General features: G+C 56.6%; 38 protein-coding genes and 3 pseudogenes. 19 read left to right on the top strand and 22 right to left on the bottom strand.

Annotated elements, in window-relative coordinates:
* Positions 1-338: 338 nt before the first annotated feature.
* From JQC81_RS19005 to JQC81_RS19015, 3 genes and pseudogenes are all read right to left on the bottom strand, one after another.
* The gene (locus JQC81_RS19005) at positions 339-1,028 is read right to left on the bottom strand and encodes a hypothetical protein (protein WP_210347220.1); all 690 of its coding nucleotides are present in this window, start codon (positions 1,026-1,028) and stop codon (positions 339-341) included.
* A gap of 14 nt (positions 1,029-1,042) precedes the next feature.
* Positions 1,043-1,351, bottom strand: a complete 309-nt coding sequence (locus tag JQC81_RS19010; RefSeq protein ID WP_203273351.1) for a hypothetical protein — start codon at positions 1,349-1,351, stop codon at positions 1,043-1,045.
* A 988-nt stretch (positions 1,352-2,339) separates the two neighbouring features.
* Positions 2,340-3,192, bottom strand: a pseudogene (locus tag JQC81_RS19015) (IS630 family transposase); the annotation flags it as partial.
* Positions 3,193-4,100: 908 nt separating this feature from the next.
* Between JQC81_RS19015 and JQC81_RS19020 the strand changes: the two are divergent.
* Entirely contained in the window at positions 4,101-5,051 is a 951-nt protein-coding gene (locus tag JQC81_RS19020; protein ID WP_203273352.1) for a hypothetical protein, read from the top strand.
* A 124-nt stretch (positions 5,052-5,175) separates the two neighbouring features.
* Positions 5,176-6,291 carry a site-specific integrase gene (locus JQC81_RS19025; RefSeq protein WP_203273353.1) on the top strand — a complete coding sequence of 372 codons (1,116 nt, stop codon included), beginning with the start codon at positions 5,176-5,178 and terminating at the stop codon, positions 6,289-6,291.
* Positions 6,292-6,580: 289 nt separating this feature from the next.
* On the opposite strand, the pseudogene JQC81_RS19030 reads toward JQC81_RS19025, so the two are convergent.
* Positions 6,581-6,882, bottom strand: a pseudogene (locus tag JQC81_RS19030) (transposase); the annotation flags it as partial.
* A 1,266-nt stretch (positions 6,883-8,148) separates the two neighbouring features.
* On the opposite strand from JQC81_RS19030, the pseudogene JQC81_RS34400 reads away from it, so the two are divergent.
* Positions 8,149-8,526, top strand: a pseudogene (locus JQC81_RS34400) (helix-turn-helix domain-containing protein); the annotation flags it as partial.
* On the opposite strand, the gene JQC81_RS19040 reads toward JQC81_RS34400, so the two are convergent.
* From JQC81_RS19040 to JQC81_RS19065, 6 genes are all read right to left on the bottom strand, one after another.
* Complete coding sequence (locus JQC81_RS19040; RefSeq protein ID WP_203273355.1) at positions 8,435-9,610, bottom strand: Gfo/Idh/MocA family protein; 1,176 nt, start codon at positions 9,608-9,610, stop codon at positions 8,435-8,437. The pseudogene JQC81_RS34400 and the gene JQC81_RS19040 sit on opposite strands and share 92 nt — an antisense overlap.
* A 5-nt stretch (positions 9,611-9,615) precedes the next feature.
* Positions 9,616-10,383, bottom strand: coding sequence for a sugar phosphate isomerase/epimerase family protein (locus JQC81_RS19045; RefSeq protein WP_203273356.1), 768 nt, complete (start codon positions 10,381-10,383; stop codon positions 9,616-9,618).
* Positions 10,384-10,449: 66 nt separating this feature from the next.
* A complete protein-coding gene (locus tag JQC81_RS19050) occupies positions 10,450-11,529 on the bottom strand; it encodes an ABC transporter ATP-binding protein (RefSeq protein ID WP_203273357.1) in 1,080 nt (359 codons plus the stop codon).
* 3 nt (positions 11,530-11,532) lie between these two features.
* On the bottom strand, positions 11,533-12,417 hold the full coding sequence (locus JQC81_RS19055) for a carbohydrate ABC transporter permease (protein WP_203273358.1): 885 nt from the start codon (positions 12,415-12,417) through the stop codon (positions 11,533-11,535).
* Positions 12,414-13,319 carry a carbohydrate ABC transporter permease gene (locus JQC81_RS19060; RefSeq protein ID WP_246520528.1) on the bottom strand — a complete coding sequence of 302 codons (906 nt, stop codon included), beginning with the start codon at positions 13,317-13,319 and terminating at the stop codon, positions 12,414-12,416. The genes JQC81_RS19055 and JQC81_RS19060 overlap by 4 nt, the downstream gene beginning before the upstream one ends.
* Before the next feature lie 109 nt (positions 13,320-13,428).
* Positions 13,429-14,667 carry an ABC transporter substrate-binding protein gene (locus JQC81_RS19065; RefSeq protein ID WP_203273360.1) on the bottom strand — a complete coding sequence of 413 codons (1,239 nt, stop codon included), beginning with the start codon at positions 14,665-14,667 and terminating at the stop codon, positions 13,429-13,431.
* Positions 14,668-14,825: 158 nt separating this feature from the next.
* Between JQC81_RS19065 and JQC81_RS19070 the strand changes: the two genes are divergently transcribed.
* The 3 genes from JQC81_RS19070 (at position 14,826) to JQC81_RS19080 (ending at position 18,686) form a co-directional block, all read left to right on the top strand.
* A complete protein-coding gene (locus tag JQC81_RS19070; protein ID WP_203273361.1) occupies positions 14,826-15,896 on the top strand; it encodes a LacI family DNA-binding transcriptional regulator in 1,071 nt (356 codons plus the stop codon).
* A 45-nt stretch (positions 15,897-15,941) separates the two neighbouring features.
* A complete protein-coding gene (locus tag JQC81_RS19075; protein WP_203273362.1) occupies positions 15,942-16,940 on the top strand; it encodes a Gfo/Idh/MocA family protein in 999 nt (332 codons plus the stop codon).
* 288 nt (positions 16,941-17,228) lie between these two features.
* Complete coding sequence (locus JQC81_RS19080; RefSeq protein ID WP_203273363.1) at positions 17,229-18,686, top strand: phosphomannomutase; 1,458 nt, start codon at positions 17,229-17,231, stop codon at positions 18,684-18,686.
* A gap of 34 nt (positions 18,687-18,720) precedes the next feature.
* Here the strand turns inward: JQC81_RS19080 and JQC81_RS19085 are convergent, their stop codons facing one another.
* Positions 18,721-19,623, bottom strand: a complete 903-nt coding sequence (locus JQC81_RS19085; RefSeq protein ID WP_203273364.1) for a glycosyltransferase family 2 protein — start codon at positions 19,621-19,623, stop codon at positions 18,721-18,723.
* A 462-nt stretch (positions 19,624-20,085) separates the two neighbouring features.
* Here JQC81_RS19085 and JQC81_RS19090 point away from each other — a divergent pair, with 462 nt between their 5' ends.
* Positions 20,086-21,393, top strand: a complete 1,308-nt coding sequence (locus JQC81_RS19090) for a nucleotide sugar dehydrogenase (RefSeq protein WP_281400311.1) — start codon at positions 20,086-20,088, stop codon at positions 21,391-21,393.
* Positions 21,394-22,079: 686 nt separating this feature from the next.
* Here JQC81_RS19090 and JQC81_RS19095 read toward each other — a convergent pair.
* Positions 22,080-22,466, bottom strand: coding sequence for a hypothetical protein (locus tag JQC81_RS19095; RefSeq protein ID WP_203273365.1), 387 nt, complete (start codon positions 22,464-22,466; stop codon positions 22,080-22,082).
* A gap of 512 nt (positions 22,467-22,978) precedes the next feature.
* Positions 22,979-23,218 (bottom strand): peptidoglycan-binding domain-containing protein, encoded by a 240-nt coding sequence (locus JQC81_RS34145; protein WP_312887556.1) that lies wholly within the window; start codon positions 23,216-23,218, stop codon positions 22,979-22,981.
* Between the two features lie 108 nt (positions 23,219-23,326).
* On the opposite strand from JQC81_RS34145, the gene JQC81_RS33265 reads away from it, so the two are divergent.
* On the top strand, positions 23,327-23,509 hold the full coding sequence (locus JQC81_RS33265) for a hypothetical protein (protein WP_246520526.1): 183 nt from the start codon (positions 23,327-23,329) through the stop codon (positions 23,507-23,509).
* A gap of 154 nt (positions 23,510-23,663) precedes the next feature.
* Here the strand turns inward: JQC81_RS33265 and JQC81_RS19105 are convergent, their stop codons facing one another.
* Positions 23,664-23,942, bottom strand: coding sequence for a hypothetical protein (locus JQC81_RS19105; RefSeq protein ID WP_203273367.1), 279 nt, complete (start codon positions 23,940-23,942; stop codon positions 23,664-23,666).
* A 299-nt stretch (positions 23,943-24,241) separates the two neighbouring features.
* Between JQC81_RS19105 and JQC81_RS19110 the strand changes: the two genes are divergently transcribed.
* Positions 24,242-25,531, top strand: a complete 1,290-nt coding sequence (locus JQC81_RS19110; RefSeq protein ID WP_203273368.1) for a polysaccharide lyase family 7 protein — start codon at positions 24,242-24,244, stop codon at positions 25,529-25,531.
* 618 nt (positions 25,532-26,149) lie between these two features.
* On the opposite strand, the gene JQC81_RS19115 is transcribed toward JQC81_RS19110, so the two are convergent.
* Entirely contained in the window at positions 26,150-26,992 is an 843-nt protein-coding gene (locus JQC81_RS19115; RefSeq protein ID WP_203273369.1) for a CAP domain-containing protein, read from the bottom strand.
* A 649-nt stretch (positions 26,993-27,641) separates the two neighbouring features.
* Here JQC81_RS19115 and JQC81_RS19120 point away from each other — a divergent pair.
* The 8 genes from JQC81_RS19120 (at position 27,642) to JQC81_RS19155 (ending at position 38,838) form a co-directional block, all read left to right on the top strand.
* Positions 27,642-28,889 (top strand): phospholipase A2 family protein, encoded by a 1,248-nt coding sequence (locus JQC81_RS19120; protein ID WP_203273370.1) that lies wholly within the window; start codon positions 27,642-27,644, stop codon positions 28,887-28,889.
* A 425-nt stretch (positions 28,890-29,314) separates the two neighbouring features.
* Entirely contained in the window at positions 29,315-31,246 is a 1,932-nt protein-coding gene (locus tag JQC81_RS19125) for a right-handed parallel beta-helix repeat-containing protein (protein WP_203273371.1), read from the top strand.
* A gap of 458 nt (positions 31,247-31,704) precedes the next feature.
* Positions 31,705-33,501, top strand: a complete 1,797-nt coding sequence (locus JQC81_RS19130; RefSeq protein WP_203273372.1) for a M10 family metallopeptidase — start codon at positions 31,705-31,707, stop codon at positions 33,499-33,501.
* 515 nt (positions 33,502-34,016) lie between these two features.
* Positions 34,017-35,078 (top strand): dTDP-glucose 4,6-dehydratase, encoded by a 1,062-nt coding sequence (gene rfbB, locus JQC81_RS19135; RefSeq protein ID WP_203273373.1) that lies wholly within the window; start codon positions 34,017-34,019, stop codon positions 35,076-35,078.
* Positions 35,079-35,142: 64 nt separating this feature from the next.
* The gene (gene rfbC / locus JQC81_RS19140; protein ID WP_203273374.1) at positions 35,143-35,697 is read left to right on the top strand and encodes a dTDP-4-dehydrorhamnose 3,5-epimerase; all 555 of its coding nucleotides are present in this window, start codon (positions 35,143-35,145) and stop codon (positions 35,695-35,697) included.
* 17 nt (positions 35,698-35,714) lie between these two features.
* The gene (rfbD, locus tag JQC81_RS19145; RefSeq protein WP_203273375.1) at positions 35,715-36,623 is read left to right on the top strand and encodes a dTDP-4-dehydrorhamnose reductase; all 909 of its coding nucleotides are present in this window, start codon (positions 35,715-35,717) and stop codon (positions 36,621-36,623) included.
* Positions 36,620-37,510, top strand: a complete 891-nt coding sequence (gene rfbA / locus JQC81_RS19150; protein WP_203273376.1) for a glucose-1-phosphate thymidylyltransferase RfbA — start codon at positions 36,620-36,622, stop codon at positions 37,508-37,510. The genes rfbD and rfbA overlap by 4 nt, the downstream gene beginning before the upstream one ends.
* 299 nt (positions 37,511-37,809) lie before the next feature.
* On the top strand, positions 37,810-38,838 hold the full coding sequence (locus JQC81_RS19155) for a glycosyltransferase family 2 protein (protein ID WP_246520527.1): 1,029 nt from the start codon (positions 37,810-37,812) through the stop codon (positions 38,836-38,838).
* Between the two features lie 351 nt (positions 38,839-39,189).
* On the opposite strand, the gene JQC81_RS19160 is transcribed toward JQC81_RS19155, so the two are convergent.
* Positions 39,190-40,062 (bottom strand): class I SAM-dependent methyltransferase, encoded by an 873-nt coding sequence (locus JQC81_RS19160; protein WP_203273378.1) that lies wholly within the window; start codon positions 40,060-40,062, stop codon positions 39,190-39,192.
* 41 nt (positions 40,063-40,103) lie between these two features.
* Between JQC81_RS19160 and JQC81_RS19165 the strand changes: the two genes are divergently transcribed.
* Entirely contained in the window at positions 40,104-40,436 is a 333-nt protein-coding gene (locus tag JQC81_RS19165) for an SMR family transporter (protein ID WP_203273379.1), read from the top strand.
* A 68-nt stretch (positions 40,437-40,504) separates the two neighbouring features.
* On the opposite strand, the gene JQC81_RS19170 is transcribed toward JQC81_RS19165, so the two are convergent.
* From JQC81_RS19170 to JQC81_RS19195, 6 genes are all read right to left on the bottom strand, one after another.
* On the bottom strand, positions 40,505-42,301 hold the full coding sequence (locus JQC81_RS19170; RefSeq protein ID WP_203273380.1) for a hypothetical protein: 1,797 nt from the start codon (positions 42,299-42,301) through the stop codon (positions 40,505-40,507).
* A gap of 288 nt (positions 42,302-42,589) precedes the next feature.
* Entirely contained in the window at positions 42,590-43,486 is an 897-nt protein-coding gene (locus tag JQC81_RS19175; RefSeq protein ID WP_203273381.1) for an FkbM family methyltransferase, read from the bottom strand.
* Positions 43,487-43,682: 196 nt separating this feature from the next.
* Positions 43,683-44,798, bottom strand: coding sequence for a DegT/DnrJ/EryC1/StrS family aminotransferase (locus JQC81_RS19180; protein WP_203273382.1), 1,116 nt, complete (start codon positions 44,796-44,798; stop codon positions 43,683-43,685).
* Between the two features lie 50 nt (positions 44,799-44,848).
* A complete protein-coding gene (locus tag JQC81_RS19185; protein ID WP_203273383.1) occupies positions 44,849-45,868 on the bottom strand; it encodes an ATP-grasp domain-containing protein in 1,020 nt (339 codons plus the stop codon).
* A gap of 157 nt (positions 45,869-46,025) precedes the next feature.
* Entirely contained in the window at positions 46,026-47,087 is a 1,062-nt protein-coding gene (locus JQC81_RS19190; RefSeq protein ID WP_203273384.1) for a Gfo/Idh/MocA family protein, read from the bottom strand.
* Between the two features lie 208 nt (positions 47,088-47,295).
* Entirely contained in the window at positions 47,296-49,119 is a 1,824-nt protein-coding gene (locus JQC81_RS19195) for a hypothetical protein (protein ID WP_203273385.1), read from the bottom strand.
* Positions 49,120-49,726: 607 nt separating this feature from the next.
* Here JQC81_RS19195 and JQC81_RS19200 point away from each other — a divergent pair.
* The coding region (locus JQC81_RS19200) for a 3-deoxy-7-phosphoheptulonate synthase (RefSeq protein ID WP_203273386.1) at positions 49,727-50,382 on the top strand (656 nt) is incomplete at its 3' end.

Below are 50,382 nucleotides of genomic sequence, written 5' to 3' on the forward strand. Positions count from 1 at the left end.
GCCGCCATGCTGTTCTGGGCTCTGCTCGCATCCGGTCAGATCACCATGCGCAAGGTCGATGGTTGGAAGACACTCACGCAAGCATCAGCCGCAAAGGAGACGATTGACCTCGCCGCCTGACCCAATACGATGTTCATGCTGGAGATCGCGCTACCCGAATTTCTACACAACTCGCGACGGCACCATGTTGATTGCGGCGGCGCTACTGAATTCCATCGCAATCAGGACTTTGCTTGAACCACGTGTACAGGATGCCGGGAGAAGCATCACTCCCGAGAAGGTGAGGGCGAGCAATCGCATCACGAGCATCGTCGTGAAGCAATTAGTTTTTGCACTCATCAGTTAAAGTTGGAACCTGCATTATAATCATCAGGATCTGCATGCTGGCGCTCCAATTGTCGGAGCTTGGATTTAATCCATGAGTCAGTGTTGACGTAGACAGTCGATATATCCTGGCTCCATCGTCTCGCGATGTACACCAATATCGCGTCGTGTGCATTCCATGTATTTTCGGCAAACCAGTCCCATAAGCTATGCCACCTGGAATCTTCACCCATTGGCATTCTGGGCTCAAGTTCAGAAGGAGGCTGACGATAGCCGGTCAGATCGGCCTTTCGGTCTATATCGCTATACTCCATTACTCTTATGGGAAGAGTCGCATAGGCCGGGTCACGGCGACCGAGGCGGATTAACTGCCCCTGCGTTCTAATCCATCCATTTACCAGATCAACATAGTAAACAGGCGAACTAATATAGTCGGGTGCGTTACCGAGGCGTGGATGTGAAAAAATAGACCTGGCAAAGATGCATGGGTCCTCAGTGCCCGGATATGCACTAGGGCGCCATAACTCAGCAATTGGCGCATCCTCGAGTTCACGCTCTGTTGGCTGTCCGCCAGAGGCGTAGCGATCCAGATCACTATGGAGAGAGAGAAAACGCCGTTGAATTTCATTCTGTTTCATAGTTGATCTATCTTTACTTTCTATTGCTGCAAAACAATTGTGAGAAGATTGCGGGAAAATCTTCAATTAAGGTGCTGCTTTCATGCTGCTCTCGGCCTAAGTATATAATCGCTACGGGCCAGAAATAGATCGAATACTTTATCAATATCTCCTGCACTACACAGGTCCAATCTAAGTATGTCAATTGTCTCAAGCAAATCCTCTGATAGTAACTCAAGTTTTATATATAATTCATCATCATCAACCAAAACGAGTTGTGGATAAGATCTAATTGCTATTTTGAATGCTTTCAGTAAAATATCGATTTCGAAATTATATTTATCTGTCTCCAACATCTTTGCGAGCTTTAAAAAACTCGGGGCGATTATGTGAGATTTACATGCATTCATATATTCACCTATACAGCTTTGACGCTTCTTTTATCAATGTTAACTGATGGCTTAATACTTCGTAATTTGATGTGAAACAATTCAGTGGAAAATTCGCTCATAAATTTTCTCGAAGGATTAGATATGGAATGGAAAGGATTTGATTTATGTCCTCCGCTAATGTTTGAAGTGGTTATTTCAACTTGAAAAGTCGATTGATTTGCTCGCATAGAGCCCTTGCGCTGCAAGGATTAGTGCTGGCTCGGGAAGGGATTGGCATTCCACTGCCATGGATTAAGTTATCCACAGGTAATTTCTCGGGGATGGCAGGGCCGACTGGCAGGACTGACGTCCGAGTGCCGCAAGATAAGCGACAGAATTATGCCAAACGCGGTTGCACAGAGTTCGCGATAGCCTTTTCTCAGGCGCTGACGCAAACTCCTCCAGCGCTCCCGATTTGCCGCTCGCAAGTCTCTGGTCACAAGTCTCTTGTCAAGGGAGCCTGCACGCGTGGCCTTGGGGGCGATCAGCCTGACTGAGTCACGCAGGACGGCGCGGGCGGGGGTAATCACTCAGAGCCTTGCGCGAATTGGATTCGCTGACCCCCTCCTATCATAGGCCGCAGCGAACTTGAGCGTCTGAGCAACGAAGAGCTGATCAAGCTGGTGCTGCGGCTGTAGCGGCTACCGAAGACCTCGCGCACATCCTTCAAGCCGCCCATTTCAGATCGCAAGGAGTGTCAGGGCAGGTCAAACCAGATGGAGTCAGGCCGGGACATGAAGGTCACAGCCGCGCCATGGGCCCGGATGTCGATAGCCTCGTCGACTATCAGCTGGGCCAATGCCCGTGCTGCCGCGCCAGACTGGCGACTGATCTGCCCGTCTAGACCGTCAGCGAACTGATACCATCGAGCTTCCCGCGATCAAGCCGTGGATCGAGCGCCATCGGCGGCTTGCGGTGCGCTACCCGTCTTACGGGGCGCTGGTTGTCACACTGATGCCAGAGGCAGCTATTGGATGGAGTCTAACGCTTGGTGCCCTCGCCGGACGGCGGCGATGATGTCATCAGGGTCGGCCGTCCAGGTGAAGGGCTTCGGGCGAGCGTTGGTTTCAGCCACGTAGCGGTTGATGGCCTCCTGAAGATCGACCCACCGACCGGAAGACGCCGCGCTTGAGCCGCTGGCGGGTCAGTTTGGCGAAGAAGCCCTCCACCGCATTGAGCCACGAGCATGACGTTGGGATGAAGTGGAAGGTGAAGCGCTCATGGTGGTCGAGCCAAGAGCGCACCTTCGCATGCTTGTGAGCAGCGTAGTTGTCGAGGATCACGTGCACCGCCTGACCCGCCGGCACCTGAGCCTCGATGGTGTTCAGGAAGCGGATGAATTCCTGATGCCGGTGGCGCTGCATGTTGCGGCCGATGACGGTGCCGTCCAGCACGTTCAGGGCGGCAAACAGCGTGGTGGTGCCATGACGTTTGTAGTCGTGGGTCATGGTCCCGAGCCGCCCCTTCTTGAGCGGCAGGCCGGGTTGGGTGCGGTCGAGCGCCTGGATCTGGCTCTTCTCGTCGACCGAGAGCACGATGGCATGCGCCGGTGGGTCGACGTAGAGCCCGACCACGTCCCGGAGCTTCTCGGCGAACCTGGGGTCGTTGGAGAGCTTGAACTGGCGGTAGCGATGCGGCTGGAGGCCGTGAGCCCGCCAGATGCGCCGCGCTCGCGCTGATGCCGGCCTGCTGCGCCATGGCGGCGGTTCAATGAGTCGCCTGACCGGCGGGTCAGAAAGGGTGAGGCGGACGACCCGCTCGGCAACGTCAGGCCCGAGCAGCTTGATCCGGGAGGGGCGGGTTTTGTCGCGCAGCAGGCCCTGGCCGTCCTATCACGCCCGCGACGCAGCCTATGCCGACGAGGCGAGCGGAGATGTCCTGCCCTCCCGCCTCAAGCCGTGGCTGCACCAAGCCTTCCCCTTGGCGGAAGGTTTGGGAACCCATGCCACCTCGATCCTCACCTGCATGGGCAAGGCCCTGGAACGGAGTCTCGACGCAACCCTGGCTCGCGACCTTCAGAAGAAGGGCCGGCGCGCCCGCCAGTGGCGTCTACCTATGCTCGGCGAACCGGAATGCGCGAGGCGAGGGACTACGGCTGCGAACACCGCTTCAGACCCGCCGCGACTCAGCGCAAGTTGACCAGCGGCTACCGTGCACTGTGTGCGGCCCGGGGGAAGCGGATATTCACACGGTCGCCAACACGGCGCGTGTCGGCCCGGGACCCACGCGTTCAAGGCAACCCCTCAGACCGTGTCCGCCTAAACCTCAATGGGGAATGAGGGTGGGTAATTACCTGGATGGTCGTCTTGCGGCCGGTCGAGCGCTTCTCGTGATTGCGCTTGGAGCCGACCAACTGTTCGAGATCGTTGTTGGTGCGTGGCAGGTCCAGTACCGCATAGGTTTGAAACAATCCAGGACGATTGGCGGCACCTAGACGACCGCAGCGAATGGAGATCTGACACCAGCCGCTGCTCCGCCTGGGCTATAGGCGCAGATCGCCATCCTCGCCATCTCAGACAAAACCTTGATCTAAACTCTATCGGGATCTGAATGCCCCTAGAACGCCCATGAAGGCTCACTGCGGCCGTCTTTTCAATCCTGCGTACTATAGTACCTGGCTTGTTTTTGGTGGCTGAGAAAGCAAATTTCGTTACTTGCAAAGCTTGCGAATTCAACCGAATTTGAGTCGGGACGCTGTGTCTAAGTAATCACGGGGGAGTTCAAGGCTATGCCTAAGAAGGAGAAGAATACTGATCTATCTAATAATGATCTTTCTTTGAAGGTGGCGGATGATGCCTTGGAGCGAACGACGAGAGAAGGCTCTAAAAATATCGAGTTCGCGTTCAGTAAAGTCGTCGACTTGAGGGCGGATCTTTCGGTGCTCGAGGTAGCCGTTGGCGTTGCGCTCTCCGTCTCGCGGATGCTTGCGAAAAAGCGCGATCGCGTTTTCGCCGAGGGACAGGTCAAGCTGGCGGAACTCACAGGCAAGAACAACAGGCTCTCCGTTGGTGCGGAGCTTCTCGTCCGCATCAGTCCGGAAGCTGCAGGCATGGTTTGGGCTGATCTCGTGCGGTGTGGGCTGAGCCTAAGCTATCAGACAGACAGGTGGGTAGAATTCCGCGGTGTAACAAGCGGCGATATGGCCCGGTCTCTTGTTGGACAGTACGGCGGTGAAGTCATCGAACTCCCTGCGTTCTGCCAGTTGGAAAGCCAAAGCAAACTTGAACTAGATATTTCGCAGGGTCGAACTGAAGAGCCGGAATACACGAGGGGTGTCGAGAGTGATGCCCAACCCGCGGCGCTGCAGGATTTGAGGCCTGAAATGCCTAAGGGGAACGCGCCGCCGAGGCAGACCGCTCAGCAGGAAATCAGCCTTCAACAGGATTACACGCAGGTACCAGATTCGCCTGGGCCCTACCTAGCCGTTCCGGAAGCTCTTGGGACGAACAGGAGCCGGCAAGACGCTGAATCCGAAAAGGCCGCTGGAGCGCGCGGGGTAGAGGGCCACGAGGTCGCATCGAAGCGGTCGTTCAGCCCCTCAGCTGGAACACGTGCTACGCCGATCACAGGGCCCCGGCGCCTGCCAAATCCTGCGCCGGGATTCCTCGAGAGTGAGGCTTCGACAGGCAAGCCGATGGATTTCGGTAAGCTGAGAACGCACGATCTGAACGACTACTAGCCCCAGGCAATCCTGATCGGCAAATCCTCATGCGAACCAACCGGAGCTTGAGTTAACGATGCCGGCCATCCCGACCCGAAGCGCGGAAACCGACGCACAATACTTGGCGGAAGGAGAGCGCCATTTGCGGCGTGCCCAACGGCAGCATCCGGAGATCGAGGATTTGATCGAGGCGCTGCTGGTCGGGTTGGAGAATGACCATACTATCCTGAAAGGATCGGCATGCCGGGCTTACAAGGCCCAGCATATGGCAATCATCGACAAGCTTCTTGCCGGTCAGCCGGAACCTGAGAAGCAGCGCGACGCAGCACTTATGCGTATCAAAGTTGCACTTGCGCGCCGACGTGGTCGGCCGCCGCAGGCGCGCACATCAAGCCTCAAAGTCACGGACGCCACCGAGGAGGAGGTTCTGAAGCTTTTGAGGTACTTAGCGAAGAGGGCCCGAGGCAAGGTTAATCCCCATCCAATCTGCATGCTGGCCATGTACATGTACTTCATCCCGCGTACCGGCTGCCGGCCTGTTGAGTGGAGCAACGCAGCCGTCGCGGGTTCCTGGCTGATCGTGCAGAGCGCAAAGTTTAGCAATGGCCGATCGGGTTTCGAGAGCCGTAAGATCAACCTTGCGTCACTCCCTTCCAAAGTCATAGAAGCCGCAGCTGTTTTTGCTCAGTGCATCCGACTGTCGGTCGCACAGTTCAAGGACTTTGAGCACTGGCGCAATGCAATCGCCGAGCTGTTGGCCCGCTGCTGCAAGGCTCTCGCCCTGCGGCGACTATCTTTGTATTCCTTGAGGCATGTGGCGCTGGCCACCTGGGCAAGGGCTGGGCTTTCGCCGTGGGAGATTGCAGCTCTAGCTGGTCATGCCTCTTTGAACTCCGCGCGGCACTATGCTGGTGCCCGCCATGGCTGGACAGCTTCGGATGGGACCGCAGATGCGGATCCCGCACGCGTTGCCGCCTTGCAGCAAAGACATGCAGGGGCGTCTGCAACCACTAGAGCTTCGGTTGTTGGAGAAACATCGTCTGTTGCTCAGGTAAATCCTCCTAAGGAAGAGTTCGATTTTGACATGCCTGCGCTGCCCAAGCCTGAAGTGAGGCCCAAGATACATGGACAGATGACTATGCAGGCGTGGGTCGAAAATATGATCGATAAAGCAGGCGGTTTGGGGGCAGGCGCCCGGCGACCTATTACTGGGATTGATCCAGGAGATGCGCCAGACACCAAGCCGGAGGGTCCGTAGAGCGTAAACCGACATCAGTCCTGGGCGCTGGCAGCGGATCCGCCTACCTGCCTTCCTTTTTAGCCATCAGAATCTTTTTGCAACGAGCTATAGGGCGACTAAGGAATGCGCCTGCAGAAGCAGCCCTGTAGGTCAGTCCGGCCCCAAAGGCCGATAGCCTAAAAATGAGGGGCGGTTGATCCTGATTCCGGAGAAGTTCTGATCCACGGCGTGCGCGCAAACGAATCGTGACCCTTGGCGTGGTGTACCTGACGACGTGTCACCGCGATCACCGGCAGAGCCGGGATGATCAGATCGCCACCGCGGGCAAGCTGACCAAGAGATCATCGCTCATCGACGCCATCGTATCCTGCATGAACAAGCTGTCGCGCTGCACCGCGCATTCGTCGTTCTGCTCCAGCAGGATCGCGCCGACCAGCCACCGGATTGCCGCCCCGTTCGGGAAGATCCCCACCACATCCGTGCGCCGCTTAACCTCGCCATTGACCCGCTCAAGCGGTTGGTCGAATGCAGCTTGGTCCGGTGCGGAGCCAGAAAGCTCATGTAGGCCAGCGCGTCCACCTCGGCTTCGTGCATCAGGGTTGCGACTTCGCCATTCGTGCGGATGTAGCATAAGCCACTGAAAGTAAACCTAAATTTTGAGAAAGTTTGCCACTGGAATTCGTGAACTAACGGCATAGAACAAAAACTTTTCTGTTGCAAATTCTGTTACAAGCCGCCGGATCGTTGCCAACCTGTCGCATCGAAATTCAATCCGACGACGCCATGGAGATCAGTATGTGTATGATGTAAGCGCCCGTAGCCGTAAGCAGACGCGAAGGCGCTTCGTAGGCGAAGGTTCGTTCAATGATCTAATCACAAACGACAAGTTCTACCTGACGAGCACAGGCCAGTTTCAACCGAGTTGGCTGCGGGCAGACGCTGGGCGTCCGAGAGCTGTGGTGGTCTTGCTCCGCATTGATACTGATACTGCTGGCGAACGGGTCAGAGTATTTGGAGCAGGGCAGGCATTCTCGATACGAGGCATGGGTACGGAAATTCCGAGGATCTCCAATGGAGCATCATCCGATCCTGTACCGGGAGGTCCCGGCTTCGAACCCCAGCCAACGCCCCAAGCTGCCTTATCGCAGGGCAATGCTATTTTGCACCTGCACGAGCGAATCGGGACGGGCTTTTCCGATGCTCCGTTCGCGCCTCTCCTCGCCCGTTGCAGGCAGCGAGCCGCATGACTCTGGCGGCGGGCCCCGCGGACCCTTGCTCGATCTGAATAAGATTGCTCCGAGCGCCGGGCGGCCGACGTGGGCCCGCAGCCGCAGCCACAGGACAGATTGGCTAAGGCTGACGCTGATGGATCTTGGCTTCCGGACCGCCGTCGCGAGCGAGTTCCGGATTCGTCCTGTGTTGGGAGGTGCAGAAGAGCAGATGCTAAATACCCTGCTTGGGACCGTATCGAGAGCAGAAGCGATTGGGCGCCCGTGGCCGACAACGCGCCGCATCGACCCATGGGATCGGAGTCGGCCGGAAGGAAGGCGTGCCGCTCCTCGGGCCGGCTTTCAGGGATTACCAGTGGCAGGCCAAATCCGGCCCCCGTCACCTGCACATGCGGCGCCACCGCTCTATCGGTATCGCTCAGACGCATACTCAGCATGTCCTAACGGCAGCCGCCATGAACTTTATGTAGCTCGGGGCCTAAGCAGCTTTTAGCGGGTTGCCCAACGGATGCTGGATGTGATTCCATCTCGTGGTTTGGTTCGGGATGCGGATCATGGTGGGCAAATCCCCTGTTGTCGCGAGCGCCGCGCAGCGGCGTGAACTCATGGCCTCAGCCACTCGCGGGATCGCGGCGAGGCGGATCGGGCGCGGGCGCTCCTGCTGACCCTGGCCGGCTGGACGAGCCCGCGGATCGCCGAGGCTTTCGGCGTGCGCGAGGATACCGTGCGGCTCTGGCGCAGCGCTTTCATGGAGGGTGGGGCCGCGGCGCTGCGGACATCCGTTGCGCCGCGGCCCGGCTCCAATCAAAGCCGCGTACGCTCTGGCAGTCGCCGAGGAGGTGCTGTCCAGCTCCGGCTCGTGTCCATGCCAGCCGCCCTACACGATGAGTGCTTCCCGCATCGTTGCGTTTTTTTGTCCGAGAGCACAGGTCTCAGGCGGCGGTCGCCGTCTGAGAAGGGCCTTTCCAGAGGATCGAGGCGTCCGCATCTTCCAGGGGCGCCGGGCGTTCAAGAGTGGTCGTGATCGCCTTGGGCTGACCGGTTGCGGCGCCTTCGAGAATGCTGTGCATGACCTCGAGAACATGCAGGCCGAGGCGCCCGCTGGAGCGATGCGGCGTGCCGTTCAGGACCGCACTGGCGAGATCAGCAAGACCGAGCGCGCGATAATTGGCCTTGTTTGGTATGTCAGGCGCCCAGTTGGGCGAGCGCCAGTTGGGGACGCCGAGTGGCATCTCGCTCGAATCGACCGCACGCCAGTCACCGCCGCGCTCGGTGACCTCCACATGGCCGCCGAAGAAGTTCGGGTCCGGCACGCGCAGGGAGCCTTCGGAGCCGTAGATCTCAATGGCCGGGTGACTGTGCTTCCACACGTCCCAGCTCATGCAGAAGGTCACTTGCGCGCTGGAGGCGAATTCGAGCAGCGCCGTCACATGGGTGGGTGTCTCGACCGTGATGCTGTGGCCCTTGCGGGGCGATTCCGCTGTCACGACGCGCTCGGGGAAACCGATGCTCGACATGGCGATGACACGCTGCACCGGGCCGATCAGATTGACGAGGGTGCTCAGATAATACGGCGCCATATCGAGGATCGGACCGCCGCCGGGTTTGAAGAAGAATTCCGGATCCGGGTGCCAATGCTCCATGCCGTGGGACATCAGGAAGGCCGTTCCTGACAAAATGCGTCCGATGGCGCCGTCATCGACGAGCTTGCGGGCGAGCCGTCCGCCGGCTCCCAGGAATGTGTCGGGGGCACAGCCGAGGTGAAGGCCGCGAGCCTCCGCCTCGTCCACAAGCCTGCGGCCCTGCTCGAAATCGACAGCCAGTGGCTTTTCTGAGAACACGTGCTTGCCCGCGCTGAGGGCTGCCAGCGAGACGCCGAAATGGGCGGCCGGCACAGTGAGGTTGACCACGAGATCGATATCGTCGCGGGCGAGCAGCTGATCGACCGTCAGGGCCTCAATGCCGTGGCGGCTCGCCTGAGCCTGAGCAACCTCCGGACGCATATCGGCACAGGCGCGCAGGGTGAGACCGCGGTAGGCCGGGATGTTCTGGAGATAGATGCCCGAGATGTTCCCGCATCCGATGATGCCGACATTGAGTGAATTCATGATCGTTAATCCTCGATGGAGCGCAGGAAATCGAAGCTGGCGCGGGCGGTCCGGGCCGGGTCGGCGGGTTTGTCGTGCTCGACCACCATCCACTCGGCTCCCGCCTCGCGGCACACGCGCCACAGGTCGCGCCAGTTCAGCATGCCGGAGCCCACATCGGCCCAGCCGTCCTGATCCTCGTTCTGGCCTGCGGGTGCGATGTCCTTCACATGGGCGGCGGTGATCTTGCTGCGGTACCAGCTGATCCACTCCTTGGGGTCCGCGTCGCCGCGCACGAGCCAAGCCACATCGACCTGCCAGGCGAGGGGACTTGAGCCAGCCGCCTCGAAGATCAGTTCCAGCGCCGTCTTCGCGCCGTCTTTCGGCTTCAGCTCCCAATGGTGGTTATGATAGCCGAGGCGGACGCCTTGAGCCTGGAGGCGCTCTGCGATCTGCCCGAGTTCGCGGCCCAGCGCACGCCAGCCGTCGGCGGCCATATCCCGCTCCTCCGGCGGAACGGCCGGCATGTAGAGGTGCGTGAGACCCAGGGTGCGGCAGGCGTCAACGACGGCGTCCGGCTTCTCGCGCAGGGCCGCCATGCTGACATGGCTGGAGGACGCTTTCAGGCCGCGCGCATCGAGCTTGGCGCGAACCTCGGCAGCCTTGTCGAGATGCGATCCGACAGTCTCGACATTGCGATAACCAGCATCGGCGACCGTATCGAGGATCAGGTCGAGATCCTCCAGGGATCGCAGGGTGTAGAGTTGAATGGACAGTCTATCCGTGACGCTCATGGGGTCCTCAGGGTTCGATGGCGGCACGACAGGTCGTGCTGGAGACCTGCCGCAATATCGGGATTGTCATAGGCGCTCGCCGGAATCCGCAGCGAACAGCGAGACTTGGGTTGGATCGAGCTGGAGCGTCAGGCTCTCGCCCGGCGTGGGACGGCGAGAGCCTGAGGTGCGGACCTGAACCGAACCAACCGTATCGCTGCACCAGATCACCGTGTCAGCACCCATAGGCTCGACGATGTCGACCGTGAATCCAGGCCAGATTCCGGTGCTTGAAATCTCCAGGTGTTCCGGCCGCACACCGAGCACGACGTCCTGACCGGATGATGGGGCCACGATGAACGGGTAACCTGACAGAGACAGGCGGCGATTGCCGACGAGGAAGCTCAAGCCTTCTCCGGTGTTCTCAAGGCGGCCCTTGATGAAATTCATCTGGGGCGAGCCGACGAAGCCGGCCACGAACAGATTGGCCGGGCGGTGATAGATCTCGTCGGGCGTGCCGATCTGCTGGATCTTCTGCTCCTTCATAACCACAATACGGTCTGCCAGAGTCATGGCCTCGATCTGGTCGTGCGTGACGTAGACCATGGTGGTCTTGCCGAGGCGCGCATGCAGCCGCTTGATCTCGATGCGCAACTCGTTGCGCAGCTTCGCATCAAGGTTGGAGAGGGGCTCGTCGAAGAGGAACACGGCCGCGTCGCGCACCAGAGCCCGCCCGATCGCCACGCGCTGGCGCTGGCCGCCCGAGAGCTGGTCCGGGCGCCGGTCGAGGAGGGGGGTGATCTGCAGGAGCTCCGCTGCCTTGGCAACGCGCTTTTCGATCTCAGGCCTCGGCGTCTTCGCCATCTTCAGTCCAAAGGACATGTTCTCGCGCACGTTCATGCGCGGATAGAGAGCATAGGATTGGAACACCATGGCGATGCCCCGGTCTTTGGGCTCCTCCCAAGTGACATTCTTCCCGTTGATCCAGATCTGCCCCTCTGCCACATCCAACAAGCCAGCGATGGCGTTGAGCAGGGTGGACTTGCCGCAGCCCGACGGGCCGAGGAGCACGATGAACTCGCCTTCCTGGATGTCGAGGGACAAGCCGTCGAAGACCTGGACGGATTCGAAGGCGACGGTCACATCACGAACGGAAACGGTCGACATTTCTTACCCCTTCACAGCGCCGGCAGCGATTCCGCGAACGAACCAGCGTCCGGACACAAAGTAGACGACGAGCGGAACGAGCGCTGCAAGCATGGTGGCTGCCATGTCGACGTTGTAGGCGCGCTCGCCCTGTGTTGAGTTGACGATGTTGTTGAGTTGCACGGTCATGGGCAGGTTCTCCCGACCCGCGAATGTCAGCCCGAAGATAAAGTCGTTCCAGATGCCCGTGACCTGCAGGATGGTCGCAACCACCAGGATTGGGGTCGACATGGGCAGGATCACCCGGAAAAAGATCGACCAGAACCCGCCGCCATCAATGCGCGCCGCCTTGAACAGCTCGATGGGCAACCCCGCATAGTAGTTGCGGAACAGGAGTGTCATGGTCGGCAGGCCGAAGATCACGTGCACCAGAACGATGCAGGTGAGCGAGTTATAGATCCCGCTCAGCGAGAAGATGCGCACCAGCGGATAGAGAAAGACTTGGTACGGAATGAAGGCCCCGAGCAACAGCACGCCGAACATCAGGTTGGCGCCTTTGACCCGCCAGAACGACAGCGCGTAGCCGTTAATGGCACCAGCCATGATCGAGAGGATCACGGACGGGATCAGGATGCGCATCGAGTTCCAGAACCCGACGCTGATGCCGTTGCATTCGAGGCCGGTACAGGCTGAGGACCATGCCTTGGCCCAGGCCTCGAAGGTCATGGCAGACGGCAAGGCGAGAATGTTGCCGAGCCGGATCTCCTCCATGGGCTTGAGCGATGTCACGACCATGATCCAGAGCGGCAGCAGGAAGAACAGGGCTGCGGTCACCAGGAAGGCATAGACACCGATGCGGCCGATGGTAAGGTGTTGAGGGCGTCGGCCCTGTGGCACAACGGTGCTCATGCATGCCTCCCTTGCGGACGGACGTAGCGGACGTATACCCAGGGAGCCAGGATGCTCACCACGGTGATCAGCATGATGGTCGCGGCGGCTGTCCCGAGACCGATGTTGTTGCGCTCGAAGAGGTGATCCATGACGAACTTGGCAGGCACCTCGGTGGCGATGCCCGGGCCGCCGAGGGTCATCGCAACCACGAGGTCATAGAGCTTCACGACGCCGGTCGTGAGGAGCACGACCGCCGTGACAACCATCGGTCGGAGGAGGGGCAGAACCACGGAGGTGTAGACGCGCCAGGTCGGGATCCCGTCGATCTTGGCGGCCTTCCACAGATCCTTGTCGACGCCGCGAAGGCCCGCGAGAAGGATCGCCATGGTCAAGCCGGCCCCGTGCCAGAGACCTGCGACAACGATGGTGTAGATCGCCATCCTCTGGTTCACGAGCCAATCGAAGGTGAAGCTCTCGAAGCCCATGTCCCGCACGAGCTTCTGCAGACCAAGTCCCGGATTGAGGAACCATTGCCATGCGACGCCGGTGACAACGAAGGACATGGAATAGGGATAAAGGAAGACGGTGCGGAAGAGGCCTTCGCCGCGGATGTTCTGGTCGATGAAGACGGCGAGAAGAAATCCGATGATGAGGCAGCCCGAGATGAACAGGGCGCCGAAGATGATGATGTTGGAGGCCGAGGTCAGGAAACGGTCATTGACGAAGAGGCGGCTATATTGCGCAAGGCCGACCCAATCAAGCTTGGGGAGGAGGGTCGAACTCGTAAACGAGAGCCGCACGGTCCAGAGCATGCAGCCGATATAGACGACAAGGACGATGAGAGCGGTCGGCAGGAGGGCGATGGCCGCAGGCAGGCGCGTTTTCACACGACGCTGGGTTTTCGTGCCGCCTGAAGGCATGCTGGGGGCGCGGATCGAAATGCTATCCATTCGGAAGATCCTGTCGAGAGAGGTCAAGCTTCAACACTGGCCGGCTCGCCCCAGCCCCTTAAGGGCGAGCCGTATGGTCTTAGCCTGCGTCGCGCATGGCGCTGGTGATCTTCTCGATGAAGGCATCCGCCGACATGTTGGGATTGTTCCAGTACTGGGTCACAGCGTCCTGCATGGCTCCCGAGAAGTTCGGCGGGCTCAGGATCTCCATGCTTTCCACCTGATTGGCCGGATCCTTCAGGATGCTGTGGGACTTCTGGGCGCAGGTATCCATGGAGGACACGTCAACGTCCATTCGTACCGGAATCGAGCCCTTCTTCTTGTTGAACTCGATCTGGCTGGTGGGATCGAGCAGAACCTGAATCAGCTTGTCCTGTGTCGCGAGCGCGGTCTTGTCCTTGGTCGCGGGGAACACGAAGACGTCGCCGCCGATCACGAGCTTGGGCTCCTGGCCGACGACCGTGCAGCCGTACTCCTTGCCGGCGGTCTGGCCTGCGGCGATGAACTCACCCTTGGCCCAGTCGCCGTTGAAGTGCATGGCCGCCTTGTTGGTGATCACAAGGGCTGTGGCGTCGTTCCAGTTGCGGCCCGGGCTGCCCGGGTCGACGAGCCCGCGCATCTTGCCGAAGAGTTCCACGGTTTCCTTGAACTTGGGGCTCTTCAGAACGTCCGGCTTGCGGGTGCCGTAGAGCTGGCGGAACATGTCGGCTCCGCCATGGCCGACGACCACGGCCCGGAAGAGGTTGTGCTCCCAGTTGGGCTGGCCGCCGAGAGCGATCGGAATAATGCCCTTGGCCTTCAGCTTCTCGCCGGATTCAACCAGCTCGGGGAAGGTCTTCGGAGGCTCGAGGCCGGCATCGGCAAAGATCTTCGTATTATAGAACATCCAGTTCTGGCCGTGAATATTGACCGGAACAGCGAAGAACTTCCCTTCACGGACCGTCGCGTCGACGATCGGCTTCGGCATGATCTCCCGCCACTTGCCGGCTTTTGCCTGGGCATCGACGTCGCGCACCAGATCGTTGCTGACGAGCTCGTCGAACTGCTTGCCGGTGTTGAACTGCATCATGGTCGGGGGATTGCCGCCCACCATGCGGTTGATGCCGGCCGTGCGGGCATTGGCGCCGCCGGCGATGGCGTTGTCGACCCAGGTGCCGCCGGCCTTGGTGAACTGATCTGCGAACACCTTCACGGATGCAGACTCACCGGCAGACGTCCACCAATGGAGGACCTCTGCTTTCTGCTGAGCGAGTGCTCCGGAACTCCAGATCAGGGCAACAGAAAGGGTATACGCGGAAACGCGTGTCTTCATGCTCATGGCTTCCTCCCAGAAGCGTTTTATCGATTTATGTAATCGATTACATCTTGTGTTATAGGTTGTAGGTGCTTTTAAGATTAGTCAAGACACAAGTTAAGGCAAGTTGTCCTCTCTGAAAGAGGGTAACATATCTTGCTAAGCGCCTGGAGGTAACCTGCATGAGTCGGAAAAGGTGGCGGGCCGTGAAGGAGATACGCATCGCCGACGTTGCTAGACTTGCCGGGGTATCCACAGCAACCGTCAGCCGGGTCCTGTCCGACCCGGATAAGGTGAGGCAGAAAACTCACGATCTCGTGATGGAAGCGGTGCGGCGCAGCGGCTATATCCCGAATAGCACCGCACAAAAGCTGCGCACGCGCCGGACCATGAACGTTCTGGTGATCGCCCCGAGGCTCACCAATCCGGTCTTCGCCGAGATTCTCCGCGGGGTCGATGACGAACTGACCCAGTCAGGGTACGGCATCATCATCGGTAATCTGGACAACCGCAGGGAGCGGGAGGCCCGCTATGTCGATCTGGCCCTGTCTCGTCAGGTGGACGGGGTTCTCCTGCTGACCGGATACATCCCGGAGAACGGCACGCGCAGCATGCGGGACTCCGGCCTCCCCATCGTCGCTATGTGCGCCGCCATCCATGAGGACGGCATCCCCAACGTTGTCGTGCAGGATCGTGAGGCCACCCGGCAGGCTGTGGAATACCTTGCTCGCCTGGGACACCGCAGGTTCGGCTACATCTCAGGGACCCTCAGCTCCATTATCGAAGTCGAGCGCTTCGCCGGTTTTCAGGAAGGGATCGCCGCAGCCGGCTTCGGCCAGGGCAATTTCGTGCGCTGGGAGGGGCCTTTCGTCTTCTCGACTGGCGTGGTGGCCGCCGAGGCCTTTTTGCAGATAAAGGATCGTCCCACGGGCATTTTCGCAGCCTGCGACGAGAGCGCGATCGGCTTCATCAAGCGCGTTCGCGCCGAGCGCATCCGTGTGCCGCAGGATGTTTCCGTCATCGGCTTCGACGGGATCGAATATGCAGATTACACAGAGCCTACCCTCACCACGTTCCGGCAGCCGCTGCATGAACTGGGGTGTGTCGGGGCCGATGTACTCCTGAAGCTCATTCACAACCAGATGAAGCCTGAAGACTGGAGCATCCGATTACCCGTGACGCTTCTGGAGCGCGAAACGACAGGGCCGGTTCTGCACAAGGATTACAAGTCCTTGCGCCGATCTAAGGTTTGAAGACCGTATCTGAATTCAACAGCCAGACAACCTGAGGAGAACGCCATGCAGCCGGTTCGTTGGGGCATTTTGAGCACAGCTAAGATCGGCCGGACGAAGGTTGTTCCCGGTATGATGAAGAGCCCGCTCTGCCAGGTGGTCGCTGTCGCCTCAAGAAACGAAGAAGCCGCCCGTTCAATGGCTGCGGAGCTCGGGATCGAACGAGCCTACGGTTCCTACGAGGCGCTTCTCGCCGATCCGGATATCGAGGCGATCTACAATCCTCTCCCGAATCATCTCCACGTGCCGATGACGCTGGCAGCCACTGCCGCCGGCAAGCACGTGCTGTGCGAAAAACCGATTGCCATCACGGCCGATGAGGCGCGGGCATTGAAGCAGGTCCCATCAGAGGTGCTGGTCGCTGAAGCCTTCATGGTCCGCCACCATCCGCAATGGCAGCGCGCCCGTGAGATCATCCGATCCGGAGAGATCGGGGAACTGCGATCCATTCAGGTCATCTTCTCTTACTTCAACGTCGAACCTGACAACATCCGCAACAGGGCGGATATCGGCGGGGGAGGGCTCCTCGACATCGGCTGCTATGCGGTCGTGGCGGGGCGCTACTTCTTCGATGCCGAGCCGGTCCGCGTGGTCGCGCTCGTCGACCGTGATCCGTCCTTCGGGGTTGACCGAACAACGAGTGCCCTCATGGATTTCGGCGCGGGCCGGCAGCTCACGTTTATTGTTTCGACTCAATCAGTGCCGTTCCAGCGGGTGCAGATCCTCGGAACAAAGGGCCGCATCGAAATTGAGATCCCCTTCAACGCCCCGCCTGACCAGCCGACCCGCATCTACCTCGACGATGGCAGCCTGCACGGGAATCGTTCCGCCCGGGCAATCGAGTTCCCTGTCGTGGACCAGTACCAGCTACAGGGCGAGACCTTCAGCCGTGCGGTTCGTGGTGACACAGCCTTTGGCTATGGGTTGGAGGATGCACTCATGAACATGAGGATCCTCGATTCATTGCGGCGCTCGGAAGCCTCGTCAGGATGGGAGGCCGTGTAGCCTCAACATTAATAGCCCTTCCGCGGGACAGGGGGGCAGATCTGGATCCAGCGCACCCGGAGAAGAGGCCTGCTGCCTCCTTTGGGGCAACGGCGTCTCAGTGCCGGTACCTTCGTGGTAATCCGAATAAATTACTGCTCCCTGAGGATGACCGGTGCCCTCCGAGTGAGTGCATTGACCCGAATCCATGAGTTTGTGACATTATCCCTAGTCATTCCGTCTGGTGAAGGCTCCGCCTTGGGAGATTAGGAAGCCTGTGTGCATCAGAGTGAACAAAGGTATGTTGGCATGGATTTTCTTCCGGAGGTTGCCCACTCGTCCCTCAAGTTCGGCACAAGCGGCCTGCGTGGGCTTGTGGTGGAGCTGGACGGCGTCCCGGCCTTTGCCTACACCCGTGCTTTTGCGGAACTGCTCAAGGGGGACGGCTCGGCTGCCGCATCGAAAAATGTGGTGCTGGTCGGGAGAGATCTGCGCGAGAGTAGCCCCAGCATTGCCCAGATCTGCTGCGCCTCTTTGCAGGAAGCAGGGCTGATTCCGCTCGATTGCGGCGCTCTCCCTACGCCGGCGCTGGCCTATCATGGCATGCGCTTTGGCATTCCTGCGGTTATGGTCACTGGAAGCCATATACCAGAGGACCGGAACGGGTTGAAGTTCTACCGGGCTCAAGGTGAAATCGACAAGAACGACGAGGCCTCCATTCTGTCCTGGCATGCCAGGATGAGCATCGTCTCCGTTCCCGAGGGTGCAAGAGCTATCAGGGCTGCGACACCAGACATTGACCTGATAGCCGCTTACAACGAGCGCTATCGGGAGTTCTTCGGGGCAGGTTCCTTGTCGGGACTTACCGTCGGCGTCTATCAGCATTCCTCTGTCGCGCGCGACGTCATGGTCGAGGTGCTCGAGGCCCTGGGCGCCCGCGCGGTGCCGCTTGGGCGTGCGACAAGCTTCATCCCCGTGGATACCGAGGCACTGCGCTGGGAGGACGTCATCTTGGCCCGGCAATGGGCCGGTGAGCAGAAGCTCGATGCCATCGTCTCGACCGATGGTGACGCTGACCGCGCGCTGATCTCCGACGCCCGCGGGGCCTTCCTGCGGGGCGACCTTGTCGGGGCGATCACGGCCAAATATGTTGGTGCGGATGTTGTTGTAACGCCAGTCACGTCCAACTCTGCACTGGAAACCTCCGGCGTCTTCGAGAAAGTATTCCGAACCAAGGTTGGATCTCCCTACGTCATCGCGGGCATGGCGGAGGCCGCCCGATCCGGCGCGCGGACCATCATCGGGTTTGAGGCCAACGGCGGCGTTCTCCTCGGCTCCGATGTAGAGCGGGATGGCCGCCGGCTCGCAGCGCTTCCCACCCGCGACGCCATGCTGCCGATTCTTTGCGCCCTGGGCGAAGTCATCGCCCAGTCGCGGCCGCTTGCAGAAGTGGCAGCCGCTTTCGCCTTCAAGGCTGCGGCCAGCAATCGGCTGAAGAACGTGGCCACGGAAAAGAGTGCGGCCTTTGTATCGCGCCTGCAGGAGGACGAGGTCTTCCTCTCCGACCTTATGGCGCCGCTTGGAGGTGTTGCAGGGCAAGATGCCCGTGACGGCCTGCGGATTGCAGCCAAGAATGGGGAGGTCGTCCACTTCCGCCCCTCTGGCAATGCGCCGGAGTTGCGCGTCTATGTGGAGGCGTTGAGCCAGGAGCGCTCCGAGCAATTACTTGAATGGGGGCTGGCCGAGGCCGAGCGACGGGTCGGCTGAAGGTTCCGCTTTTCCTATCTCTCACCGTGAAAAGCTACGCTCGTCCCCGCTTGAAGCAGCCAAGATTGCCGCTGAAGCTGTCCCAGATCCCGTGGCACATGAGCTGTAGCCTTAAGGCCTGCTTGTCAGCGACCGTCGTGTATGTCACCAGAAATGCAAGGCTCCTGCTGATGAAATACAGCTTCCAGGCAGGAGCGGTGCAGGGCTGGCGAGCCAGCCAGAGCGCATTTCTGATCCAGTAATAGTTTCTTATCGGCACATGGACAGCGATCCGGCGCGATCCTATTCCCACGGTTCCACTGCCAAGACGGTGGTCGACAGCCGCAGTGGGAGACAGAAAACATCTGTACCCTGCCGCACGGGCTCGAAAGCACCATTCCACATCAACAAGGTCGATGAAGAGCTCCTCCTTGAATCCGCCCACGATCTCAACGACGGCGAGCGAAATCAACGAGCCTGAGGCGATGATGAAATCACTTTCCATGGGCTGGCTCCGACCCCTGAGCGAAACCCTGGAGATTCGGAGCCCTTTGGCACGATAAGCTCTCGTTTGGCGTTTGCTGTTAAGCTCGTAATAGGCAGGGCCTATGGCGGCCACTGCACCATGCTCGATTTCAAGAGCTTGCAAATTACGTGATAGGTCGCCAACAACGCCCGGGGCCAAGGTGGTATCCTGATCCAGCAGCAGGATGTGCGAGTAGCCTTCCGCCTGGGCAAAAGCAAGCCCTTGGTTTTGAGCTGCGGCAATCCCCAAATTCTGTTCATTCGCAATTACATGGGCAGTAGTCGACCGGACAATCTTTCTTATGTCGTTCGCATTGTCCGAGCCGTTGTCGACGACGACAATTCCATGAACCTGAGGGGCAACGGACTGCACGACCTTGGCCAATAGGGCCACGTCTGGATTATACGTAACCACGATGGCCACGATGCGCATCAACATTCTCCGGGATCGACAAGTCCTACTAAATCGATCCTAAAGGGCGGGCAAGCAGGCTCACTAATGCGCCGAAGACGAGCTTGACCATAAGCGACAAGCCGGCGGCCATTCTGGTTCCAGAAGCCAGCAGGAGCGAGTTGAGCTTGGTCGAGCAGGCGCGGAAATCCATGTCGGAGGCCTGCGAGGCCCCTGGACGAGGCCCTGGAGGGGCAGCGCCGACCGAATTCGGCAATGCGGAATGACAGAGACACCAGCCCGGACCTGCGGCCCGTTCGCGAAGCTCGCTGCCGGAGGGCGTTCAATGAGGCATGACGTCCCAGAAAGACTGGCCGAGCGTCTTGAGTCAGGTGGTTCCATTTCGGCGGGTCCCGCCCTTGGCGCTTTCCCGTATAGGCGATCTGGACCTGTTCCTCTATAGAGTGGCCCCGCGATCCTACGTGCGTGAGGCCGAGGTTTCTGATGCACAAAGACACTCTGCTGAAAAGACTCAATGATAAGACCGCCGTGGTCGGTATTGTCGGGCTGGGCTATGTTGGTCTGCCGCTGTCCCTTCGTTATTCGGAGGTCGGATACAAGGTCATCGGCTTCGACATCGACCAGGACAAGGTCGATGCTCTGAATAAGGGGCAGACCTATATCGAGCACATTCCAAATGAAAGAATTGCGAAGGCAATAAAAAGCGGCTTTGAGCCAAGCTCGGACCTGTCTCTATCCCGCAACTTGGACGCTGTAATTCTGTGCGTACCCACGCCTCTGACCAAGTATCGTGAGCCGGACCTGAGTTTTGTGTTGAGCACTGTGGATGCCCTCCTGCCATACCTGAGAAGCGGCCAAGTCGTGTCGCTGGAGAGCACGACTTATCCAGGCACAACCGAGGAGGAATTGCGTCCCCGGCTTGAAAACGAAGGATTCGTGGTGGGAGAGGATATGTTTCTCGTGTTTTCGCCGGAGCGTGAAGATCCGGGTAACGCGAGATTTAGCACGCATACTATTCCTAAGGTCTGTGGCGGCAGCACCCCATCCTGCCTCGAGGTTGGACTTGCTCTCTACGGTCAGGTCATCAACACGGTTGTGCCTGTCAGTTCCACGCAGGCAGCGGAGCTCACCAAGCTGCTCGAGAACATCCACCGTGCGGTCAATATAGGCCTTGTGAATGAGATGAAGATCATCGCCGATCGAATGGGGATCGACATCCACGAGGTCATTCGCGCGGCGGCAACCAAGCCGTTCGGCTTCGTGCCCTACTATCCTGGCCCCGGGCTAGGGGGGCACTGCATCCCGATTGACCCGTTTTACCTAACCTGGAAAGCGCGCGAGTATGGTCTTCATACGCGCTTCATCGAGCTCGCGGGCGAAGTCAACAGCGCAATGCCCGAATGGGTCGTTGGGAAACTTGCCGATGCTTTGAATGAGCGTGAGAGGCCAGTCCGCGGAAGCAGAATCCTTGTCCTCGGCATCGCGTATAAAAAGAACGTCAATGACATGCGGGAATCTCCTGCCGTCGAACTGATGAGCCTCCTTCAGGCTAAGGGTGCGCATGTCGAGTACAGTGACCCGCACGTCCCAAGCTTCCCGAAGATGCGGCGCTATTCCTTTGATCTCACCAGTGTCGAACTGACCCCCGAGGCACTGGCCAGCTATGACGTGGTTCTGCTGGCGACAGACCACGACAGGTTCGACTATGAGACGATTGAGAAACACGCGAAGCTGATAGTGGACACCCGCGGACGATATCTCGGCGTGCACAGCAAGGTGGTGAAGGCCTAATCCGGCTTCTGGCGTGGTTGAACCTTCAATCGCCGGAGCCACATCTTGGGCTGCTAGTGAAAATGCCCGGTCCGGCACTGTCTGAACCTCTTGAGTTGTCCCCCTGGCGCCAATTTGCCGAACTGCACGATGTGGTTTCCACGCATGACTCCAGCAGCAGCCCTGAATCAGGGGGAAAACTGATCCCAAGGATGCCAGCGGGAAGCTTTTTTCAGACCGGCAATCGCACCATCCTCTCCTATCTGACGAAACCTCTGTCCGATCCCTTGATCCAAGCCCTCGGGGGGAACAAGTGCCAGTTGAGCCAGGCTGAAGAGCTGCGGCGTCATTATCGTCGCTGCTCAGGAGCGATCTTTCCGCTGAGCGGACCGATTGGCACGTCCTCCTCCTGCAACGGAACGACCTTGGATGCGGCCAAACGGCAGGTCATTGGTCCGGCTCGTGCCACCTGATGTGAGCCAATCCCATAGCCTCTGAGTCCGGGGCATCTTAGGACGGCCTCAACTCCAAAGAGCCGGTGCGGCAAGAGCATGCACAGCAGAATGGTCCATTCCCGTGTTCCGACGTGAATTCAGGCGGGAGAGGGCTTTGCGGGAACGATCAACGTCATAGCGCACGGAACGGCTGTCCGCAGGCTCGTGCACGATCACTTATGCACAGGGGTGATGCGTCGCTAAGGGGCATGACTAATTTCGTTTCCCTGACCCTTCAGGCAGGAGAAGGTGTCCCTTCAAGATTCGGACGATGTCTGCAACCTCTTCCCTCGGGATGGCGAACCCGACAGCGCCGAAGGCTGGATGATCGAATGCGAGGAGAGATCCATCGATCTTTGCTACTTGAATGTACCAGTTTGGCCGATAGACTGTTTCAACACTCAAGCCTTCGAGGCATTGCATCGGCAAGCCCTGGATCATGCGCTGACGGGTGTGCCCCAGGAGGGTGATCAGCTTGCTCAACTGATCCAGGTTTAGCTCAACAGGTGATCCTGTCTCCCCTTCAGGGCAAATCTCCAAGATAGCCGTTTGTTGGTCATCAGAGATTTGAATACCAAGTCGTGTCCTTTTCATAAACATTCCCTCTCCAGTGAATGGAGTATAGCTTATGAAGCTGGAAATCACGACCCGGCAACACATTGTATACGGGGCAGACGCAGAGGAGGGAGCGCCGTGATCTGCTCACATGGTGCCATCGCGGTGCGACGATCTCCGGTTGGTGGTCCCAAGGCATCGCTGGCAAAATGGACCTATAGCCGTATCCTTGCGAACAGCAGCGAGCCAGCCTTTCCGCCATCGCCTGCTTGCGCGAGTCCAAGAAGCCCGTCCCAAGCACCCCTGGTCCAGCATCCATCTGAGCACCCCATCCGCTGCGCCTCCGGTGCGGTTTCACATCGCGGGTGGGTGCGTTCAGGACAGGCTCGGGAGCCATCGTTTGATCAGCGCTCCTCGGGTCAGGTCAAAGCCAGGAGGCTAGGACTGCCTTTTGGCTCCTCGGAGGACATTTTAACTCGGGAGAGTGAGTATGGCATGAAGGGGTGAACAAGCGGGAGCCTTGATTTCGCGTGTTGCGTCGGGGCCTTTTGTCGTCGTCAGGGCTGTGCCGCCGTCTGTGAAGATCGAAGGGCCCGGAGAGTGTCCGCATCAAGCCGTCCGGTTGCTGAGAGGCCTTGAGCCAGCTGGAAAGCCTCAACTGATCGGCGGGTACCTGGGCCGAACACCCCGTCCGCTTCCAATTGCCCGTATCCCAGCTTCGTGAGCGCTTCCTGCGCCTCGCGGATCTCTTCCTTAGAAAGTGAGGCGCTGGCTTCTACGGATCGGGCGGGGCTCACTTGAGGGGATGTTGTCTCTTGTGGGTCCGCTGCCTGGGCTGGATCGTTGGAAGGCTGAGGGCGTATCGCATCGATCTGGCCACTGACGCGGCCTCGAAGATACTCGAGATGTTGAAGCTCCTGAGTTGTGGCAGCGATCTGCTTTCGGAGGTGCTGCAGGTCCTGGTGTTCCTCTTGGAACTGCGCCAGCTCGGCAGCAAGAGCATCACGCTCTGCGGCGGCCTCCGCAGCAGCTTGGGACAAGCGTGCAATCTCAGCCTGTACGTCAGCGTCAGGAGATCGAAAGCCTAGGACTGATAGACCGTAAAGCGCCCATCCCGTAACGGCCGCCAATAGTGTCAAACGTCTCATCATCACGCAACCCGCTGCAATCTTGCTTCATATCTGCCGCTGATATGGGCAGCCCAGCATATGGTAGGAAGGGGTGAAGTTTCCGGGGAATCTCTCACGTCGCAAATGACTCCAGCAGGTCTGCGGCAATTGCTGGCACGTCGGTGATCGCTTGCCGGTTGCGGCGCATCCATAGCCGGTGCAACAGCGGACGAGGTATCAGACGGTCGTATTTCGCGTTGGCAAAGTCATCAGACCATAGACATGAGTTTTCTAAATCTGTTGGTCCGTAACAAAGGATGCGGTCGAGCGCTGCCGCGATCTGATCCAGGGATGCGTCCGCTGTGGAAATAACGAGATCATGAGCCTGCGCCTTGACCTGCTCTTTGCGCAAGGTGTCTGCAAAGACATGACAGGCTCCCGAGCCCCTCCATGGGAACAGGTGCACACCTCCGTTCGACGCGATCACGCGTGTCTCGGCCAAGCCATACAAGCTGGGAACGCTACAGCTTTACAAGAAAATAGAATGTCATTATTGATGCCCTGCATGCGGCGAAATGCGCAACGCTCACGCCTCGATCTGCAAGTTGCATAAAGTTTTTACCTAATTATTGGTAGGATCTTATTCGAATAAAGAAACAGAAGCCAGAAGCCTCATCAAAAGAGGCTCGGTGAATGTTGGGGCATTGCAGCATGATTTTGAATCCCGGTGTCGCTCCGAGCGGCAACTTCTCGTTGTCTGATTGGAAAATAACTCTTCCAATCGATTCCTTCGGCACAATCAGCGGCACGGCCACCGAGATCAAATCCCTCTCCGGATATCAGCACTCAAGTTATTTCTACACCGCCAGCGATGGAGCCATGGTGTTCTATGCTCCGGTCGACGGTGCAACAACGAGCGGCTCCAAGTATGCGCGCTCCGAACTTCGGGAAATGAAAGGCGTTGCAAAAGCCGCCTGGAGCCTCAACGAGGGCGGTCTCCTGAATGCAACCCTTGAGGTCGATCAGGCTCCAATTCGTTTCGATGGCTCAGCCGGACGCGTCGTGGTTGGTCAGATCCACGGCCAAAATGACGAACTGGTTCGCCTATACTGGGAGAACGGATCAGTTTACTTCGTCAACGACCGGGCAGGGTCGCACAATTCGGAAACAACCTTCAAGCTCACAAACAGCATCGGACAGACACCGAACGTATCCCTGAACGAGCGGTTCTCGTACATCATCGATGCAAAGGGTGACGACCTGAAAGTCAGCGTCCTGGCTGACGGTCAGACATACTCGTCCAGCACCCGCATCAATGATGTGTGGGATACGGATACGTTCTACTTCAAGGCCGGTACGTATCTCGGAGTCAACGAGACACAGGGTTTCGGGGCAGGGCAGACTTCGTTCTATGCGCTGGACTTCACCCATACCACGGACACCTCGGGGAACACCGTGGTGCCGGATGTGCCGATGTCGCTACGCCCGAGTACGTCGAAAGCCATTGAGAATATCGCAACCTGCGCCTTGCAGTACATCGCATCCTATGGAGACCTAGCTAACGCTCTTGGTGCAAATGCTGCCGAAGGAAGCAAGCACTTCTCCGCCTATGGCCAAAAGGAAGGACGCGGTCTTCTGTTCAATGGCCTTGAGTATATTGCTTCCTATAGTGATCTGACCGCAGTGTTCGGCGGCAATGCGGAGGCCGGTGCTCTGCACTACATCACATGCGGACGAGGCGAGAACCGGCAGATCACCTTCAACGGATTGGAATACATCGCATCCTATGGTGATCTCGTTCAGGCGTTTGGTGCGAATGCAGATGCAGGCGCTGCGCATTATATCGACTGGGGGAAGAGTGAGGGTCGGCAGGACATCTTCGACTCTCAAGCCTATGTCGCGCGTTATGCTGATCTGCAGGCTGCCTTTGGCAGCGATTTGATCGCGGTGACCCAACACTACATCACACACGGCTACTATGAGGGCCGCGTGTGGATGTAGCCTTAATCGTGCACGACGCCCGCAAGGGCAGATGATCGCCCGTTCTCGTCACGGCGGGCGAAAATCTGCGGCCGCTCGAGACTAATCAACGGTGCTGGGAGGACGGAAAGCTTCAGGCCTCTATCCTGGTTCGAACATCGATAGTCGCCTTCAATGGGGATCGGCGTAGCATCACCTGAACAGCCCACCATTTTTACTATGGGTGTTTCGCGGAAGGTACGTACGCGACCCACGAAGGCTGTGCGCATCCGGCTTGCGGGCAACCAAGGGGCAGCCGCCAGAGGGCTGGCAACTCATCTGCGGTGCACAGTTCGCAGAAGCGTTGTGCCAGCGTTCAAGCGTCCGCATCGTCCTCTGTGAGAGTCCGCTTATGGTGAGGGTGAAGTCTGTCAGTGAGTCAAATCCGCTCCTCGACCGACAACGTATCGCTTCACGAGGATGGGGCGTGATGACCATCAAACTTTCGATCCCTTGATGCAGGTTCGCAATCACACAAATTACGCTCGCCGAGCACTCGCTCGTTGCTGGGCGTTGGAAGCGAGTTGGAGCCAGAGCGCGGGAAGAACTCCCCAGGCGGTCTGAGGCGCCTGGGGCGCTTAAAGGTATCAGAGTGTTCGCCTACCCTACGATCGAGTCTGGGAAGGCGGAGCGTCCCTCATAGATGCCGTAGGCTAGATAATGCTCGAGTGGGTTTACCCCGGCCGCGGCGACATCGGTGTAGGTGGCGAGATATGCGTCTGTGTCGAACGCTCCTGAGGGATCCCGCCCTTCCTTCCAGCCGAACGCGTTGTAGTGCTCGAGCGGGTTGACCCCAGCGGCCGCCACGTCGCCATAGGCCTGCAGGTACGCACTCGTGTCGAAGAAGGCGTTGGGATCGCGCCCCTCCTTCCAGCCGTACGCCGCGTAGTGGTGTTCTGGATCTACACCCGCGGCTCGTACATCAGAATTCCGGGCCAGATAGAATCCGTCATCAACCAGAACATACCCATCCGTGGGACCTGAGGCGGGAGGCGTCGCTTCTGCTGCCGAATAGCCAAAGTTCTGAGTGACAACAGCAGCATCCCAACCCTGCAGATTACCGATCTCGATGCCGATTCCGATTTCCTCAAAGGCTGGGTTCAGAATGTTGGCGCGATGGCCAGGGCTGTTCATAAGATTTTGATGCATCAGTTGGACTTCGTCCATGTACCCGTCAGGGGCACGAAGGGACACCCACGCAATGTTTTCTCCAGATCCGTAGGCTCCCGTGAACTGGTACCCTGCCGCTTCCATGCGCCCATGGGGAGCCGATCCGTTCATGCCTTGGTGCGAAAAGCTGTCAGCGGCAAGCATCCACTGGCTGTGACGTTCTGAGGAAGTCTGAAGGGTGCTATCAAGGATGAGAGGGCGTGCTCCGACTGCGGCTCTCTCCGCATTGATAAGCTCTAACATATATTGTTCAAATGCAGTTGGTAGTGACATTGGCTGATCCGAATGATCTCTTGAAAGAATTTGGGTGCCACACGAGCAGTTCTTCAAAAGCCCTCTGGCAAGGCCCCTAGGGGATGCGCAACCGATACGGCAGAAGAATGGCAGCGCTCAGATCTGCAACCCTGTGGGGCTTCGCCACGGTAAGCAGTCTCCTGACTATCGGCTGAGGGAGCAGAGTTCCTTCAGGACTCACAGCGCCCGGTGCTAAGCCCGAGACAAGGCGGCGATGTTAGTCACCGGTTAAAATCATCCTCAATCAGCAGCGTACGAATTGGTTCAAGAGGTCAGCAAAGATCAGTCTTTGAACTGTCGTTCTCGCAAGGCTACAAGCCGACGCTTGAAGGAAGCCTCACGCCGTTGCTGCGAGGCAGTGCAACGATCCTCTAAAGCTGGGCGTTTTTGATAAAACTCGGGTTGGTGGCGGAGTGGTCCCGGATAAACACCTTCCTGGTCATCCCGCAGGCTATTGTTGTTGCGTAGTGGTCATCCAGAGTGAATGCACTTTGTCATAAAGTTTCGCTGCGGCAGGCATTGTAGGTCAGCGATGCGACGTCGCGAGTTCTAGCATCAGGAACATAGACCTTTCGCTGCGCGTTCAGAGGACTCGGTGAGCGCCGGGGAACGCTTCTAGGAGGACATGATGTCGATCAACTGGCTTGTGATTGTGCCGACGCCCAAAGGTGTGGATATTCCAACCTATGGCAACTATGGGGGGCCGAACTACACTGACGGACGGGTGCTCCAGCCCGGCGAAGTGACTCCGCTCACCACGCCCCCCGTTGATGCCCTCGATGCGCTTTTCAGGGAGCATGACCGTGCCTATGGCGCGTCAGCTGACCCCTTGGTCTTGGCCCGAGCCGATCTCGCTCTGATCCGTGGGATTGCGGGTCTGACGGACGCCGAATTGTCCGATGAAGCCCATTTGTATGGTGGTGCGGCGCAACTGGCTTTCATTGATCAGATCAACAACAGGTGGGGGCACCCCGAGCTGTTCCAGCCTGGGGAGGAGGAGCTACTGGCGCAGGATGCCCTCCGCAACATTGAGCAGGGCAGGGTCACACCGGACGGCGGCGAGATTGCGGCGGTTCCCGAACGCTTGGACGACTTGCTGGATTATGCCTTCGGGGGCTCGACCAGCGTTCCTGCCGGGAGCAGCGATATTCTTGTAGACGACGTGTTCTATCTTGGTCGCAACCCTGATGTTCGGGCGGCTGGTGTTGACCCGGACGATCACTATGCGGCGTATGGCTGGCAGGAGGGTCGCAACCCGAATGCCTTCTTCAACACCAATGCCTACCTGTCGGCCAACCAGGACGTGGATGCGGCCAACATCAACCCGCTCGACCACTACCACCAGAACGGCTGGAAGGAGGGGCGTGACGCGTCGGTGAGCTTCGACACCACCCTGTACCTGATCAACAACGCTGACGTGAAGGCCGCCGGCATCGATCCGCTCGAGCACTTCCTGGCCTATGGCCGCTTCGAGGGCCGGCAGGCGTACACGGCCGTGGGGCAGGCCGTGCAGGGCACGTTTGATGCCGAGTACTACCTGTTGGCCAACCCGGATGTGGGGCTGGCGGATGTGGATGCGGCCTTCCACTTCACCACCTATGGCTGGAAGGAAGGACGGGACCCCAACGCCTACTTCGACACCAGCGCGTACCTGGCGGCTTATGCCGATGTGGCGGCCGCCGGGGTGGACCCGCTCGAGCACTACAACACGCATGGCTGGAAGGAAGGGCGCGATCCGTCAGGGGCGTTCGACACCTCGAGCTACCTGGCCACCTATGCGGATGTGGCGCAGGCCAACATCAACCCGCTGGCGCACTACCTGAAGTTCGGCATCTACGAGGGACGCCAGGCATTCGGTGACAGCATCATCGGGTAAAAACTCTTTGCAGCAAACAAGTTGACAGCAACCTTGAGCCAGCGGGCGACGGGCTCCCACCGGGAGTCCGTCGCCCAAGTTCATTTATGGATCTGCAATCTACAGCAACGCGCCCGACATTGGATAATGATTTGCGGCGGGAAATGATTCTGGAACAAAGAGATAGCGTTGGTGTGCTGGCTCTGTCAGAACCGCCATTGCTCTAGCATGGATGTGCAATCCAATGGGTATCAATAAAGCGAGCCCACACTCTGCCGGAAGTGCGCTGGCACCCTTATTGTAGGTGCAAAGTGTCATCCCGAGGTGGTGCTGATACCGAGTAGAGCTAACTCAAAATTTCTCCACAATGAAGGATAGAGCCACTTTTCTTTGGGTTCGGGAGCCATCCTTATGAGGGCAATCGTTCACGTCACAGGAAACGTAATATGGCCCTTGTCATTAATGCCGCGCAATACGGCGCCAACCCGAATGATGCTTTCGACGATACTGCTGCTATCAACAATGCTCTCAAAGCAGCGCACGACGCTTATATGAGCAATCCATCGGCGGGACCAGTCACGGTATCCCTTCAGGCCGGTACCTTCATCGTCTCGGGAACGGCGGACAAGAGCGAGGGGGCCGTTTCGATGCTCACGGGTACGACGCTCCAAGGCGCGGGTATGGGGCAGACCGTCCTCAAGGTGGCTGACAGCTGGAGGGGCGACATTACGGGTGTGGTGCGCACACCATTTAACGAAGTCACGACGGATGTAGGCCTGTTTGATCTTACCATTGATGGCAACCGTGATCAGGTGACTCTCGGCAAGATTGATGGATTCTATACCGGTGTGCGTCCTGGCAGCACGGAACAAGATGCGAATATCCACGTCGCCCGTGTCGAGATCATGGACTGCTCCGGATATGGCTTTGATCCACACGAGCAAACTATTAATCTATTGATCGAGGACAGCGTCGCACACGGCAATGGGCTCGACGGCTTTGTGGCCGATTACATCGTCGATAGCATTTATCGGGGCAACATAGCCTATGGGAATGACCGCCATGGCTTCAATGTCACCACAACCACAACCAACTTTATTCTCGAGAATAACGAAGCCTACGGCAACGGCTCGGCAGGAATTGTTGTGCAACGTGGTTCGGAAAACATCCCTTGGCCGAACAACATTGACATCATCGGTGGCACCTATCACGACAATGTCCGCGAGGGTATTCTCCTGAACCTAGCTGACGATGTTACCATTACCGGTGCGACGATCTACGGCAATCTGCGGCAGGGTGTTCGGATTGAGGGCTCAACGGACACGGTTGTTCAGAACAGCCAGATCTTCAACAACTCGCAAGCGGGGGAAAGTGCCTACGATGAAATCAGCATCCGCTTGCGTGTCGATGCTGTGACGGGCCAAACCTACTACTCAACCAACACTCAGATCCTGAACAACACGATCTACTCCAACGGAGCCATCAATGCCCGCTATGGCATTCGCGAGGAGCCGACAAACGATGACGCTGGTGCCACAGCAACATTCGTTTCGGGGAACAACATTTCTGGCATGAATTCAGGGACGATCTCGCTCCCGGGCGGCACTAACCCACCTAAGCCACCGGTTGAGCCATCTTCCGATGCGCAGGCGCTTGTGGATGACAGCTACTATCTTGCGCTTTATCCTGACGTGAAGGCGGCCGGTGTTGACCCGGACGATCACTATGCGACGTTTGGCTGGCAGGAGGGCCGCAACCCGAATGCCTTCTTCAACACGAATGCCTACCTGTCGGCCAACCAGGACGTGGATGCGGCCAACATCAACCCGCTCGACCACTACCACCAGAACGGCTGGAAGGAGGGGCGTGACGCGTCGGTCTCCTTCGACACCACCCTGTACCTGGTCAACAACGCTGACGTGAGGAATGCCGGCATCGATCCGCTCGAGCACTTCCTCGCCTATGGCCGCTTCGAGGGCCGGCAGGCGTACACGGCGGTGGGGCAGGCCGTGCAGGGCACGTTTGATGCCGAGTACTACCTGCTGGCCAACCCGGATGTGGGGCTGGCGGATGTGGATGCGGCGTTCCACTTTGCCAACCATGGCTGGAAGGAGGGGCGGGACCCCAACGCCTACTTCGACACGAGTGCGTACCTGGCGGCTTATGCCGATGTGGCGGCCGCCGGGGTGGACCCGCTCGAGCACTACAACACCCACGGCTGGAAGGAAGGACGCGATCCGTCAGGGGCGTTCGACACCTCGAGCTACCTGGCCACCTATGCGGATGTGGCGCAGGCCAACATCAACCCGCTGGCGCACTACCTGAAGTTCGGCATCTACGAGGGACGCCAGGCATTCGGTGACAGCATCATCGGGTAAGTCGCGAGGCTCTTGCTGAAAGCAATACCGTTATGCCGCCCGTCTTGCGCAAGCAAGGCGGGCGATTGTTTGAATCAAAGTATCTGAATTTTCCTGGCTTTCGCAGTCTTATCGGTTCGGATCCTGTCGCAACAGTGATGGGCATGTTCATGGAGGGAGGAAGCTGGCTAACGAGAGTTGAGAAGGCGAAGGCAAGGTTCTCGCCAAAGTCGTCGGAACATTTCGACACGTGTGCCGACAAGCCCGAGTCCGGCAGAATACGCAAAACTACGTAGACGACACGACGCATTGCACAGCGGCTTTCGTTTCTTGATAAAGCCACATTCTCAATTTAAGTAATAACATTGCGTGCAGGAGCTTCGGGCTCGGCTGGACAGCCTAGACCGTCTGGCCGAATTGCGTGCCGAGGCAGCACTGCTCATAAAACCTTAGCTTTTGTAGTCCTTGGGGCAGACATCATGGTAGCGGTCACGTCTTACAATCTGACGGGTAATCCGTACATCGACGGGCTCCTGGGCGATCGGAAATGGGCCACCACCAGCTTCACGTTCAGCTTTCCCACCAGTGGATCCTATTACGGGGCGAACTACGGCTCGGGTGAGAACGTCACCAATTTCGGCGCACTCAACGCGGCCCAGCAGACCACGATCCGCTCCGTGTTGAAGATGTACGCCTCGGTAGCCAATCTCAGCTTTACCGAGATCACTGAGACCGCAGCGCAACACGCGGATTTGCGCTTTGCCATGTCGGATACCCCGAGCACGGCCTGGGCTTATTATCCGACGACCGCAGCTGAGGGTGGGGACGCGTGGTTTAACAAGTCCACCGGCTCCTACAGCAAGCCTTTTAAGGGCAACTACGCCTATCTGACGTTCGTACACGAGATCGGCCACGCACTCGGGCTGGAGCATCCGCACGAGAACGGTTTGCCGGCTGACCGGGACTCCCTGGAATACACGATCATGAGCTACCGCTCCTACGTGGGCGCAGCACTTGATGGCGGCTACATCAACGAAACCTGGGGCTATGCTCAGTCCCTGATGGCGCTCGACATCGCGGCCCTGCAGCACCTGTATGGCGCCAATTATGCCACCAACGGCGGCAACACGGTCTATTCGTGGAGCGCCACCACCGGCGAGATGTTCATCAACGGCGTGGGGCAGGGCGCCCCGGGCGGCAACCGCATCCTGCAATCTGTCTGGGATGGGGGCGGCCAGGATACGTATGATTTCTCCAATTACTCCACAAATTTGACCATTGATCTGAGCCCAGGTGCATGGAGCACGACGTCTAGCACGCAGTTGGCGAAGCTTCATTGGGATGGATCGAAGGTTGCGGCGGGGAACATCTCCAACGCGTTGCTGTACCAGGGCAACACGGCCTCGCTTATTGAAAATGCCCGGGGCGGAGCAGGCAGCGACGTGATCAGCGGCAACCAGGCGAACAACACGCTGTTTGGCGGTGGCGGCGATGATCGTCTCTTCGGGGGCGGCGGCAACGACACACTGGACGGGGGAGCCGGGTGGGATACGGCCGTGTTCAGTGGGCTGCTCTCGCAATACAGCATCCAGCACCGGTCGGACGGCTCGATCGGTGTTGCGGACCTGAGATCCGTCGGATCAGACGGGACAGATATCCTCTGGAGCATTGAGGCCTTCCAGTTCAGCGACGGTCTATACGCCTCCTCTGAGATCGGCTCTCGGGTTGTACTGGCATCGAAGAACACATCAGTAGCCGCGTTGAAAACCACGTTCACGGCTCAAGCGTATCTCGCGGCAAACTTGGACGTCGCTGCGGCGGGAATTGACCCGCTGGAGCACTTCGTTCGGTATGGCGCGGCCGAAGGACGCGCAGGGAGTGGGGTGAACCCCGTCCAAAGCGTGGGGCGGAGCATTACAAAAGGCTTCGATGCCGATTTCTACCTGATGACCAATCCGGACGTAGCAGCAGCTGGGATCAACCCGCTCGACCACTACAACAGCTTCGGATGGAAGGAGGGGCGGGATCCGAACGCTGATTTCGACACAAGTTACTATCTTACCCTTTATCGGGATATTGCTGCCGCCGGAATCAACCCGCTCGACCACTACTCGAGCTTTGGCTGGCGGGAAGGGCGTGATCCCTCGAGTCAATTTGACACAACCTCGTATCTGGCCGCCAATCCGGATGTCGCTGCAGCCGGTATCAACCCGCTGGACCACTTTCTCAGCAATGGCATCTATGAGGGACGAAGCGCGTGGGATGTTGTGGCCTAAGCCAAAGAGTTTAGGCGATATTCTAACAGCAGCCAGGATCAGGCGAATGCATTGGGCTGAGGGGACAGTGCAGTAGGGATTTGTGCCTCCGCAACCAAGCTGCCGCGGGGAGATTTTCAGACCGAAAGATCACAGACCAGGGCGCAGCGAAGTCATACGACGCGCGTGAGCGGTCCTGTTACAACTGCGTGCGACCGAACATCCCACAGGCTTCGACACCGTGGGGGTGTTATCTGCTCGGCAGCCGCATTAAGCTGGTTAGAAAAGATGTCTCCTTTGTATTTCTAAGTTATTTCTGGCTATTCTTGTGTGTCCGAGAGCCAAGCTTGCGGCATTATTTTTGCTGATATTGAATATTTATTGCGATTTGGTTCAAAGACGCTGGCTTTATCAGGAATAATGCTCCTCGCTGCTTCTATCGGTCTGACCCTGTGAACCTTGCCTCCTGTCATCAAATTTGATAGCTGCCAAACACGTTTCACGCAGACAACCTACGAACAGCAGCGCAACACCCAATGGCAAAGAGATATTTCGTTACAGGCGGGGCCGGCTTTATTGGTTCAGCTGTTGTCCGCCTGCTCATCAGCGACACGTCGCACCAGGTGCTCGTCATTGATAAGCTCACGTATGCAGGCAATCTGGACTCGTTAAAACCCGTCGCAGCAAATCCGCGCTACAGTTTCGTGCAAGCCGATATTGCTGATGCTGAGCGCATGCGCACCCTCCTCGACGAGTATCAACCCGATGTCATCATGCATCTCGCTGCAGAGAGCCATGTTGATCGCTCGATCGATGGACCGGGAGAGTTCATCCAAACCAACGTGGTGGGCACATATACGCTGCTCCAAGCTGCTCTTGGCTATTGGCGCGGATTGTCCGCAGAGCGCCAAGCCTCATTCCGCTTTCATCATATCTCGACGGATGAGGTGTTTGGCACACTCGGAGAGGAGGGGTTCTTCCACGAGGAATATCCCTATCAGCCGAGCTCGCCTTACTCAGCCTCGAAAGCCGCCTCCGACCACTTCGTGCGGGCGTGGCATCACACCTATGGTCTGCCGACCCTGGTGACGAACTGCTCCAACAATTATGGACCCTATCACTTTCCTGAAAAACTCATCCCGCTGATCATTCTCAATGCGCTTGAGGGCAAGCCACTTCCGGTCTACGGCAAGGGCGAGAACGTGCGCGATTGGCTCTTTGTCGACGATCATGCCCGGGCGCTGATCCAGGTTGTCGAGCATGGCCGCCCCGGCGAAACCTATGCCATTGGCGGGCATAATGAGCGTCGCAACATCGATGTGGTGCGCGCGATCTGCGCCTTAGTCGACGAACTGGCTCCCGATCAGGCGATCGGGCCGCGGGAAAACCTGATCACGTATGTGACCGATCGTCCAGGACACGACCTGCGCTACGCGATTGATGCCTCGAAGATTGAGCGCGACCTCGGCTGGCGGCCCGAGGAAACCTTTGAAACCGGTCTCCGCAAGACCGTCGAATGGTATCTTACGCACCGTCAGTGGTGGGAGCGGGTGCGCACCGGCGTCTATCGCGGTGAGCGCCTTGGGGTTGCCGTTTAGTCAAACGGAACAAGACTGCGGCAGCGGCTATGGTCGCTCCTAAGGCCGCCCTGCGGAGGACGAATTGGAAGTCTATTCAACAGCCATCCCAGCCGTAAAGGTCGTAAAGTCTCCGCGCTTTGGTGATCACCGCGGCTTTTTCTCAGAAGTATACAACCTCGAGAAGTTCGCGCGAGCCGGCATCACTCTCAATTTCGTCCAAGATAACCACTCACTATCCGCGGAGTCTGGAACAGTGCGGGGGCTGCATTTTCAAAGCCACCCCTTCGCGCAGGACAAGCTTGTGCGGGTTGTCCGAGGCCGAATGATTGATGTGGCCGTTGATATTCGGCGCTCCTCGCCGACCTATGGGCAGCATGTCGCGGTCGAGCTGTCGGCCGAGAATGGTCTGCAACTGCTGGTCCCAGTCGGCTTTGCGCACGGATTCTGTACCCTGGAGCCGAATACGGAAGTCATCTACAAGGTCAGCGGCTACTATTCGGCGGTGGACGACCATGGCCTTGCGTGGGACGATCCGGCGCTTGGAATCGAATGGCCAGTTGCACCTGAATCCGCTGTCCTTTCCGACAAAGATCGTCGTCATCCGCGCTTGGCTGATCTGCCACAGTACTTTGACTAGGCGATCAGAGGCACAGCATGCGGATTGTCGTCACAGGAACGGAAGGGCAGGTCGCGCGCGCACTCCTTGAGCGGGCGTCTGCTCAAGGAGCGCTCATCACGGCAGTCGGGCGGCCTGAATTGGATTTCCTCCAGCCGGAGTCTATAGTACCCGTTATCCGAGCCGCTGCACCGGACGTAATCGTCAATGCAGCGGCCTATACGGCGGTCGATCAAGCCGAAACGGAGCCTGACCTCGCCGCAGCTGTCAACGGCCACGGAGCCGCCGCCGTTGCAGCGGTTGCGGCTGATTTGGGCGTGCCGATTATCCACCTGTCGACGGACTATGTATTCGATGGGGACTTGCATTGGCCCTACTATGAGACCGATCCAGTAGGACCGGTTAGCGCTTATGGGCGTACCAAGCTGGCGGGTGAGCAGGCGGTGAGCGCCGCTACCCCAAATCATGTCATTCTCCGGACGGCCTGGGTCTACAGCCCGTTCGGGAGGAATTTCGTCAAGACGGTTCTGCGATTGGCGGAGACACGCGATGAGCTTTCCATTGTGGCGGATCAGCATGGATCTCCGACAAGTGCTCTCGACATAGCCGACGGAGTTCTCATGGTTTGCCGCAATCTTCTTCTTCGGCCGGCTGATGAAAGCCTCCGGGGTGTGTTTCACATGGCCGGATCAGGGTCCACAACGTGGGCTGGCTTTGCGGCCCGTATCCTCGAAGAATCCGCGAGGCGCGGAGGGCCCCAGGCCCAAATCAAGGATATCGGAACAGTTGACTATCCGACCCCGGCGAAGCGGCCGGCCAACTCGCGGCTGGACTGCTCCAAGCTATTCCAGGTGCACGACGTAAAATTGCCGGACTGGCAGACCTCGCTGCGGGCCTGTGTCGCCCGTCTGGTGGAAGAACAATCGGTTGAAGGAAAAGTACAATGAAGGGCATTATCCTGGCCGGAGGGAGTGGCACACGCCTTCATCCCTTGACGCTTGTGACATCGAAGCAGCTTCTGCCGGTCTATGACAAGCCAATGATTTATTACCCGCTGAGCGTGCTCATGCTAGCGGGCATCCGGGAGATTCTGATCATCTCGACGCCCCATGACATGCCGCAATTCCAGCGGTTGCTTGGCGACGGCTCGCAGTGGGGTCTTGAATTTACCTATGCTGTTCAGCCAAAGCCTGAGGGACTGGCACAGGCTTACCATATTGGCGCCGACTTCGTGCGTGGAGAGGCGTCGGCTCTCGTTCTGGGAGATAACATTTTCTACGGGCATGGCTTGCCGGAACTCATGAACGCGGCGCGAAACCGGGAAAATGGCGCGACAGTGTTTGGTTACTACGTCAATGATCCAGAGCGTTACGGCGTTGTTGAATTTGATCAAGCTGGACGCGCCATCTCGATTGAGGAGAAACCCCAGCATCCCCGTTCACATTGGGCTGTAACCGGCCTCTACTTCTATGATGAGAAGGTTGTTGATATCGCATCGGATATCAGACCTTCCGCGCGCGGTGAGTTGGAAATCACCGACATCAACCGAGTTTATCTGGAGCGGGGTGATCTCAATGTCGAGCGTATGGGGCGTGGCTTCGCCTGGCTGGATACCGGAACGCATGAGAGCCTTATTGACGCGAGTGCATTCGTTCGCGCGCTCGAGCAGCGGCAAGGTCTTCGGATCGCTTGCCCGGAGGAGATCGCATTCACGCTCGGACTGATTAGCCGTGATGATCTTGTGAGCTTGGGGGAGAAACTGGGCAAGAGCGACTACGGTCGCTACCTGATCAGGATCGCAAGTGAAGCGGATGCCTCAGGACAGCGCCTATAGTCCCCGATTCGAAAGCATCACAGGCCGGGATCATTGCCAACAGGCAATTCGCGAAGGGACTCGAATGTTGGATGACCTGCCGCTTGGCGTCCAGGGTGCGGCAGAAAACCTTACCAAGCATGGCCAAGAGGAATGTTCGGATTGGAAGGCGGCACAGGTGACCCTCGATTGTATCGCTAGGCCGCATGCGGGTGGGCCAATCCACGATTAAGCCGTCCGTACATTGAGTTTGAACCCACCGTATCGGACATGCTCAAAGGCATGGACCTTTCCCTACTTAAGCGAACAGCAGGTGTATGATGACGTCGGTCGCTGTTGTGATCCCAACCTATCGTGCCAAAGCGACAATTCTGTCTGTCCTCTCGATGATCGGACCTGAGGTGGAGAGAATTTATGTCGTTGATGACGCCTGTCCAGAGCAGACCGGAAAGTTCGTCAGTGCGCATTGCACAGATCCACGTGTCCATGTGCTTCACAACGAGATCAACCAGGGTGTTGGCGGGGCAACCTTAGCCGGATATCAAGCGGCCGTGGCAGACAATGCAACTGTGATCGTCAAATTGGACGCTGACGCTCAGATGGATCCGGATCTCATCCCCTTTTTTGTCCAGCCGATTCTTTCCGGACAGGCCGATTACACGAAGGGTAATCGTTTCTTCGATGCAATCTCGTTATCCTCAATGCCGCGCGTGCGCATTTTCGGAAACGCCGTCCTGTCCCTGATGACGAAAATTTCAACGGGCTACTGGAGCAACGTTGATCCTTCGAACGGCTACACGGCCATCCATGCTCGGCTTGTGCCCCTCCTGCCCATTGATCGCATCTCAAAACGTTTCTTCTTTGAGACGGACATGCTTTTTTACTTAGGTCTGCTCCGAGCTGTGGTGATCGATATCCCCATCGTAGCGCACTATGGAGACGAAGAAAGTAATCTTAAAATAAAGTCTGTTTTGCTTCCATTCACGTGGGCGCATTGTACGCGCTTTTTCCGGCGGGTTGCATTGAATTACTTCGTAAGAGATTTTTCTTTTGCCTCTCTCTGCCTTTTGGCAGGGGTTCCTCTCTTTATATTCGGGTTGATCTATGGAGTTGCAAACTGGATTGCTCATCTTGGCAGCATGGCCCCGACTCCCACCGGCACCATAATGATTGCGACTCTGTCGGTCTTGCTTGGCATGCAGTTTCTTCTGTTCTTCTTTTCCGCTGATATTGCTGCTGCCCCACGTCGACCGCTGCATTTGCTCCTCAGTACTGAGGTGGTTAGGCCTCTGAAACAATTCGCTGGCAGGGAAAAAGTTGATTGTACAACGTCTTCGAAGGACCCGTAATTTTGATGGGCTGTGAAGGAGAGCCTTGCTCATCTGTGTGATCTGCGGGTCTTTCTCAGATCGTGCTAAGCCGATGATATATCTAGCTCAGATCGCTGGAGCCAACATGCTGACCCGAGTGGGACATGCGTAACTTGGACCAAGTTATGGATCGTTTGCCGTCTAGAGCGCTAAGGCTGGCGCACCGCGCTGGATAGCAAGGCCCTTCAGCTAAGCTATTATGAGGTTGCAACAGCCTGAGCGCCAGATTGAGGAGTTGCCTCAACCGACATTGCGGGAGTGGTCGTTTTCGCCCGGAGTGAAATGCCGGCATGTGCCGCCAATTGCAGGCAGTCTTCTCTCGGATAGCGCTCACCCAATCTTTTTGAACGCAAAGTATCCAATGTCGGAATGAGTCAAGTGCCCAAGCAGTCTCATACCCTGCGCGGCGACGTAGAGCGCACTGGCCTGAAGAGCGCCGATATTTCGGTCGTAGCGGATACGCTCGTAGAGACCGTTGGTGGCTATGGCTTCGAGTTCTCCCTGCTGCACTAACTGAAAGCCCGTGCGCTCCATCAACCTAGGTAAGGTCGCCGCGGAAAAGTAGCTTAGATGAGGCGAGGGGAGACCTGTTTGCCACATCCGCTCATAGGGCCCCTTAACGCCAATCTTGGCCGCCGCTCGGGTCGCGCGAAACACAGCCCCATCCGAGACTGGAAGATTGATGATGGCAAACCCGTTCGCTTTCAGCCGAGAATGAACCGCCTGTGCCATTGCAGGCACATCTGGCAGATGCTCAAAGACATCGTTGAATGTAATCACATTAAACTGCCGTCCAGCAGGAAGCGCATCGGGGAAAAATCCGGTCACCACCTCGTGTCCGGCGGCAAGTGCGCGCCCTGCCATTTCCTTGTCAGGCTCAATGCCAATGGCCTTGTACCCCCGCCCTTTTGCGGCTTCCAGAAACCAGCCATGGGCGCAGCCGACATCAAGGATCTCGGCGTCAGACGGGAAGAGGGATCCGCACTCATCCAAGATTTGCCTGAAGTTTGCCGTCCGGATCGGCTTCAAGGCATGCTCACGAGCTGTTTCGTCAATGCGCTCGATCTCGTTAATCTGGACTGGAAGTGTGCTTTTGAAGAATCCACATGATGGGCACCGGTAAGTTTCCGGCAGGACATCCGGCGAGACCATGGCCGAGCAGATATCGCATTTCATCGAGTTCTCACGCTTGTAAGTCAGCACCGGTATCCTTTAGAAGACCTGCGGTTTTTGAGATAGAGTCTGTGAAGTATATTTTTCTCCTGAGCACGATAGTCCTCTTGGCTGTGGGGCAGATCCTGTTCAAGCTTTCTGCCGGCCATGCGCCATCAAGTCGCTGGGCGTTCCTGCTCAGTCCACCGTTTTTGGCTGCGCTTGTGACCTATGCGGCCGCAACCCTTCTTTGGGTTTTCACCCTGAGATTCTGGCCACTGAGCGTCGCCTATGCCGCCCAAGCATTGACGATTGCGATTGTTCTCACAATTAGCGTGTTGATCTTTGGTGAGACGCTGACGCAGATGCAGTGTATCGGCGCCGCGATTATCTTGGCAGGATTGATCGTGCTTGCTCTAGGTTGATGACCAAGGCCATTCATAGAGATCCTCTATTCAAGGCCAAGCTACCCTGCTGCAACTCCGGTTTGGAGTCAGTGATGAACCCTAATTGGCGTCCGTTGCCAAACTGGGACACTGTTGGCTACCCCAATCCTGTCCCAAGCCACCTGCAGTCCGGAATCCCGCAACTGCTGAGAGTACTGCCTAAGACGGACTTCAGATCCGACAAAGAAGAGCGCCGCCTGCAGGGGAAGGGCTTTTAGCACATCTGCGGACGGAAACCCACCAAGATCCCGTCCACCAGCAACACCAGGCTGCATCCATGATCCATTCATGAAGCGGCAGGTTGTTGCGCTCTCCGCGTACTCCCATGCTTTAGCCGGCTGAATCGTCACCAGGGCCTCAGGAATGTGTGTTGAGTCGCTTATGATCATGCATTCTCTCCCAGAACTGGCTTGTATGAGCGTTCGCTGCATCTGCACGAGTTGATCCCTGGTGACTTTCTGCGACTTGTTGACATTGGCATAGACAAGAGAGTCGGAGTGCATCATTGCGATCGCAATGAGTGCGACTATGGATACGCCACCAATCAACACAGTTCTGAAGAGGCTCTTCGCCGAATGGATGAGGCATAGAGCTGCGACGGCAGCTTGTGCAAATACCATCGCCTGGATGGCCCAAAGGAACCAACGAGCGAAGTCCGGAGCCAGGCCCGACGGCACCACGCCGAGTGCCAACGCGAGGGAAGCAACGAAGGCAGAGAAAAAGACCAGCGCCCCACACCCAAGATTGGGTAACTTAGTGATATGCGCGACTGCAATTGAGAAAACGGTGCAAGCGGAAAGCGCTAAGCCACGGTAGGGAAATCCTGAAATGCCAAAGTCTGCATCGGTATAGATGACGATAAAGGAATTGCGCGCCAGAATGGTGGAAAGCAAGGCATAGAGCCCATGCAACGGTTGAAAAGTGAAGCTGCCAGCTCGCGGATCGGTCAAGGCATCATGAAGGAAAATCAACATCAACCCGGCGGGTATCGCGCCAATGAAAACAATGCGAAGGGCATCCACCCATAGTATACGCTTCGTGAAGAGGGCAAATATTGTGTATGAACCTAGTAACGCAGCAAGCATGTGCAGCATCGTATAATGAATTAATATTAGGCCAAAAGTGGCTGTAGCCGCCAGCATTGTCCCAACATTCGATCGAGATCCGTCTACTGCCATCACTATGACGAGGGGAGCAAACAAGATAGCCAATAAAACAGCGTTCTTGCCTGCAAACGGTAGTGCGAAGCCGATGGTTCTCTCAATGCCGAAGAACACTAGGTAGGTGGCTAGTAGCGTTTGCCATGACTGGATTGGAACCGGAAATAGACGTTTCTGCATCCATGCCCATGTCACAGGGATCAATGCAACGGTGGCGATATTCAAAACTTTGAAGACAAAATACGCGTCTACCGCGGGAACAAAAGCCATCACAGGCGAGAATAGGATTGGGTAGCCTGGCGGGTAAGAATAAGCAGAGCTGCCGCGAACAAACTCATCGAGTGAGAGTTTCCCGAAAGTAACAATCTTGGCCAGTAAGGGAACTGCGATTGGGTCGTGAGCTGGAAGCACATAACCTGAGCGATATACGAAAGCGATGAAAGCTATAAAGAAAGATACGACCACGACACAGTTAGAAGTTGATGCACGACCGGGTACACGGGCGGAGGCGTCGGAGATCGGTCTGCATGCCGCTAGTCCAAGGATAAATGCTCCTGAAATCGCGATTAGTGAGCCCCACGTAGGGATGTGCAGCCTCAAAGCAATAAACTCGAGCGCTAATGCTGAGAGAGTAAACAACAAACCTGCAAGTATGCAGTGATCCTTCTTTGTCAGGTAAAGCACAGTAAGCCTCGGTGTAATCAAGCCTTATTCATTGGCGCAGGGATGCCTGCGAATGCTCGCTAAGGCAATATGGTTTGCGCCGGGTGGGCGGCTTGGCCAAATGTCTTCACGATCTAACGCTCTGGATGCGAGACGTCCTTGGCATGAGCGACGACCCGAAGGGCTCGGGCAAGTGCTCTGGGATCGGGCGACTTTGAGCGCCAGAGGGCCAGCCTCGGCTCACTCTTCAAAGCCACCAGCGATAAAGCTGGATCCTCTGTCCGTCGGGAATTGCGTTCGACCGGAGTATCAAACGAATAGGAGGTCCGTGGATTTCTGATGGTCCTCACCCAAATTACCGTAGAGTTCATCTAACGCGCTAGCTGTTAGCGTAGAGAACTGCTTTGCCTCAGATGAAAGGTCAGCAAACTCCGAGTAGATTCCCGAGCACACAATGTCACGCAGCAACTTATAGGCATCCAGCCGCTTCATCGCGTAGGGCCAGAACTCAGTCACCAGTGGTGGCGACGTTGAGATAATGCGCTGAGCCCCGCTGAGTGCCAATCCTTCGTATCCTTGGATATCCATGAATATCAGGGTACGCCTAGCCTCAAAACTATCAGCAAAATTATCAAGAGGTTGGACTTTTATTGTTTGCCTTTGTCGTGACGCCTCGTCCATAGCATCATTATCGAGGAATTTCCCCACGATACGATAGTCGCCGGTATTGCCTTCACCGATCATCAGTTCGGCAGTGCTAGATTCTGCCCCGAGTGCTGTATTATGGAAAGTTATCCGATCATCAACTTCGTTGAGAACAGCGTTCGCGCGAAGAAGCTTGAAAAGCCTCTTCTCTGGTTCGAATGCGACTGCTTTCTTAACAAGATTGCGATTCACTGCTGGAATGCAAATCGAGCCAATGTTAGCTCCAATATCCCAGAGTATCTCAATAGGTTCGCTTTTAACTTGGTTTACAAGTTTCATGGCATCTTTGAATTTCGAAAAATCGCTTTCCCCGTTCATAAAAAGCGGGTATCCGATGGCCATGTCTCCTGGAACTACAACGTAAGTCTCCGGGCCCTCGGCAATCATAAGTCTCTGGTTCTCGAAGTAAAAGAACCCAGCCTTCGTCTCCTCGTTGACTAACCTCTTTTCGAAGAGGGTTCTTAGCGCAAAACGGTCTGCTTTATCTTCCTCAGTGAGCATGTAATCTCCCATTGAAATCAGTTCGCGGCTTGGCGCAAAAGTATCCTATTTACAGCAGCGCGCCGGCAGTGGATCATGATTCGCCATGAGACGTGTTGATGATGCAATGGGATAGCAGTAAGGCGCTGGATCCGTCAGAACCGCCACTGCTCTAGAATTGCAGCCAGTCATAGAATGTAGTAGTGAGATAGTGGTTTCATCGGCGGTTGAAGACTTGATCTATCAGTTTTAAGTGATCTTCCGTAACACCACTGTGAAACGGTAAGCAGAGTACACGCGTCTTTACAGTCTCAACATACGGTTCCTCATAAGCTGAGTGTATGACATTGCCTTTATAGGGAGAGAAATCTGTGCATATCGGATGAAAATACTTTCTTGAGAATATGCCCGCTTGCTTCAGCTCTTTGTAAATGTCGTCTCTGCTCCGGGAAAAAACCACAGGATCAATTACAATATGGTAATACTGCTCGGAATTCGACACACCAGATTGTTCCTTTGGCGTTCGAATACCGGCTACATTGTGCAAAATGTTATTATAATCCCGCCGCAACTCAGCGCGAATTGCGCGCTCTCGATTAACTAGTTGCAAGTTAAGCAGTCCTATTGCGGCCTGCATCTCGTTCATTTTTCCATTGATGCCTATATCTACGACTTCTTCTTCGTTCTTGATGCCAAAATTACGAAGAAAATACACGCGATCTTTGTCTATAGCGCTCTGGGTAGTAATCAACCCTCCCTCGAACGTATTGAACAGTTTGGTGGCGTGAAAGGAAAAAACCGAAACGTCACCGAAAGTTCCGATCGGTACACCGGATATAGTGGTTCCAAACACATGTGCCGCGTCGTAGATCAGCCGAATTCCATTTCGGTTTGCGATATCTTGAAGCTTAACAGTGTCGCATACCGTGCCATAAACATGAACTGCTAGGATGGCGGATGTCTTGGCGGTGATTGCCTTCTCTACCGCCTTGGGATCAATCGTAAGTGTTTCCGGGTCAACATCGGCGAACACCGGCTTCAGGCCATTCCATGTAATCGAATGCGCAGTTGCAGCGAATGTCAGCGGCGTCGTGATCACCTCACTCCCAGGGGGTAAATCTAGCATCTTCAGCGCGACGAGTAGAGCTATAGTCCCATTGTTGAACAACATAGCGCAGGGAGCCCCGAGATAGCTCTCGAGCGCTTGCTCTAGCTTTTGGTGAAATGGACCGTTGTTGGTGAGTACTTCGCTTCGCCAAATTTCCTCGAGGTAGGGAATAAAGTCTTCAAGCTTAGGCAGCACAGGTTTCGCGACAAAAAGAGGTGACGTCATATTAGGGTTATCCAACTGAGGAAGGGAACTAGGGTCCATCAGAGCATCAGTTAATGGGGAAGCGCACCAAGAACACTATACCTGTCGCGCCTGAGGAATAAATTGTAGGCGTCCTCTAACCCGCTTTGTGAACAGTACTCGCTGAACAGGATGCCAGCCCTATTTCCCTGCCTAGCCAATAGCATTTCGCCCATACAGGTTATAGGATAAAATGCTAAGATTGGTGAATTATGAGTGAAAACGATTCCGCCATATTCAACGTTATAATCAGCTGTCACTGTGTGCCGGAGTATGTAGCGTTTCGCTGGGTTGTTAGCTTCGAGCTCATACCCTGCCAGAGATGCCGCATATTTCGCTCCATAGCGGAACCCAGTGCTATATTCGATTAGTAAGGGATAAAGATCGCCAGGGCATCTGCGTGAGACCTCAACAATCATCGGTCCTTGAGCTGACAAAATGAATTGTGTGTGCAAAAGGCCATTTTTCAAGCGCAGATGCGCCGCCAACCGCTCCAAGGCCCCCTTTAGCCGTTCTCCATGTTTGCTAGGGAAATTGTCAACCACGAAACTAGTGTCAACGGCATACGGATTTGTCGACGAGCCTTCTTTCACGAAAAACACATCGGTAAATCGTTGATCTTTTAAGAAGCCACTACAGCTGTAAAGAGCATTTCCTACGTAAGTTTCGATGAGCGACTCGCCACAGCGGCTGGCGGCCCGAGCTTGCGCGATTGCGGCGGCCTGCGCCAGCATATCGGCGCCGTCGAATACTGAAATTCCGCGTCCGCTATAAGAATCGACTGGTTTACAAATGTAACGTCCTTCTCGGGGGAAAGAGACTGAGTTCACCACTCGCGGTGCAGGGAGATCAAGTTGATCACAAAGCGCACGAAACCGGGCCTTATTAGATAACCAGGAGTTCGTCTCCGCGTCATCAAGCAGTTGAACATTTGAAGATAGCTGTACGCATGTTTCCAGAGATACATCCGTACAACCTGGAATAACGCACTCTATGCCTAACTGATTGATATGAGCCTGCACGCCGGAAACGTCGCCGTAGTTGTGATCCACCCATCTAGTCTCCGCGACTCGGGCCAACAAGTCTGCCGGCCTATTCCCCATAACCCAAACGTCATGGCCGGCCTCGATAAGCCCCTTATATATGGGGGCGGCTGCAAATGCTGAATCTAGGAGTAGAACCTTCACTTCAAGTTCCCGCTTTGGTCGCTTAAGATACTTCCGATAGATAAACTATGCCATGACGGTGGATCGACTTGTTTATCGCCTGAACGACAAGCATGTTCTTGTAACCATCACGTGCAGACACTTTGGGCATGGCGTTGGTATGGATGACGTCAACGAAATGATCAAGCTGACGCCTTAGAGGGTCATCAGGAATAAAGTCTAGCTCTTCTTCTTCGAATGGTGACCACCAAGAGGGTTCCAAATTCCCGGAGTAATATCGGACACGCATGCTAGGAAAATCGAGGGACCCATTGGAACCGGCGAAATGGTAACAATCACTCGCTGGGTAGTGGGGATACTTTCGGTTTTCACCGCTAGTCATCTCCCAACTTTTGTTACTGGCAGCGACATCGGACAATAAGAAACTTCCAAGAGCGCCGCTGGTAAATCGCAGCGTGATTGCTACGGTGTCTTCAACTTCAAATCCCCGTACCGAGTTTGAAGCGTCTGCGAACACGCTAGCGATCTCTCCGAACAGAAGTCGCATAATCCCAATTTCGTGAATAAGATTGATTAGAAGCGGACCACCGCCCATTCGCGTGCGCCAAGGTCCATCCAAAAAGTACTGAGTGGGTTTATGAAACAGTGCTGAACCTTGCAGTGCTACAGGTCGCCCAAATTCCACTGACCGCAGGAATTTCTCAGCAGCTTCCAGTAATGTACTATATGTCCGATGGTGCCCAACAAGAATAGGAATTCCAGTTTGTTCCGAGAGGTCGGCCAAGTCACGCGCCGATTCCAATGTATCTGTAACCGGCTTTTCTACAAGCGCCGGAATACCATTTTGGACGCAAACTGTCGCCTGCTCTGCGTGAAAGTTGTTGGGAGAACTGATTATGACTCCGTCAAAATTGTCCGACGTGAGAGCTTCTCCAATATCCTTGAAGAGTGGCACCTCTAACGATTGACAAAAGGTTAGGTTAGGCTCAGAGGGAGGAGCCACAACACCGCCCAGGTGGCACTTGGGGTGGTTTGATAGAAGCTCTGCATGCTGGCGACCGATAAGCCCAGGTCCCGACAATAAGATGTTAAGCTGACGTGTCATTTAAGAGAGCCCATTTCCGGATTGCCTGCGAAGTTGATTGTACGTCTTGTGACTCTATTCACTGCGCATGCGCAACTTTATCGCACGGTTGTGGCCATTCATTTTCAATCGATCTCGCTCGCATAGGATATTGCGCTTTGATATCTGCCAAGATCTCTATTCCTAAGGAATAATACAACTCGCTAGTTCGCCAAAGCGAGTTGGCCAACTATAGGCGGATCCCACTATGGCTCGTCATATGAAGCGGATAGTACTCAAAATCCCTCCTAATCAGCTTCAGTACCCGATGGATGTAGTCTTCCTTCGAATAAAGACGGTGGTACAAGTCGATCATCGCTTTATTTGCAGATTGATAGGCTGAATAGCTATTTTCTAGGTATTTTATCCTGTCAACGATATTGTTCTCCATATCCTCACCAGACGAAAAAATGTTCTTGAAATGGAGCATATCGGGCGAGGGAAAAAATTCATCATTATAAACTGCGAAACCGACACCACCTTGGTGGATTGGTTGCGCCAGATAACCATCGAAGCCTTCTCCGAAGGTGATCGAGAACCTGCAGCGCGTCGCTAAGTCCATGTACTCATCAAACGTGACGTCTCGTATTTCTCTTAAAGTATAGTCTGGAAGATGCTCACGAAGTCTTGCGAGCGTTGATTCTCGCCAAGGAGAGTCGTCGGGAGAGTAGATAATCAACTTATCCTTGTCTTGGAAAGAAAGTGGTTCGTACCCACTTAGATCAGTATAAGCTGGGAGAAGAAGAGTAGGCAGATCATACTTGTCCGCAAATTTCTGACTGAAATAGGCATGGTGCGCAACAGATTGCGATATGCCATCAGCGATGCTTCTCAAATCAGTGAAATCCTCCTTCTCGGGCATTATATCGGTCTTCTGGTTCAGAATGTTTACAAAAAGTCGTTCACGTGACCTGAGGTAGTGCATCATGTCATGATCGATAGACCTAACAAATCCAGGTGCCGCGTACTCTGGAATATGAATATATACCGTCTTGGCAGCGCGGCACCTTTGCAACTGCTCGAACCTGAAGACATCTTCACTGTTTCTGAAATTTTTTTGTCTCGTGTAGGTGACGTTGCTCCTCGTCGGACGCGTCATCAGTAAGACAAAATATTCATGCTTAAACCGAAGATTATATACCGTCTTGGCGATCGAAAAAAATGAATAGATCCCTCCGCTCATTGTGTTGTGCTCAGGAATCAGAATCACCATGACGTTTTCAGCAGACTCGGCGGCGAGAGGAAATGTTTGATCCTGGACCGAGTGGAAGGCGTACGCGTGATCGAAATCACTTGGCAATCTTCCAGAAGATGCGCTCCGAGGCTCCAGCGGCCGCCCTTCTCTTAAACCAAATTCGATATAATGTGTGAATGGCTCCAGACCGGAAGCTGCAACATCAGGATTGCTCGCCAAGTAGCCCTTGACGCTGAAATTCGGTGTGGGATTACGCCCCTCCTTCCAGCCGAACTGAAGATAGTGATCAAGGGGATCAGCCTCCTGGGCCTTAACGTCAGGATTGGTCTCAAGATACCAATCTCCAGCGAAAAACATCCTTACATCTGGCTTTCGGATAATATCCGAACTTCCGTCTAACGACTCGGCGGCGAGAGGAAATGTTTGATCCTGGACCGAGTGGAAGGCGTACGCGTGATCGAAATCACTTGGCAATCTTCCAGAAGATGCGCTCCGAGGCTCCAGCGGCCGCCCTTCTCTTAAACCAAATTCGATATAATGTGTGAATGGCTCCAGACCGGAAGCTGCAACATCAGGATTGCTCGCCAAGTAGCCCTTGACGCTGAAATTCGGTGTGGGATTACGCCCCTCCTTCCAGCCGAACTGAAGATAGTGATCAAGGGGATCAGCCTCCTGGGCCTTAACGTCAGGATTGGTCTCAAGATACCAATCTCCAGCGAAAAACATCCTTACATCTGGCTTTCGGATAGTATCCGAACTTTCACCGACTTCCTGCCTTTGACCTATCTTTCGCCTGATTTTGGCCAGCAAATCATTCATTGGAGCCGTCTCCGTAGCTCGTGCTATGGTAAGTATGCATAGCAAAATTTTGTGTGGGGTCCTTTACACACGATTCCATAACCACGCCAGACGTTTCGTGAACATGAACAGCTGTTGATCTCGGATGTTGATAACGGGTGAACAGCATCGGGTGGCAGCGACGTCTCCGACGCCGCTGACCTTCTCCCTGGAATTTGGACCAGCCAAAATGAAAATTGTTCCGTAATGTCTCCCGGTTGGGAGAAGAGGAAAGGCCATGCAGGTGTCCAGGTTCTCAGAGCATCAGACTTACCGGGCATGTTTGCCAAGAGCACAGCCGATGTCGCTCAGCGATGTGCGAGTTTTGCACTGAGTCCAGAGTTCCCTTTTCTGCTCTGCTGATAAGCCCGGCTGCCCGTTGCGCGCGATCGAATATCCTTCAGACAATGAAAAATCGCTCCCCGGGCGCTGACCTGTTGAGTACATCGCTGTGGGATGACGTAATCGTCGCACCGACGCGCGCTCGCTATCTATTCGTCTTTTTTATTTGATTGTGTATAGGTGCCGTTTCATGCCGCTTGTTGCGGCGCACGATGAGCATTGAAGAAAGGACACGGGGGTAAGTGTCATGACTGAGCGGTGGACGCCCGACAGCTGGAGAAACAAGCCGATCCAGCAGGTTCCAGCCTATCCGGACCTTGAGGCGCTTGAGAGCGTCGAGCAGCAGCTCGCCGGCTTTCCTCCGCTTGTCTTTGCCGGCGAGGCCCGCAAGCTGAAGAAGACCCTGGCCAAGGTCGCCAAAGGCGAGGCCTTCCTGCTCCAGGGCGGCGATTGCGCCGAGAGCTTCGCCGAGCATTCGGCCGACAACATCCGCGATTTCTTCCGCCTGTTCCTGCAGATGGCCGTGGTGCTCACCTATGCGGGCGGCTCGCCCGTGGTGAGGGTCGGCCGCGTGGCTGGCCAGTTTGCCAAGCCGCGTTCGGCTCCGACCGAGACCATCGACGGCGTCGAGCTGCCGAGCTACCGGGGCGACATCATCAGCGACATCGCCTTCACGCCCGAGGCCCGCACGCCCGATCCGCGCCGCCAGCTCATGGCCTACCGCCAGTCGGCCGCGACGCTCAACCTGATCCGCGCCTTTGCGACCGGCGGTTACGCCAATCTCGAGAACGCCCATCGCTGGATGCTCGGCTTCGTGAAGGATTCACCGCAATCCTCGCGCTATAGCGAGCTGGCCGAGCGGATCACCGAGAGCATCAACTTCATGCGGGCCATCGGGATCGA

The sequence above is a fragment of the Microvirga arabica genome (assembly GCF_016811235.1).
In the GTDB taxonomy this organism is placed as follows: domain Bacteria; phylum Pseudomonadota; class Alphaproteobacteria; order Rhizobiales; family Beijerinckiaceae; genus Microvirga; species Microvirga arabica.

What these genes read in the sequence shown, in the direction of transcription:
- JQC81_RS19010 (WP_203273351.1), bottom strand. Translation starts at nt 1,351, where the DNA reads ATGAATGCATGTAAATCTCACATAATCGCCCCGAGTTTTTTAAAGCTC.
- JQC81_RS19020 (WP_203273352.1), top strand. Translation starts at nt 4,101, where the DNA reads ATGCCTAAGAAGGAGAAGAATACTGATCTATCTAATAATGATCTTTCT.
- JQC81_RS19040 (WP_203273355.1), bottom strand. Translation starts at nt 9,610, where the DNA reads ATGAATTCACTCAATGTCGGCATCATCGGATGCGGGAACATCTCGGGC.
- JQC81_RS19045 (WP_203273356.1), bottom strand. Translation starts at nt 10,383, where the DNA reads ATGAGCGTCACGGATAGACTGTCCATTCAACTCTACACCCTGCGATCC.
- JQC81_RS19050 (WP_203273357.1), bottom strand. Translation starts at nt 11,529, where the DNA reads ATGTCGACCGTTTCCGTTCGTGATGTGACCGTCGCCTTCGAATCCGTC.
- JQC81_RS19055 (WP_203273358.1), bottom strand. Translation starts at nt 12,417, where the DNA reads ATGAGCACCGTTGTGCCACAGGGCCGACGCCCTCAACACCTTACCATC.
- JQC81_RS19060 (WP_246520528.1), bottom strand. Translation starts at nt 13,319, where the DNA reads ATGCCTTCAGGCGGCACGAAAACCCAGCGTCGTGTGAAAACGCGCCTG.
- JQC81_RS19065 (WP_203273360.1), bottom strand. Translation starts at nt 14,667, where the DNA reads ATGAGCATGAAGACACGCGTTTCCGCGTATACCCTTTCTGTTGCCCTG.
- JQC81_RS19070 (WP_203273361.1), top strand. Translation starts at nt 14,826, where the DNA reads ATGAGTCGGAAAAGGTGGCGGGCCGTGAAGGAGATACGCATCGCCGAC.
- JQC81_RS19075 (WP_203273362.1), top strand. Translation starts at nt 15,942, where the DNA reads ATGCAGCCGGTTCGTTGGGGCATTTTGAGCACAGCTAAGATCGGCCGG.
- JQC81_RS19080 (WP_203273363.1), top strand. Translation starts at nt 17,229, where the DNA reads ATGGATTTTCTTCCGGAGGTTGCCCACTCGTCCCTCAAGTTCGGCACA.
- JQC81_RS19085 (WP_203273364.1), bottom strand. Translation starts at nt 19,623, where the DNA reads ATGCGCATCGTGGCCATCGTGGTTACGTATAATCCAGACGTGGCCCTA.
- JQC81_RS19090 (WP_281400311.1), top strand. Translation starts at nt 20,086, where the DNA reads ATGCACAAAGACACTCTGCTGAAAAGACTCAATGATAAGACCGCCGTG.
- JQC81_RS19095 (WP_203273365.1), bottom strand. Translation starts at nt 22,466, where the DNA reads ATGTTTATGAAAAGGACACGACTTGGTATTCAAATCTCTGATGACCAA.
- JQC81_RS33265 (WP_246520526.1), top strand. Translation starts at nt 23,327, where the DNA reads ATGTTGAAGCTCCTGAGTTGTGGCAGCGATCTGCTTTCGGAGGTGCTG.
- JQC81_RS19110 (WP_203273368.1), top strand. Translation starts at nt 24,242, where the DNA reads ATGATTTTGAATCCCGGTGTCGCTCCGAGCGGCAACTTCTCGTTGTCT.
- JQC81_RS19115 (WP_203273369.1), bottom strand. Translation starts at nt 26,992, where the DNA reads ATGTCACTACCAACTGCATTTGAACAATATATGTTAGAGCTTATCAAT.
- JQC81_RS19120 (WP_203273370.1), top strand. Translation starts at nt 27,642, where the DNA reads ATGTCGATCAACTGGCTTGTGATTGTGCCGACGCCCAAAGGTGTGGAT.
- JQC81_RS19125 (WP_203273371.1), top strand. Translation starts at nt 29,315, where the DNA reads ATGGCCCTTGTCATTAATGCCGCGCAATACGGCGCCAACCCGAATGAT.
- JQC81_RS19130 (WP_203273372.1), top strand. Translation starts at nt 31,705, where the DNA reads ATGGTAGCGGTCACGTCTTACAATCTGACGGGTAATCCGTACATCGAC.
- rfbB (WP_203273373.1), top strand. Translation starts at nt 34,017, where the DNA reads ATGGCAAAGAGATATTTCGTTACAGGCGGGGCCGGCTTTATTGGTTCA.
- rfbD (WP_203273375.1), top strand. Translation starts at nt 35,715, where the DNA reads ATGCGGATTGTCGTCACAGGAACGGAAGGGCAGGTCGCGCGCGCACTC.
- rfbA (WP_203273376.1), top strand. Translation starts at nt 36,620, where the DNA reads ATGAAGGGCATTATCCTGGCCGGAGGGAGTGGCACACGCCTTCATCCC.
- JQC81_RS19155 (WP_246520527.1), top strand. Translation starts at nt 37,810, where the DNA reads ATGACGTCGGTCGCTGTTGTGATCCCAACCTATCGTGCCAAAGCGACA.
- JQC81_RS19175 (WP_203273381.1), bottom strand. Translation starts at nt 43,486, where the DNA reads ATGCTCACTGAGGAAGATAAAGCAGACCGTTTTGCGCTAAGAACCCTC.
- JQC81_RS19180 (WP_203273382.1), bottom strand. Translation starts at nt 44,798, where the DNA reads ATGACGTCACCTCTTTTTGTCGCGAAACCTGTGCTGCCTAAGCTTGAA.
- JQC81_RS19190 (WP_203273384.1), bottom strand. Translation starts at nt 47,087, where the DNA reads ATGACACGTCAGCTTAACATCTTATTGTCGGGACCTGGGCTTATCGGT.
- JQC81_RS19195 (WP_203273385.1), bottom strand. Translation starts at nt 49,119, where the DNA reads ATGAATGATTTGCTGGCCAAAATCAGGCGAAAGATAGGTCAAAGGCAG.